The sequence below is a fragment of the Ruegeria sp. AO1 genome (assembly GCF_056535985.1).
The window spans coordinates 1,354,167-1,410,088 of record NZ_JBQFJC010000001.1 but is presented as its reverse complement, the minus strand read 5'-3'; the positions used below and the strand labels follow the sequence as shown (position 1 = coordinate 1,410,088).

The following is a 55,922-nucleotide window of genomic DNA, read 5'->3' as shown; positions in this document are numbered from 1 at the left end:
GATGCAACCGATACACGCCTGCTCTCAGCGCTGCAAAAGGATGCGCATTTGACCGCGCATCAATTGGGTGAGCTGCTGAACCTCTCGCCCAGCCAGGCAGGCCGCCGCCGTCAGCGCCTTGAGGCTGAGGGCTATATCACCGGCTACGCGGCCCGGCTGGATCCGCTGAAACTCGGTCTGCAGGTACAGGGGTTTGTTCAGGTTCATCTGGGCACCCACGGCCCCGATCAATCCGCCAGCTTTGCCCGGATGGTCGACACTCAGCCCGAGATCACAAGCGCCTGGACGATGACGGGCGAGGCAGACTACCTGCTTCACGTCTATTGTGACGATCTTTCTGCACTCAACAGCTTGCTTCACGAGGTGATCCTGCCGCATCCTGCAGTGGCACGGGTACAAAGTCAGATCGTGATGGACCAACTCAAACGCGACGCACCCCTGCCAACCTGAGCGGGCAACGAGGACAGTGATGGACGATTTCCTATATCAGGCTTCTATTTATCTGGCCGCGGCCGTGATTGCTGTGCCCCTCTCGGCGCGGTTGGGCCTTGGGTCGGTTCTCGGATACTTGGCGGCGGGCCTGATCATCGGCCCCGTTCTCGGCCTTGTCGGCGCCGAGACCGAAGACCTGCAACATGTCGCCGAGTTCGGCGTGGTCATGATGCTGTTCCTAATTGGACTCGAGTTGGAGCCTCGCGCCCTGTGGGATATGCGCGACAAGCTGTTGGGTCTTGGCGGGCTTCAGGTTCTGTTGTCCACCGCCGTTATTGCCGGTGTCGCGATGTACGCGAACCACCCATGGTCCGTCGCTCTGGCGGTCGGGTTAACTCTGTGTTTGTCCTCGACCGCGATTGTGCTGCAAACCCTATCTGAGAAGGGCTTGATGCAAACGAACGGAGGCCGCGCGACGTTCTCAGTTCTGCTGACGCAGGACATTGCCGTCATCCCGATTCTGGCCCTGCTACCGCTGCTCGCGCTGCCTGCCATGCCGCACATCGAGGCAGACGGCTCCATCGACCGAGGCGCTGAGCATCTGCATGACGTCGGGCATCACAGCCTGTCTCTGGTCGAAGGGCTGCCGGGCTGGGCTGTCACTCTGGTCACCATCTGTGCGATTGCCTTTGTCATTCTGGCCGGTGTCTACCTGACCCGCCCGCTTTTCCGGTTCATCCACGCAACCCGCCTGCGCGAGATGTATACCGCGCTGGCGCTGATGATCGTGGTCGGAATTTCGTTTCTGATGACACTGGTGGGCCTGTCCCCCGCTCTGGGTGCGTTTCTGGCGGGTGTGGTTTTGGCCAGCTCGGAATTCCGCCATGAAATGGAAAGCGACCTCGAGCCGTTCAAGGGCCTGTTTCTGGGGCTGTTCTTCATCACGGTCGGAGCCGGGATCAACGTCGGCTATTTCTTCAACGACCCATTCGACTTGATCGGTCTGGCCCTGCTGGTCATCCTCGTTAAAGGCGTCATCCTATATCTCGTGGGCAAAGCCTTCAAGCTGAAGGGCCGGGATCACTGGCTGTTCACTCTTGGACTGGCCCAGGCGGGTGAGTTCGGCTTTGTCCTTCTGGCGTTTTCGACGCAGCAGAATGTCATCCCGCCGGACCTGTCGCAAAAGATGCTGATGATCATAGCGCTGACCATGCTGATCACCCCGCTCCTGTTCATCATCTACGACCTTCTGTCTCGCAAGATGGCCGACACCAACGCCGCGCCGGAACCTGATGAGATCGACGAGAAAGGCCCCGTGATCATCGCCGGGATCGGTCGGTTTGGTCAGATCGTCAATCGGTTGGTCCGGGCCAGCGGCTTCAAGACCGTTGTTCTGGACCACGATATCGAGACGATTCAGCTGATGCGTCGTTTTGGCGTAAAAGGCTTTCTGGGTGACCCCACCCGGCCGGAACTACTGCGCGCTGCGGGGCTTGAGAAAGCCTCGGTGCTTGTCGCTGCAATGGATGATCGAAAGACGGTGACCCGCTTGGTTGGCTACGCTCGCCGGCAGCGCCCCGATCTGCACATCATCGCACGGGCGCATGATCGGACGCATGTGTATGAACTGTATCAAGCCGGGGCCAATGACATCGTGCGCGAAATGTTCGACAGCTCTTTACGCGCGGGCCGCTATGTGCTCGAAAATATCGGGCTGAGCGAGTACGAGGCCGCGCAGGCCGAACAGACATTTTATCACCATGACCGGACGTCCGTGCGCGATTTGGCTGAGCTTTGGATTCCCGGCATGCCCACGTCCGAGAATACGAAATACATCGAACGCGCGCAAAAGCTTGAGAAGGATCTGGAAACCGCGTTGCTGGAATTGGCGGAACAGCACGCAAAGGATTCTGCCTGACCGAAGCAATTGCCCGGTCAGGCGCTTAGGTTACCCGTCCGAGACGCCCGCCTCGGCAAAGGTTGCCATTCCCGAATGGCAGGCAACCGCGCTCTTGAGAATGTTGATCGCAAGCGCACCGCCGGATCCCTCACCCAGACGCAGGCCGAGGCTCAGCAGAGGCTCTTTGCCCAGTTTTGACAGCATCGCAGCATGCGCGCCTTCTGCGCTTTGGTGCCCCGCGATGGTGTGATCCAGAGCCGAGGGCGAGATACGCGCCAGACAGGCCGCTGCCGATGTGCAGATGAAGCCATCCAGGATGACGGGAATGCGCAACATACGGGCCGCCGCAATCGCTCCGGCCATGGCCGCGATCTCGCGCCCGCCGAGGCAGCGCAAAACCTCCAACCCGTCGTCACTGCCATGCAGTGCAACGCCTTCAGCCACTACGCGGGTCTTGTTGGCAAGGCCCGCATCGTCGACCCCCGTACCGCGACCGGTCCAATCGGCGGCCTCGCCTCCGAACAGGGCGCAGGCGATGGCAGCAGCGGGGGTGGTGTTGCCGATCCCCATCTCGCCGACCACCAGCAGGTCGGACTTCGGGTCCACCGCCTGCCAGCCGGTTTGCAAAGCGCTCAGCAACTCAGCCTCACTCATGGCGGGGCCTTGGGTGAAGTCTGCCGTTGGATGATCCAGATCCAGCGCGTGGACGTCCATCTTCGCGCCCGCCGCCTTGGCCAACTGGTTGATCGCCGCGCCGCCATGTTCAAAATTCATCACCATCTGCACAGTCACTTCGGGCGGAAAGGCTGAAACGCCCTGCGCCGTGACCCCGTGGTTGCCCGCAAAGACAATGACCTGAGGGGCCGCAACCTGCGGTCGCGCGTCCCCACGCCAGGCTGCGTACCAGATCGCCAGATCCTCAAGCCGCCCCAGCGCGCCCGGAGGTTTGGTCAGCTGACCGTTGCGTTCAGCCGCGCCATCCGCCGCCGCCATGTCCGGCCCCGGAGCGCTGGTCAACGCGTCACGGAACGTATTCAAATCATTCAGTTCAGGCAGCATCAAAGCCTCATTGCATCAGAGTGGTCCTGTGTGTTTAACCGAAGCACTGAATCCAACAAGGCCTCGAAAGGCGCAGAAGTGCAAAAAAACGACACCAATCCGGTTTCCGCATGGGATATCCCGCTGGCTCTGGTCCTGTTGACGCGCCTGCCCCTGCCTCGTTTGCCCGAGAGGGTCTTTACCCGGCAAGCGCAGGCGGTTTGGGCCTTTCCGGTGGTCGGCTTGGTGATTGGCGCATTGGCTTGCGTCATCGGGTGGCTTGCACTGACACTGTCGGTTCCGCCTTTCGTGTGCGCCGTTTTGCTCGTGGCGACCCTGACCATGACGACGGGCGCAATGCATGAGGACGGGCTGGCCGATACGTTTGATGGCCTATGGGGCGGGTTTACGCCGGAACGCCGGTTGGAGATCATGAAGGACAGCCATATCGGAACATATGGCGTGCTGTCCCTGATTGGTTCGCAGCTGATGCGAGTTGCAGCAGTCGCGGCCCTTTTGTCTGCCGGTGCGTTTCTAGCGATCATTGCCGCTTGTGTGGTGTCACGCGCGTTCATGCCCTTGCTGATGGCTGCATTGCCCAATGCGCGTAAATCCGGTCTCAGCCATTCTGTCGGTGCCCCGTCCGTGGGTCCTGTCGCGGTTTCGATTGCTCTGGCGGGTTTGACGGGACTGTTGCTGATCGGTGCGCAGGTCATTTTGCCCGCCCTATGCGCCGAGCTCGTTGTGGGTGCTCTGGCCCTCGTGGCGAAGGCCAAGATAGGCGGCCAGACCGGAGATATCCTCGGCGCTTCTCAGCAATTGGCCGAAATCACTTTCCTGGTAGCAATAGCAGCGCAGCTTTAGGATACTCCGCCCGTCTCAATCCGCAGAGTGCAGCCGCAATGCTTGCAATGCACCGCGTCGGGATCATGCCGGAACAGCCCGCAGCTGGGGCATTTGTGGCGCACTTTCTGCGGCATGAAAATCGCCTGAGCGAGGCGCACGAACAGAGCAACGCCCACCACCATGATAAACACCGAGAACAGCTTGCCCCAAGGCGTCGACAGGGTGATGTCACCAAATCCTGTCGTCGTCAGGGTCGCCATGGTGAAATACAGCGCGTCTATATAGGGGTTCTTAGCATCTTCGGGGATGAAAAAGACAAGAACGGCTGTCGAAGTTGCAAACACAAAAACCAGCAGATTGATGGCCGCGATGACCGCATCTTCATGCGTGCGGAAAAAGGTACTGTCGCGCCGCAAGTCCCAGAGCAGATGGTACGAATGGATCAGCCGAAGAGCGCGTAGGATACGCAGGAACGCGAGATTGCCGGTCAGAAACGGATCGAGGATCAGCGACACGATCACCACGATATCTGCCAGAGTGTAAATCTTGCGCAAAAGCTTCCAGCGGTCTTTGGCGATCCACATTCTGGCCGAAAAATCCAGCAGGATAATAAAGCCAACCACCCAGCTGATCCCTGTTACCCATGGGCCATGCGGAAAATGCGCGGTGGCGACAAAGAAGATGATCGTGACCACATCGAACAGGATCAACCCATAGCGGAACCAGACCGAAATCGGGGCCTTGCCGATATATAGGAACTTGACCGTCTTCTTCATGCCGACCCGGTATCTGCTTGCATCTACAGAAAAACTAACCGGTTTTCGCCAATCCACCAAGCAACGAAAAAGGCCGCCCCGATGACGGAGCGGCCTTGCTTTTTCTATCGGCGCAACCTTTAGGCAGCAGCCGCACGCGAGGTCAGGACATCATCCACCTGCTTGGCGGCAGAAATCTCTCCGTCTCCGGACACGGCGGCAACCTCACGGGTCAGACGCTCTAGCGCGGCTTCATAGAGCTGACGCTCAGAATAGCTTTGTTCGCGCTGGTCATCGGTGCGGTGCAGGTCGCGGACCACTTCGGCGATCGAGATCAGATCGCCCGAGTTGATCTTCTGTTCGTATTCCTGTGCCCGGCGCGACCACATGGCCCGTTTGACCTTGGCCTTGCCCTTCAGCGTCTTCATCGCCTGGCTGATCACATCCGGCGAGCTGAGCGAACGCAGACCGGATTCGGTCACTTTGTTTGTCGGCACGCGAAGGGTCATCTTGTCTTTCTCAAAAGAGATGACGAACAATTCGAGCGAAAATCCAGCGACGTCCTGCTCTTCGATCGAAATGATCTGACCCACACCATGGGCGGGGTAGACAACATAGTCGTTCGGGCGGAACTCAAGCTTTTTCGACTTCGACATTCAATTCATTCCTTGGTTTTGGACCGGGATGCGAACAACAAAAAAAAACACGCTCGGTGCCTATTGTGGCCCCGGCAGGCGGTCTGTTTGTCGCAAATTCAGAACTCCAAAGCGAGCATACTTACGGAGTACATCCCAATCTCAGTCATCATGTAAGGCGAGAGTATATCACAAAAATGAGACACTCAAAAGTTTCCCTAGGGGAATTTTTTTATAAACGGCCTGCAATCAAGGGATTAGTCTTTGAAGACCGCTTTTCTTTGCCATCCAATTGGGGTGCGAATCACTTACCCGCCTTCACCTGGAGCTTCGGAGAAATACTTCTCCATTTTGCCTTCCTCGCCATCACGCTCTTCCGCCTCTGGCAACGGGTCTTTTTTGGTGACAATGACCGGCCACATTTCCGAGTATTTGCGGTTGAACTCGACCCAAGTTTCCATGCCTGGTTCGGTGTCGGGACGGATTGCATCAGCCGGGCATTCTGGTTCACACACGCCGCAGTCGATGCATTCGTCTGGGTGGATAACCAGTGTGTTTTCACCTTCGTAGAAACAGTCCACAGGGCACACTTCCACACAGTCGGTGTATTTGCAGCCGATGCAGTTTTCGGTAACGACGTAGGTCATGTTCAGAATCCCATTCAGGTTTGGCGTCTAGCTAGTTCAGTCCGGGTTTGGCTTCAAGATGTGGGGCCGTTTGACGTGCGAGAAAGATCAAGCGCGCGCCGTTCTTTCTTGGTTGGACGACCTTTTCCCTCATATGACGGGTTTTTGGGCGGTATGTCCTTCTTTTCCGTCATATCGAAGTACAATGTTTGCGCTTCGGGGGCCGGACCGCGGCGGTCGCCGAGTTTTTCGACGCGAACGACCCGGATGATTTTGCCCTGTGGAAAGGTCAGAACGTCGCCGGGAACCACCGCTTGGGCGGGTTTCAGAACGCGGTTGCCGTTCAGCCTGACATGGCCGCCGCTGACCTGTTTGGCCGACAGGCTACGTGTCTTGAAGAACCGCGCCTGCCAGAGCCATTTGTCGATCCGCAGCTTGGCCTGATCCATGGCGGATCAGTTGCCGCCCTTCAAACCCATCAGCGCTGCTGCAAACGGGTTGTCGGGATCAATCGCCTTTTCCTTCTTCGGAGGCCGGGACGAGAAGGATTTTGCGCCCTGCGGCTTGCCGCCCTTCTTGCCTTGCGGCTTGCGACCGTCCTGAGGTTTCCCACGCGGCTTGCCCTTGCCCTGCCCCTGTTCGCGGCGCGGGGCGCGATTTTGCTGGCGCTGCCGGCCCCATGTGAAGGTGTAGAACACCTCGACCTCGGGTTCGTCACTTGCGGCGTCAGCGGCCGGAGTCTCAGCTGCTGCCTCGGTGCTTTCGGTGGCCTCGGCTGGCGCCTCGGTGGGTGCGGCGACCTCTTCGGGCGAAACCTCTACGGCCGGGGTTTCTTCGGCTGCGGGTTTTTCTGCCGCGTCAGTCGCAGGTGCCTCCGCTGGTGCAGCTTTGACTTTTTCGCGCTCGCCACGTTCGGCCTTGTAGCCCAGACCCTGCATCAGGTCCGCGAATTGCTCCAGCGTCATGCCTGTGATCGAGAGCATGTCAGGCTTGGCTTCAAAGCCGCCCCGGCTGTCCTCAGAGCGCAGCATATCAGCCAGACGCTCCAGCATGTCGATCCGGATCGAGCGTTCGCCCGCATCGCGGTAACCACACATGGTGTCGTAGCCCTGCGGCGCATCCTTGGCGACGGGTACGGTGACCAGACCCGGAGGCGGTGCCTCGGGGAATTCCTGCAGACCACTGGACAGTGCCCAAAGAACCAGGCGGAGGCGCGTGGGCGCAGGTTTCAGCAGCAGAGGCATGAAGATGGTGAACTGACCAAAACGGATGCCGTGCTTGCGCAGCGCGCCACGAGCGTCCTGATCCAGATCCTTGACCTCTTGCGCGACCTGCGCGCGAGGCAGCACACCCAGCGCCTCGACCATACGGAAGGCAAAGCCTTTCGCCAGGCCGGACAGTTCCTCGTCCCGCGACAGGTTGAGCAGCGGCTCGAACAGTGCGGCCACTTTGCGGTCGATGAAGTGCTGCAGACGGCGCTGCACCTTCTGTTCGACGTCCGGCCCCGCGGCCTCATCCACAAAAACCTCAACCATCGGCTTGAGAGGCTCGGCCCCGGCAACCAGTTTGCCGACAGCGTATTCGCCCCACATCAGGCCGCCCTGATCAGTGAAATCAATTTCGGTATCGGGTGCATTGTAGAAACGATCGGCACGCAGATGGAATTGCGGCGCGAGAGCTTGCAGCGAGGCCGACTTGAGTGCTTTCGCCTCAGCCCCTTGCGCGCTTTTGTCCGGTGTAAACCGGAACCCTTCCAGACGACCGACGAATTCGCCTTCGACGGTCACTTCACCCTTGTCATTTACTTCGGCCAAAAGGGCCTCCTTCTGTTTGAGCCGGCGCAACAACACCGAGGTGCGCCGGTCCACAAATCTTTGCGTCAGACGATCATGCAGAGCGTCCGACAACCTGTCTTCTACAGTGCGCGTTTCCTCACGCCAATGCGATTCGTCACGGACCCAGCCGTTTCGTTGCGCAACATATGTCCAAGTGCGAATATAAGCCAACCTTTTGGACAGCGCATCAATATCTCCGTCCGTGCGGTCAATCCGGCGGATTTGCCGCGCCATGAAGTCGTCCGGGATCGCGCCGCGTTCGTGCAGGTGGCCGTAGATCACTTCGAGCAGATTGGCATGTTCCGAATGGCTGATGCCCCTAAAATCGGGAATTCGGCACACATCCCATAGCAAACGGATCGACGGGCCATCGCTGGCGCGGGCTGCGACCTCGGTCACTTGCGACAGCGATTTCAGCACGTTCAGGTCGTCTGCAGGGCGGGCCTTGGTCAGATGTTCATCATTCGGACTGACTTCTAGCGAGTCGATCAGCGCATCCACCGAGCCGAAGCGAAGGGCGGCACTCCGCCAGTTCAGCTTTTTCATCGGCGTAAAGCGGCTGTCCATGATGACCTGCGCAACGCCTTCGTCCAATGGCGGGGCCTCGCCGGTCACGCCGAATGTGCCATCCGACATGCCACGGCCTGCCCTGCCCGCGATTTGGGCCAGCTCATTCGGGGCCAAGGGGCGCATCCGGCGACCGTCGAATTTGGTCAGGGACGAAAACGCCACGTGGTTCACATCCAGATTCAGGCCCATCCCGATGGCATCGGTGGCCACCAGATAGTCGACCTCACCATTTTGATACAGGTCGACCTGCGCGTTCCGTGTGCGCGGGCTGAGCGCGCCCATCACCACAGCCGCCCCACCCTTTTGGCGACGCAGTAGTTCTGCGATGGCATACACGTTTTCGACCGAAAACCCGACAATGGCGCTGCGCGGGGGCATTCGGCTGATCTTTTTCGACCCCGAATACACCAGCTGAGACATCCTCTCGCGCCGGACAAACTGCGCCTCGGGCACAAGCGCCGCAATCGGGCCGCGCATGGTGTCGGACCCCATGAACAGCGTCTCATTCGTTCCCCGCGACCGCAGCAACCGGTCGGTGAAGACGTGGCCACGCTCGGGATCCACGCAGAGCTGAATTTCATCAATCGCGACGAAATCGGCGCCCATGCCTTCGGGCATCGCCTCGACCGTGCAGACCCAATACTGGGTGCGCGGTGGTACGATCCGTTCCTCGCCTGTCACCAACGCCACGACCGAGGGGCCGCGAATGGCGACGATCTTGTCATAGACCTCACGCGCGAGCAGACGCAGAGGCAGGCCGATGACACCGGTCCGGTACCCCAGCATGCGCTCAATCGCATAATGAGTTTTACCTGTGTTTGTCGGCCCAAGAACGGCCACTACCCGGGATGACCCGCTCACCTTTGCCCCCTGCGCCCTTAGACTTACAGCGCCTTGCCTTCAACCTGAGGCTTCAGCCGATTCATGGCATTGGTTACTTCTTCGTGATGGGGATGTATAGCCAACGCGCGGGAATAAGCCTCAAGCGCCTGATCGGGTTTGCCGACCACCTCGAAAATCAGGCCCAGACCGTAAATAGCCTGGTAGTTGTTCGGGTTGAGGGTCAGCGCATGTTCCAGATCGGCGGCTGCCATTCCAAACCGGTCGATGCCGAAAAAGGCCGAGGCCCGCGCGTGCCAGCCTTCGGCAAACTCGGGCGCGTGGTCGGTCAACGCGGTTAGGTGTTCGATCGCGGCCTCAATGTCGCCGTCATCCAGGGCTTCGCGCCCCCGCTCAAGCAACAGATCAGCCGAGGCCGAACCAGATTGCGACCATAGTGCCTGCAACTGACGATCCAGACCGACTGCTTGTTCCGGAGTTGCCTGCGCCAATTGCCGCAACAGCGCCTCTTCGTCGCGGGAATCCGCTTGTTGCGCTCCACCACTGGTGGAAAACATGACTAGAACGGCAAGTGCCGCAACGGTACCTTTGAGATTGGTGATTGCAATACCCATAACAATGGTCAGTGTAGCGTTGCGACCGAGGATGTCCATTCACGGCGCATAAACAATATGAGGAAAAGCATGAGCGAGATTCTTGAAAAGGCTGCGGCCGCGCTGAACGAAAAGCTGGCCGGTGGTGGCTTTGATGCGTCCGCCAAGTTTGCGATCGCCGATCTGGGCGCAATTGTTCTGGATGGAGACGGTGCCCGCGTCAGTGATGACGACGCCGATGTGACACTCAGCGCGGATGCGGACACGTTCGAACAGATCCTCAGCGGCGATCTGAACCCAACCGGCGCGTTCATGTCCGGCAAACTCAGCGTTGACGGTGACATGGGAATCGCCATGCAGCTTGCATCGGTTCTGGCCTGATGGAGTACTCGCCGGCCCCCTTTTATGATGATGTGGCCGGCGACCCGGCCGGTGGTACAGCCCATTGGCTCTACACCGCCGACGGCAAACGCATCCGTGTCGGGCATTGGCTGCCCGAAGATGCAAAGAACGGCACGGTATTCCTGTTTCCCGGCCGCACCGAATATATCGAGAAATACGCGAGCACCGCAGGGGAATTCCTGAACCGCGGCTTTGCCGTCCTCGCCATCGACTGGCGCGGACAAGGCTTGGCCGACCGCATGCTGGACGAACCCCGCATCGGGCATGTCGATAAGTTCACCGACTATCAACATGACGTCGCCGTGGTGCTAGAGCTGGCTGAGAAATTGGATATGCCGCGCCCGTGGTATGTGATCGGGCATTCGATGGGCGGAGCCATCGGCCTGCGCGCGGTCATCGAGAACGATTGCTTTGCAGCCTGTGCGTTTACCGGGCCGATGTGGGGCATTTTCTTTGTCCCACTCATGAAGCCCCTAAGCCGTCTGACCGCCTATTGGGGCACGGCGCTGGGGTTGGGGGAACGCACACCGCCGACCACTTCTTTGACCAGCTATGTTCTGGCGGAACCGTTCGAGGGCAACTCGCTGACGCGCGACCCGGACATGTTCAAGATGATGCAGGATCAACTGAAAGCGCACCCCGAACTGGCGCTAGGTGCCCCGTCCAACCAATGGTTGCGTGAGGCGCTCAGCGAATGCGAATGGCTGATGGAGCAACCTGCGCCGGACACCGCCTGCCTGACCTATCTGGGCAGCCATGAGCAGATCGTTGACCGCAAGGCGATCCGCGCACGGATGGCCAACTGGCCCAACGGCCGTCTGATCGAGATCCCCGACGGTGAGCATGAGGTACTGATGGAGGCCCCCGAGGTTCGCAACCCGGTTCTCGATGAATTGACCGCGCATTTCCTGGCAAATCGCCCCTAAGGCGTCCGCACGGCACTGATCTTGACTGGCGGCTTGTGATCCGGGCGCGCCAGCCCTAGATGTTTGGCAACAAAGCTAATCAGAGGTGTTCCATGCGCGACCTGCCCTTTCCCGTCCGTGATGCAAATGCAGTCGGCGGTGCCGATAACCTTGGCAACCTGCCCGAATGGGATCTGACCGACCTCTATGCCTCGGAAGAGGCGACCGAGCTGACGCGGGATCTGGACTGGCTTGAGGGCGAATGCGCCTCATTCGCGGCAGACTACGAAGGCAAACTCGCGGATCTGGACGCCGCAGGCCTGCTGACCTGTGTGCATCGAAACGAAAAGATCAACGCCATTGCCGGTCGGATCATGTCCTTCGCCGGTCTGCGCTACTACCAACTGACCACCGATGCCGACCGCGCCAAGTTCCTGTCGGACATGCAGGAAAAGATCACCGTCTTCACGACCCCTCTGGTCTTCTTCACGCTCGAGATCAACCGCATTGAAGACGACGTTCTGCAGGCCCATTTCGCGGCTAATGCTGATCTTGCGCGTTATGAACCCGTCTTTCGCCGTATCCGCGCGATGAAACCCTACCAACTGTCTGACGAGTTGGAGAAATTCCTCCATGACCTCGGCGTTGTCGGCGACGCGTGGGAGCGTTTATTCGACGAGACCATCGCGGGCCTGACTTTCACCGTCGACGGCGAAGAGCTGAACATCGAAGGCACTCTGAACCTGCTGACAGAACAGGACCGCAGCAAACGCGAGGCGGCCTCGCATGAGTTGGCCTCCGTTTTTCAGGAGAACATCAAAACCTTCGCCCGCGTTCACAACACGCAGGCCAAGGAAAAGGAAATTGTCGACCGTTGGCGCAATATGCCGACCGCGCAGACCGGTCGCCACCTGTCGAACGATGTCGAACCCGAGGTGGTCGAGGCCCTGCGCGAGGCCGTCGTCGCTGCCTACCCCAAGCTGAGCCACCGTTACTACGAACTCAAACGCAAATGGCTGGGTCTGGACGTGATGCAGGTCTGGGACCGCAACGCGCCGCTGCCGATGGAAGACACCCGCATCGTCGGCTGGGACGAGGCCGAGAAGACGGTGATGGATGCCTATAACGCGTTTGATCCGCGCATGGGTGAGATCGCCTCGCCTTTCTTCTCAAAAGGTTGGATCGACGCGGCGGTGAAGCCGGGCAAGGCACCGGGCGCGTTCGCCCATCCGACCGTGACCGATGTGCATCCTTACGTGATGCTCAACTATCTGGGCAAACCACGCGACGTGATGACCCTGGCGCATGAGCTTGGCCACGGTGTCCATCAGGTACTGGCGGCAGACCAGGGCGAGATGCTGTCCTCGACCCCGCTGACACTGGCCGAAACCGCCAGCGTTTTTGGTGAAATGCTGACCTTCCGCAAAATGCTGGACAAGGCCGAAACCAAGGAACAGCGCAAAGTGCTCCTGGCCGGCAAAGTCGAAGACATGATCAACACGGTCGTTCGCCAGATCGCCTTCTACGATTTCGAATGCAAGCTGCACGCCGCCCGCCGCGAGGGCGAGCTGACCCCGGACGACATCAACGCTTTGTGGATGAGCGTTCAGGCGGAAAGCCTTGGGCCGTCTTTCGAATTCATGGAAGGGTATGAAACGTTCTGGGCCTATATACCCCATTTCGTGCATTCCCCCTTCTACGTCTACGCCTATGCGTTCGGAGACGGCCTCGTGAACGCGCTTTATTCGGTCTACGAAAGCGGTGCTGAGGGGTTCGAGGACAAGTATTTCGAGATGCTGCGCGCCGGTGGGTCGAAACACCATAAAGACCTGCTGGCTCCGTTCGGGCTGGACGCCAGCGACCCAAAGTTCTGGGACAAAGGCCTGTCGATGATCTCGGGCTTCATTGACGAACTGGAAGCGATGGAGGGCTAATCACTCCTGTTTCTTGGTCGTCAGGAAGACTGCAGCCACGATCAAAATAGCTCCGAGGGCCGCAATCGGTGTGATCGCGGCCCCCAGGAACAGCGCCGAATTGATAAACGTGAAAACAACAGAAGCGGCAAACATCAACGTTGCCGTCAAAGTCGATACGCGCGCAGCGGCCTCATACCAAAGGTAGTAGGCCAACGCCGTGGGAAGGACGCCCAGTAGGATCAGAAAAATCACATCTTTCACCGTCGGGGTTTGCAGGGAAAACGCAGCCAATGGTAGCAACAGTGCACCAGCGCAGACAAAAATTCCGAATAGAAAATTCAATCGCTCGGCCGTTGAGGTCGAATTGCGCATGGCCCGGCTACTTGAAACCAGAAACACGGCCCAACTAAGCCCTGCGCCAATTTCCAAAAGATCACCGAACAAAGGCTCTCCGCCACCCTGAAAATCTCGGAACACGGTCAGGAACACCCCAAAAATCGCCAGTATCGTGGCGAGTACATCCACGCGCGTAACTGGCGTATCTGCAAAGAAATAAAGGAAAAGCAGCACAAAAAACGGGGCGGTGTTTTCCAGTACCATGGCGTTGGCGGCACCTGTGTATTCCAGCCCTACGTGAAACAGGATATAGTTCACGACTGTCGACAGTACGGCCAGCCGAAAGTTCCAGTCTTTGTGCTCAATCGAAACGGGCACACGCATGACCCGTAAAATGCAATAAACCGCTAGTGCCGCGATGAACAAGCGGGTCACCGCGATCTGTAGTCCACCTAAATCGCTCGTTAGATAGCGCACGATTACACTATGCGTGCCCCAGAGAAACGCGGCTAGAAACCCAAGTAGCAACCCGTTCTGCATCAATGGTTGTTTTGCAGTAGAGTTAGGCATCCTGCGCCTGGCCTACTTCAACTGGCTGTCTTTTGATCCGCGCCGGTTAATGCCTGCCCGCTGTTGATACGTCCCGTCCCTCTCCTGCTGACAGTCCAGACACAGCTTGACGCCGGGCAGCGCTTGGCGGCGCTTTTCGGGAATGGGTTCCTCGCACTCGGCGCAGTGGGTCAGGCTTTCGCCTAAGGGGCGTTTTTGCGCCTGCATGCGGGCCAGTTCGTCGGAAATCGACGCCTCGATCTGTTCGCTGACAGCACCATCGCGGGCCCAACCTCCGGCCATGAACCTCTCCTTTTATGGATGCAGCACAGAATACGCGCGCCGGGCGAGTGCTGGCAAGTCAGAGGGGAACGGCATCCGCGAACACGCGATCAATCATCTCTTGCGTCCCGCGCGAAAACTCCAGCGGGCAAGGATAGGCCACCCCGTCGCGGACCGAGCGACAGAAGGCTTCAACCTGCAGTTTGTAGTGATCGTCGCCTGGGAACCGGGTCACCTGAACCTCAAGCCCCGGTCGATGCAACTCGACCCGCGCCTCGCCAAACACCCGCGCGTTGAACGGGGCGGTCAGGCGGATGACTCCGCCTTCACCGTGAAACACCATCTCTTGATGCGGGTGCATCCGGATCGAGACATAGGCCGAATAGGTAAAGCCCGGGAATTGCGCGCGAATTTCGGTGAACGTATCGATGCCGTCCTGCCAACGGATCGCGGATTGAACTGCAGAAGGCTCCTGCCCTGTAGCGAACCGCGCGCCACCGATGACATACACCCCGATATCTCGCAGCCCGCCCCCGCCGGTCTCTGCACGATTGCGAATGTTCGTCACTTCCTCACGATTGTCGAAACTGAACGCGCCTGTCACATGGACCAGCTTGCCAATTGCGCCATCCGCGATGAGTTTCTGCACGAACTGCCATTGAGGGTGATGCACGATCATATAGGCCTCAGCCGCGAGCAAACCTGTCTGATCGCGCTTTTCGATCAACGCATCGAACTCAGCCGCCTGCATCGTCATCGGCTTTTCGCACAGCACATGTTTGCCCGCGTCGAGCGCCCTCAGGCTCCATTCGACATGCATGTGATTTGGCAGTGGGATATAGACGGCCTCGATCTCGGGATCATCCAGAAGCGCGTCGTAGCTGTCATAGACGGTCAGATCGGTGCAAAAAGCCTGAAAAGGCTCGGCCTTGGCCGCGTTTGAGGTCGCAAGCCCGGCCAATCGCGCCCCGTCTGCGGCGTGAATTGCATGTGCCATATATTGCCGCGCGAACTTGGCCGCGCCAAGTATTCCGAATTGAACAGGTTTTTGCATCTTAGTCCCCTCGCGTTTTCCGGCCCGATATCAGATCGCGTATATAGATCTTTACCCGTGCAACCTAACAGACGGCCGCGATCTCGCCAGTCTTTTCCCTGACGAAAAAACGCGACTTCTCGGATACAAATAGAAAGGGCAACTCTGGCTTGAAATTGCCACTTCTCGACTTTTCAAACTAAACCTCGCTGGCCTCACACGTTTTTTGCAAACATTAATTTTCATGCGTTAACCCTTGTAAATATGTTATTTTACAGAGCTAATACTCCAAAAACTAAGTTCAAAAAGTAAAAAGCTCTCATATTCAGTGATCCGTATCCGACCACGACCCGAAGCCCTTAACATCGCTCGACATGGATTGGGGCTACTTCTGGTGGACCTCCAAATCGGGTCGAATAACTGGGTGGGAGGTTCAGAAATATGAAAGATATTCTGACTGAAGTTGAAATGGACGGCACAGAGCCATCCGAGGGCACACAAACGATCAACGGTTTGCCCCTTGAAAGTGGCGCTCCGGGAGAGTTCGACAAGAATTCAGAAGATTTCGATATTCTGAGAGAGGCCGTACTGGCCGCCGATCTGGGCGATGCTCTGAATAACCCCGACGCTATGTTGACCCTGTTCGCACCACGAGACTCGGCGTTCATCGGTCTGGCGCAACAGTTGGGATACACTGGCTCAGACGAGGCTGGGTCGCTCAGCTTTATCGTCAAAGCGCTGACATTGCTGGGCGGCGGCGATCCCATTCCGTTGCTAGCCCACATCCTAACCTACCATGTCGTGGGCGACGCTTTCACGCTGGAACAGGTCGCGGGTTTGGGCAATGGCGCAGAGATCCCTAACCTTCAGGGCGGAACGCTGGAGCTAAACCTCGAAAGCACGCCGCAAAGTCACGGAGATGCAGATGATGGCATCGAAGACCCTGGACTAATTGTTTTCGACACGATTGCAACAGTGTCATCCATGATTTAGACGGTGTGCTGCTGCCTGTGTCTGTCACCAGCATTCTATCGCAGAAAAACACCGATTTCGTGCTGGGAGATGACACCGATGAGTTCATTTTCACAGGACGTGGCCAGGACTTCATCCATGGGGGGCGGCAAAGATGTGATACGCGCCGGGTCGGGTGACGATGTAGCCCTTGGTGGCGCAGGTAACGACGTGATCTTCGGTGGTCGAGGTGCCGACCTGATCGATGGTGGTGCTGGCAACGACAAACTATACGGTGGGCGCGGGCCGGACACGTTCGTCTACGAAGATGGCGACGGAGATGACTGGATTTTCGGGTTCCGCGCCGGTCAGGACAAAATCGATCTGACGGGATACAACGGAATCACAAGCTTCGAAGATATCGAGGATGACATCTCTGGTCGCTTCTTCCGTACGGAAATCGAATTCGATGATGGTGGCAGCATTACTCTCGCGGGCGTTCGAGCGCACCAATTGTCGGAAGAAGACTTTATCTTCGCATAGTCGTAAGAGCATCGGCCCGCTCTATGTGCGGGCCGATGTAGTTGCTGTATCAGCGAGTCGCTAACATGCCCTTCTCGCGGGCTAAATCGCGCATTTTCTTTTGAAGTTTCTCGAAGGCGCGGACTTCGATCTGACGGATGCGCTCGCGGCTCACATTGTATTGCGTGCTGAGCTCTTCCAAAGTCACCGGCTGATCCATTAGGCGGCGTTGGGTCAGGATGTCCTTCTCGCGGTCATTCAGCACCTCTAGGGAGGCTGCCAGCAACTCGCGCCGAGCGTCCAGTTCATCACGAGCTTCGTAGTCACCCGCCTGATCGGCATCTTCGTCCTCAAGCCAGTCCTGCCACTGCATGGTGCCTTCGCCTTCGGACCCGACGGTCGCGTTCAGCGAGGCATCGCCGCCAGACATACGGCGGTTCATGCTGATGACCTCTTCCTCGGTCACGCCAAGATCATTGGCGATCTGAGTTACGTTTTCAGGGCGCAGGTCGCCCTCTTCCAACGCACCGATACGGGCCTTGGCCTTGCGTAGGTTGAAGAACAGCTTTTTCTGTGCCGAGGTTGTGCCCAGCTTCACCAGCGACCAGGACCGCAGGATATATTCCTGGATCGAGGCGCGAATCCACCACATTGCATAGGTCGCCAGACGGAAGCCCTTTTCCGGGTCGAACCGTTTGACCGCCTGCATCAGGCCCACATTGGCCTCGGAAATAACCTCGGCCTGCGGCAGACCGTAGCCGCGATAGCCCATGGCAATCTTGGCCGCCAGGCGCAGATGCGACGTGACCATTTTATGAGCGGACTCGGTGTCCTGCTCTTCGACCCAGCGCTTGGCCAGCATGTATTCTTCTTCCGGCTCCAGCAGAGGAAACTTGCGAATTTCCTGCATATAGCGGTTCAGGCCGCCCTCAGGCGTCGGCGCGGGGAGATTTGCGTAATTTGCCATTTTGATGTCCCTCCGACAAATGTTTAGCTCTTTAACATGCGATATGGGTAAGGAACCCATCCCTTTCAAGAGGTACCGTTAACAGTTTGAAATTAAGCTTGGGTAAAGGAAAGCTAAGAAACTCTTACTCACAGGAGTTTGCATATTATGACAGAGGTGTGCGCAGCGTTTCAATCAGGTCCTGCATGTCCTGCGGCAGATCAGCTTCAAATCGAAGGTTTTCGCCAGTTACCGGGTGTTCAAAGCCCAAAACGGCGGCATGTAACGCCTGACGCGGAAAGGCGCGGACGGCCTCAGAGGTTGCCGCACTGAACGCTTTGACCGCCAATTTACGTTTGCCGCCATAGACCGGATCACCGACCAGACCATGGCCTGCATGGGCCATGTGCACGCGAATCTGATGGGTGCGCCCTGTTTCCAGCCAGGATTCGATCAGTGCCAGCCCCGCCGGGGCACCAAATGTTTCAACCACACGCGCCCGCGTCACCGCGTGCCGCCCTCCGTGAAACAAAACCGCCTGTTTCTGCCGGTCGGTCTTGTGTCGGGCAAGCTGAGTGGTTAGGCGCATGATGTTGCCCGGCTCGAAACTGACACCTTTCACGCCCCTCAAGCGCGGGTCATTGGCATCCGGCACCCCGTAGCAAACCGCTCGGTAGTAGCGTTCAACACTATGCGCCTCGAACTGCGCCGCCAGCCCGTGATGGGCCGCATCCGACTTGGCAACCACTAGAAGCCCACTGGTTTCCTTGTCGATCCGGTGGACGATGCCGGGTCGTTTGACCCCGCCAACCCCAGACAAGTCTGCCCCGCAATGATGAAGCAGCGCATTCACGAGCGTTCCACTCGGCGAACCTGGCGCAGGATGCACGACCATCCCCGCAGGTTTGTTCACCACAATCAGGTCGTCATCCTCGAAGACCACGTCCAGCGGGATATCCTCGGGGCCGATATGGCTGTCTTCGGCCTCTGCAACCGTGATGACCACCGTGGCGCCTTCCGCCACCTTGGCCTTCGGATCGCGCACCTCAGTGCCCTCGACCAGAACCGAGCCCTCTTCGATCAAACGCGCCAGACGGGTGCGTGACAGGTTTTCCTCGGCTGGCACATCCCGCGAAAGCGCCTTATCAAGGCGAGGCGGCGGAGCGGCCGCGATCTGAAACTCAACCTGTCGGGTGCCCATGACTGTCCCTTCCGAACCCCAAGAAGAACCGCAGGAAACACCGCAGCTGAGGCTGCTTCGGCGCATGGTCATGCTGCTGACCGCGGTGATGATTGGCGGGGTTCTAGTGACATTCGCACTGATTGTCATCCGGCTATCGGACCGAACCCCAACCCTGCCCGATCAGATCGAACTGCCGGATGGAGCCAAAGCACAAGCTGTAACGATCGGGAACAACTGGTATGGCGTCGTCACTGACGACAACCGCATCCTGATCTTCGACAAAACCACTGCGAAACTACGGCAAGAGATAGTGCTGGAGCCCTAAGCACGTTAGGCGTCGGCTTGTTCGAAGACTTCCGCAAAGGTCTTGTGTAGCGCGGTATCCACGTCGGACATGGTCACCGGCAACCCCAGATCAACCAGCGATGTCACGCCGTGTTCTCGGATGCCACAAGGTACAATGCCCGAGAAGTGGTCCAAGTCAGGCTCGACATTGATTGAGATGCCGTGAAAGCTGACCCATTTGCGCAGGCGCAGGCCGATTGCTGCGATCTTGTCTTCCGCAGGTTGTCCGGTGATCGTCAGCGGTTTGTCGTCTCGTTGCACCCACACGCCAACGCGCCCGTCGCGAATCTCGCCTTTGACGTTAAACTCATCCAGTGCGGCGATCACCCAGGTCTCGAGCTGCTTTACAAACAAGCGCACATCGCGGCCCCGTTTGTTCAGGTCGAGCATAACATAGGCGACGCGCTGACCGGGGCCGTGATAGGTGTATTCCCCGCCGCGCTTGCTTTCATAGACAGGGAACCGGTCAGGGTCAGTCAGATCCTGAGGTCGCGCAGACGTACCCGCCGTGTAGAGAGGCGGGTGTTCGAGCAGCCAGACGCATTCGTCAGCCTCGCCTGCTGCAATAGCCGCTACACGCGACTCCATAAAAGCGACGGCCTCCTGGTAGTCGGTCAGCCCGTCTGAGATCTTCCATTCCATGCTTGCTTCATACCGTGCGGGTCGGTTGGGGGAAAGAGGTCACGCGGCCTCATCCAGACATTGCTTGAGGACATTGGCGTATGTCTCGACCCCTTGCGCCCCTGTGGTCAGGTATTTCCCGGCAAATACCATCGAAGGCACGCCGGAGATCCCGCGACTGGTCCAGAATTGCTGTTTCTCTCGCACCGGAGCCTGATGATCCCCGGATGCCAAAGCCGCCCGCGCGGCTTGCGGGTCCAACCCGGCCGCCTCAGCCGCGTCTGCCAGCACATCGATGTCAGAAACATCCTTTTGATCCGTGAAATATGCTTCGAAAAGCGCAAGCTTCAGGGGATGCTGCCGCCCCTGCCCCTCGGCCCAGTCCAACAGCTGATGCGCCTGGAACGTATTCACCATGCGGCTGTCGTCGGTGAAATTGAAGGCAAAGCCAAGCTCTGCCCCAATCGAAGTCAACCGCTCGCGCGCCTGTGCGCTTTGTTCAACGGTGCTGCCGTATTTCTCCATGATGTGTTCGCGCAGGTTCTGCCCTTCGGCTGGCATCTGCGGGTTCAGTTCGAACGGATGCCACCTGAGCCGCGCGAGTACGTTTTGCTGCTGCAACGCCTGATCAAGCTGTTTGAAGCCGACGATACACCAAGGACATACAACATCAGAGACAACATCAATCTGAACAACGGGGCGGGTATCCGGGGTGGTCATCGGGGGCTCCTACAGGGTGGTTGGCTGATATAGATATGAATGCCGGCGCTGAATTTAAACCAACGCGCTTTTGCCTCTTCACATCCGGGTTTTAAGGGTCTATACGCCGCGCTACCAAGTCATTGGCAGTGCGGTCGTGGCGGAATTGGTAGACGCGCAGCGTTGAGGTCGCTGTGGGGTAACACCCGTGGAAGTTCGAGTCTTCTCGACCGCACCAACAAAAACAATAGCTTGGCCGCTTCCCCTCAATGCCGCGACTATTCTTTGCAACTGAAAAGTAGCTTTGCGTCCGTCTTTGACGGATCACCATTGCCGCGCCTTAGTTTTTCACCTTTTGCAAAAGACGACCGCTTGCGCGACAAGAAGGTTGTTGCGTATGCCTCGAAAACCGATCTTATTTGGCAGGCTGAAGGACTGGCAGCGCGGGGCAATAAGGTACATCAAGCGCCCCAGATTCTTCGTGTCCGCAACTGCGTTCGCCGCACTCTTTTCCCATTGGCTATGCGTCGTGAGCCTTGCGCATTAAATGCCTTGATCGAATCGCCTAGACGGCAAAATCCACGTACAATCCCTGCGCACGCGCCCCTCTGTTTCCAAGCTACAGCCACCGGTCGTTTCAACCCTGCAATATTCGACAGCAATTGTGGCCATTTAAGTAAAAGCTTAACCAAATTTCACTAAACCGGCATACATTCGCCCGGTTACAGAGTAGCATTGTCCTACCAGTCTTGAGTGAGTGGTATGTTAACCGGTAACCCGGATTTGCTCCGGTGACCCGTGAAGTGTATGGGTACGAGTCTGCCGTTCCGACCCCAAATCGGAACGGCAATTTCGTTTCCGGACTATGTTTCAAGCGGTTCGGACGGGCCAGTGTCCGAATTCACGCATCGCCAAAGCCTAAAGCGCGGCCTTGATTTGCTCGGCGTGTTTGGCGATTGCTTCGAAATCCCCCATCGTGCCGGGCGCGCGCAGAGGTTCACCTTCATGTCGAGGCAGAATGTGAAAATGCAGGTGGAAGACCTCCTGCCCGCCTGCGGCTTCGTTGAATTGCTGAATCGTCACCCCACCGGCGTCGAACGCCTGCTTGGCAGCACGTGCCAGTTTCTGAACGGTTGCCATAACGGCATTCAACTGCTCGGGCGTGGCGTCCAATACGTTGCGGCATGGGGTTTTCGGGATGACCAGCAGATGACCATCGGCGCGGGGCATGATGTCCATGAATGCCAGCGTCTCATCATCTTCGTATACGCGGGTCGAGGGGATCTCGCCGCGCAGGATTTTGGCGAAAATATTGTCCGGATCATATGCTGACATGTCGGGCCTCTGAATTTGCAATAGGTTCAAAGGAGTTCTGCGGTTCGAACGTGCGTCGGTCAAGGCGGAACTCGGCCGATTCAGGCCAACGAACCTGCGCGACCTCTTGAAAGAAGAAATGAAATAGCCAGATTCGAGCCACTCATGATCTGAATTCGCGGCGCAGTGCTCTGCCCGCGACAATTATTCTTGATCCAGATCAAACTCGGCCATTGAAGGCAACCTCAACGCAATCTAAAACCAGCAGTAATCCCGCGCACCGGAGAGGTCTGGTTGCGCGGCGTAGTTGCAACAGGAGGCACCTAAAATGGCAGACGCAGCCATTCATGGCCACGATCATGAAGACGAGCGCTCGTTCTTTCAGCGCTGGTTCATGTCGACCAACCACAAGGACATCGGGATTCTCTACCTGATCTTCTCGGCTATCGCCGGGTTCATCTCGGTGGCAATGACCGTTTACATGCGGCTTGAGCTGATGCACCCCGGTGTTCAGTATATGTGCCTGGAAGGCTTCATGGCCGATCCATGTACACCGAACGGCCATCTGTGGAACGTGATGATCACCTATCACGGTGTTCTGATGATGTTCTTCGTTGTCATCCCTGCCCTGTTCGGCGGATTTGGCAACTATTTCATGCCGTTGCAGATCGGCGCGCCGGATATGGCGTTCCCGCGGATGAATAACCTGTCCTTCTGGCTATATGTCGCTGGTACCTCGCTGGGTGTGGCCTCGCTGCTCAGCCCCGGTGGGAACGACCAGCTTGGGTCTGGCGTGGGCTGGGTTCTGTACCCGCCGCTGTCCACGACCGAGGGCGGCATGTCCATGGACCTCGCGATCTTCGCCGTTCACGTTTCGGGCGCGTCATCGATTCTGGGCGCGATCAACATGATCACCACCTTCCTGAATATGCGTGCCCCGGGCATGACCCTGTTCAAGGTGCCGCTGTTTAGCTGGTCGATCTTCGTCACTTCGTGGCTGATTCTGCTGTCGCTGCCCGTTCTGGCCGGCGCGATCACCATGCTGCTGATGGACCGTAACTTCGGCTTTACGTTCTTTGATCCGGCCGGTGGCGGTGACCCGATCCTGTACCAGCACATCCTGTGGTTCTTTGGCCACCCGGAAGTGTACATCGTGATCCTGCCCGGCTTCGGCATCATCAGCCACGTGATTGCAACCTTCGCACGCAAGCCGATCTTCGGTTACCTGCCGATGGTCTGGGCAATCATCGCGATCGGTGTTCTGGGCTTCGTCGTTTGGGCGCACCACATGTACACCGTTGGCATGTCGCTGCGTCAGCAGGCCTACTTCATGCTGGCCACGATGGTTATCGCAGTTCCGACCGGCGTTAAGGTGTTCTCGTGGATTGCCACCATGTGGGGCGGCTCGATCGAGTTCAAGACACCGATGCTGTTCGCCTTCGGATTCCTGTTCCTGTTCACCGTAGGCGGTGTGACCGGTGTGGTTTTGTCGCAGGCCGGTATCGACCGTGCCTATCACGACACCTATTACGTCGTGGCACACTTCCACTATGTGATGAGCTTGGGTGCCGTCTTCGCGATCTTCGCTGGCGTCTACTTCTACTTCTCGAAGATGACCGGTCGTCAGTACTCGGAGTTCTGGGGCAAGGTTCACTTCTGGATGTTCTTCATCGGCGCCAACCTGACCTTCTTCCCGCAGCACTTCCTGGGCCGCCAAGGCATGCCGCGCCGCTATATCGACTACCCTGAGGCATTCGCTCAGTGGAACTTCGTGTCATCGATCGGTGCATTCGTGTCCTTCGCTTCGTTCCTGCTGTTCTTCGGAATCGTGTTCTACGCCCTCTTCCGCGGCGCAAAGGAAACACGTCCGAACCCATGGAACGAATACGCGGATACGCTGGAATGGACCCTGCCCACCCCGCCGCCCGAGCACACGTTCGAGCAACTACCAAAGCAGGAAGACTGGGACAAAGGCCACGCGCACTAAGCCCGAGCTGAGAAACAAACAAACCCCGCCATCCCGGCGGGGTTTTTCTTTTCGCACTCACCTTTTGGAACAACACATCGCCAGATCGGGCAAAATAGGCTATTCTGGTAAGGGAAACTCATCCGGCAATCCGGGGAGGGTCCAGATGCCCGAAATTGACTTTTGGTATTCGATCGGAAGCACATACAGCTTTCTGACGATCATGCGCCTTGATGATTGGTGCACTGATAACGACGCCTCAGTGCGTTGGCGCCCGTTCAACGTGCGCAGCGTGATGTCCGAACAGCAGAACGTGCCCTTTGCAGGTAAACCGGTGAAATCTGCATATATGTGGCGTGATATCGAACGCCGGGCGGCCAAGTATCACATCCATGCCAAGCTGCCCGCGCCCTACCCCATTTCGGACCTGCCTGTGGCCAATCAGATCGCCCTACTCGGGATGAGTGAGGGTTGGGGCAAGGATTTCACCCAGAACCTCTATCGGATCTGGTTTGAAGACGGCGTCGAAGCAGGCAGTGAGACTGCTCTGTCCGAGGCCCTTTTGCGGTGCCAACAAGATCCCCGCCTTGTCCTTTCTCGCGCGCGCAGCCCCGATGCCGTCGCGGCGCTAGAGGCTGAAACCGAACAAGCAAAACGCCTCGGGGTTTTTGGCGCACCTAGCCTTGTCGTAAGGGGCGAGGTTTTCTGGGGCGATGACAGATTGGACGATGCTTTATCTTGGGTCCGAGTTGGCCACGTCGTGTGATCTTTAACCTTAGACAGCACATAACTTTGCGCTAGTTTTCCACTATGCCCTATCAATGGAATCATACCTCGGACACAGAACAGGAATTGCGCCTCTGGCCGCATAACTCATTGCCTCCGCGCGGCGCGATGATTGTGATTCTGTCGGTTTTCACCTTCGGTCTTATTCCCGTTCTGGCCATGCTGGGATCGGTAGTCTTGTGGGGGTTGCTGCCCTTCCTGTTGCTGACAGTTCTGGGCCTGTGGCTCGCGATCCAGACGAACTACCGAGCGCGCAGCGCGGTCGAGGTTCTGACCCTCAGCGGCTCACAGGCGCGTCTGATCCATCAGTCACCGGGAAAACAGCAGCAGGAATGGTCTTGCAACAGGTATTGGGCCCGCCCCGAGATGCACGAAACCGGTGGGCCAGTGCCGCACTACGTGACCCTGATCGGAGCTGGTCGCGAGGTCGAGATTGGCGCGTTTCTGTCCGAGGATGAGCGGATCACCCTCTATGACGACCTGATAGCAAAACTGCGCGGACCGGCCGCGCAGTAGAGGTTCAGCCTCAGCAGTCGCCGTTCGAGGCGGTACACAGATGGTCTTTGACCATCGGACCGACCTTGCCGAAATCCATCTGCCCGGTGTATCGCGTCTTCAACTCGCCCATCACTTTGCCCATATCGCGGATCGAGCCCGCTCCGGTCGCGGTAATAGCGGTCTGAATCGCTTTCGAGACCTCATCTTCATCCAGCTGCTTGGGCAGGAATTCCTCGATTACCGAGACTTCCAGCAATTCCCGTTCCGCCAGGTCCAGACGTCCGCCCTCTTCATAGGCGCGGGCGCTTTCCTTGCGCTGCTTGGTCATTTTACCAAGAATTTCAAGAACCTCGGCGTCACCGCAGCCCTTGGCCTCTTCGTTTTGCGAGCCGCGCGCGGCGATATCGCGATCCTTGATCGCAGCATTAATCAACCGCAGAGTCGACAGCCTCTCGGCTGCCTTGTCTTTCATCGCTTGCTTCAGGGCGGCATTCACCCGTGATCGCATGTCCATATGGTTTGTCCATCCCCATGACAAAGGAACCCCGAACATATCCAAACAAAAAGCGTGATACAACAGGGGGTGAATACCTTTAAGCAATTGAAAAACAACGATAGCCTAAAAAATGATCAGACTTGACCCGAACGTATAACCCCCTTAGGTATGCGCCGATTTACCTGCAGGAGAGTTGCGCCATGGCCCAGAACGCCCCGTCCAAGCCCACCGCATGTCTGGCTTTGGCCGACGGAACTTTGTTCTACGGAATGGGCTTCGGCGCCACAGGACAGACCGTGGCCGAGCTGTGCTTCAACACCGCCATGACCGGCTACCAAGAGATCATGACCGACCCCTCCTATGCCGGGCAGATCGTTACCTTTACCTTTCCGCATATCGGCAATGTCGGCGTGAACCCCGAGGACGACGAAACCGGGGATCCGGTGGCCGCGGGCATGGTCGTCAAGTGGGACCCGACCGAGCCGTCAAACTGGCGCTCGGCTGAAGAGCTGAAGGGCTGGCTGGAGCGTCGTGGCCGTATCGCGATCGGTGGCATCGACACCCGCCGCCTTACCCGCGCAATCCGCCAGCAGGGTGCGCCGCATGTCGCATTGGCCCACGACCCCGAAGGTAACTTCGATATCGAAGCGCTGGTGTCCGCCGCACGCGGCTTTGCCGGGCTTGAAGGGATGGATCTCGCGAAAGACGTCACCTGCGCCCAAAGCTACCGCTGGGATGAGATGCGTTGGGCCTGGCCAGACGGCTACCAGCGGCAAGAGGCCCCTGCCCACAAGGTTGTCGCCCTTGATTTTGGCGCAAAGCGCAACATCCTGCGCTGCCTGGCGTCGGCCGGATGTGACGTGACCGTTCTGCCAGCAACCGCGACAGCGGCCGAGGTTCTGGCCCATGAGCCTGATGGCGTGTTCCTGTCCAACGGCCCCGGCGATCCGGCGGCCACAGGCGAATATGCCGTACCGATGATCAAGGAGATCCTCGACACCACCAAGCTGCCGGTGTTCGGTATTTGCCTCGGTCACCAGATGCTGGCCTTGGCGCTTGGCGGGCAGACCGTCAAGATGAACCACGGCCACCACGGCGCGAACCACCCGGTCAAGGATCTGGAAACCGGCAAGGTCGAGATCACCTCGATGAACCACGGATTTGCGGTCGACGCGCAGTCGCTGCCCGACGGCGTGGTTGAAACGCACCGTTCGTTGTTTGACGGCTCCAACTGCGGCATCCGTATGACCGACCGCCCGGTGTATTCGGTTCAATACCACCCCGAGGCCTCCCCCGGACCGCAGGACAGTTTCTATCTGTTCGAGCGTTTTTCCAGCGCAATGGCGGACGCAAAAGCACAGGCATAAACACCAAAATTCCGTGTGTTTATCAGAGTTAACCGCGCGTTAACCTTAGTCGTTCAACCCTGACGCCAACAAAAGGCGTCGGGGTTTTTCTTTCATGGTTGATTTGAACGCACAACAAATCTCTGCAACAAATCCGATCCCGTCGCCTGAGCTTCGCAAACCCTTAGGGGCGTGTCTGGTTGATGCCGGGGTGATCACGCAGGACCAACTGGATCACGCGTTGGACCTTCAGGCCCGCCAGAACGCTCCTCTCGGAGAAATTCTGGTGAGTGAGGGCTGGGCCAGCCGCAAAGACGTTCTGGCCGCTTTGTCCGCGCAAACCAACCTGCAGATCGCCGATCTGGTGCAGACCCCGCCTTCTGCTGAGCTAAGCGCTCTCAAACCCATGGAGTTCTGGCTTCGCCACAATGTGATCCCTTGGCTACGGATCGGTCCGTTTCTATTTGTCGCAACCGCGCGCCCGGATCGCTTTGCCACGGTATCGGCCGAAATGGCGGGCGGCGATTTGACCATCGTTCCGGTTGTCGCCGCTGCCGATCAGATCGACCGCTCGATTGCGCAGATCTTCTCGGACCAGTTGGCCCAAAATGCCGAGGCCCGCGTGACCGAGGATCAAAGCTGCCGCACCTGGACCGCCTGGAGCCGGACCCGCAGCGCGAGCATTGTGGTGCTGGCGCTGCTGGCTTTCGTTTCGTTTCCGCTGACGGGAATGGCTGTTCTGGCGACGGCGGCTGTGGTGTCGCTGCTGATGTTCATGATCATGCGGTTCTTAGGCCTCTTGGCTTTTGCCCACCAAAACCTGCGCCCGCAGCCCGCCCCCTCCTCGCCGGTGACCGCTCTGCGACAACCCTGCGTGTCGATCATGGTGCCTTTGTACAAAGAGCGTGAGATCGCAGGCGCGTTGATCCGGCGACTTCAGCGCCTGACCTACCCCAAAGCGCTGTTGGACGTGATTTTGGTGCTAGAGGAAAAGGACGATGTCACACGGGACACCTTGTCAAAGGTTGACCTTCCCAGTTGGATCCGAACCATCGAAGTGCCCGAGTTGAACGGCCTGACCACCAAACCTCGCGCCATGAACTACGCTTTGGATTTCTGTCGGGGCGACATTCTGGGGGTCTGGGATGCCGAGGACGCCCCGCAGCCCGATCAGATCGAGCGGGTCGTTGATCATTTCACGCAGGCCGCGCCCGAAGTCGTCTGCCTACAAGGCGCGCTGGACTACTACAACCCGCGCACCAACTGGCGCTCTCGCTGCTTTACAATCGAATATAATAGCTGGTTCCGCGTTATTCTTCCGGGGATCGCCAAACTGGGTTTCGTGGTCCCTCTGGGCGGCACGACCTTTTTCTTTCGCCGCGACAAGCTGCTGGAGCTTGGCGGATGGGACGCCCATAACGTGACCGAGGATGCCGATCTGGGCGTGCGCCTCTGCCGCGCCGGCTACCGGACCGAGATCGTGAACACCACCACCTATGAAGAGGCCAACTTTCGCGCCTTGCCCTGGGTCAAGCAACGCTCGCGCTGGCTCAAAGGCTTCATGGTCACCTACCTTGTCCATATGCGCGCGCCGTTGCGCCTACTGCGGGATCTGGGGCCGCTGAAATTCATCGGCATTCAGGCATTTTTCATGGGTACGGTCGGGCAGTTTCTGCTGGCCCCCGTCTTGTGGATGTTCTGGCTGACCACCCTGGGGCTGAACAACCCGTTCCTTCAGGTGATCCCGATGCAGACCTTCAAAACCCTGATCTGGCTGTTTCTGGCCGCAGAAGCGTTGAATTTCATCATCGGCGTCATCGCCGTCTGGGCGAAAGAGCGGCGCTTTCTGCTACCTTGGGTGCCTACCATGATCCTTTATTTCCCGCTCGGGGTCGTGGCGGCCTACAAAGCATTGTGGGAACTGGCCGCCAAACCGTTCTTCTGGGACAAAACCCAGCACGGGCAGGCCTCCGAGGACCTGCCTCCGCAGGACGCCTAGATCGCTTTGCGTTTGATTTGAATCGAAATACGCTGCCTCTCCCTACGGTCGAACGCGCATTTCGAAAACTTTACCTGAGAATAACGCAAAACGCTTTAGCCGTCGCGCCGGATCGCATCCTGCTTCAAACGGGTCATGAACGCGACCGAGATATGCTCTTTCAGCGCTTTCGCCGCGCCCTCTTCGTCCCGCGCGGCGATGGCTTCGACGATACCCTTATGTTCGCTCTGCGCGATTTCACTGCGCCCTTGCGCCGCCAGAGACGTGGTCGCCATCAGCGCCATGGTCCGATGCACAAGGTCCAGTTGCTGCACCAGATAACGGTTGTGCGAGGCCAGATGGATCTGCTCGTGAAACCGTCGATTCGCGCGCGACAGAGCCGCCGGATCATCGACCAGCGCATCATCCTCGGCGACCATCTCCTGCAACACGCGAATTTCTTCCTCGGTCGCATGTTTAGCCGCGAGGCTTGCGGCCAACCCCTCCAACTCGCGCCGCACGATGTAAAGCTCGGCCATCTGATTGTGGTTCAGGGATGCCACGATCAGCGACCGCCCGTCCCGTTCCAGCAGAGACTGCGTTTCCAGACGTTGCAGCGCTTCGCGAATGGGGGTGCGGGATACACCAAACCGTTCGGCCAATTCGCTTTCGACCAGACGATCTCCGGGCTTGTAGATACCGACATCAATGGCGTCGAGTATCAGCGTATACGCGTCTTTGCTGGGATGTCTGGATTGGGGCATGGGGCGATTGGTCTCCTCGTTCGAACCTGTCTATCCGTCCTGACCGCCTGCAATCAAGTGCGGCATTGAAAACTCGCCCGCAGCGCCCTACACCCAAGGCATGGTTAAACCGTCCTTCAGCCACGTCACGCAATGGGTGTTCGATCTGGACAACACCCTCTATCCGCCAAAGATGCGCCTGTTCGATCAGATCGAAGTGTTGATGACGGATTACGTCGTCCAAGCCATCGGCGTCGACCGGGCGGAGGCTGATCGGCTGAGGGGGCACTACTGGCGCGAATACGGAACGACTCTGGCCGGACTGATGGCCGAACATGATCTGGATCCCGACCCTTATCTGCACGCTGTTCACCAAGTCGACTTGAGCCACATAGACCCGGACACCGAACTGGCCGACCACATACGCGCCCTGCCCGGTCGCCGCATCGTCTACACCAATGGCAGCGCGCCTTATGCGGAGCGTGTCCTTGAAGCGCGTGGGCTGACCGGTCTGTTTGATGCCATCTACGGAGTCGAACATGCCGGATATCGGCCTAAACCCGAAAAGGCCGCGTTCGAGGCAATCTTTACACAAGACGGGATCACAGCGGAAACGGCTGCGATGTTCGAAGACGATCCGCGCAATCTGGCCGCTCCGCATGAGATGGGAATGCGCACGGTTCACGTCGCACCCGACCCTCATGATGCCGATCATATCCACCACCACACCGACGATCTGACCGCCTTCCTTGCCCGCCTGCGATAGGCTGTCACACTGCGACGATCTGTATATTCTGCAGCTGCAAATTCATCCCTATATGCCGGTCTGCGACGAACAGAACGGAGACCCTGATGACCGCGACAATGATGCCGCAGCGCCTGCCGATTTGGCAGCGCCTTCTCTTTGCAATTCCCCTCTTTGGCTGGATGGCCCGCGACGTGGCCGATGGCCGCCCCGAGGACCTGGGCTATACCGCCGCTGCGATTGTGAGCATGTGGGGCTGTTCGGCATTGCTGTTTGGTCTGCCGGGCCTATACATCCCTGCACTGATGATGGTTCCGGTGATGTTTCTGGTCCTCATCCTGATTTCGCGGGGCTGACACGCGGGACAGGATGTCGCTTGGTGCAGAGGCATGAACCGAACTAGGTTTTGCCGGGAACGGAGAATGCGCCATGACTGACAGCTGTGATATCCTGATTTCCGGCGGCGGCATCGCCGGGCTGACCGCTGCCGCCGCATTCGGCGCCGCTGGGTTCAACGTGCTATGCGTGGACCCAACACCACCGATCACGGAACGCGACGTGGATGGATCCGACCTGCGGACCACCGCGTTTCTGCAACCCTCCCGCATTTTGCTGGAACAGTGCGGAGTGTGGGACCGGCTGGACAGCCACGCGGCCCCGCTGCAGGTCATGCGGATCGTTGACGCCGGTGGAGACATTCCCGAACCACGCGTTGTGCGGGACTTCAACGCCTCGGATATTTCCGAGCAACCCTTTGGGTGGAATCTGCCCAACTGGCTGCTGCGGCGCGAGATGGTCGCGCGACTTTCAGAACTGCCCAATGTCGATTTCCGTCCCGGCACCGCGACGGTCAGCCTGTTCACCCGTACCGCCGAGGCCCGAGTAGGGCTGAGCGACGGCAGCCGTATCCGCTGCAAGCTGGTGATCGCGGCAGACGGTCGCAACTCACCGATGCGCGAAGCCGCCGGGATTTCCGTTCATACCACGCGTTACGGTCAAAAGGCCCTGGCCTTTGCGGTGACACACCCTATCGCGCATGAGAATGTTTCGACCGAGATTCACCGTTCTGGCGGGCCATTCACTTTGGTGCCCTTGCCCGATTGGCAGGGTCAGCCATCGTCGGCCATCGTCTGGATGGAGCGCGGCCCGCGCGCGGTCGAACTGCTGAACCTCGACGCGGAGGCCTTTGAGGCCGCGATGACAGAACGCTCTTGCGGGTTGTTTGGACCTTTGAAGCTGGCCTCACGCCGCACGATCTGGCCGATCATCAGCCAATCCGCCGAACGGCTGTCGGGCGAACGTATTGCCCTGATGGCCGAAGCCGCCCATGTCGTGCCGCCCATCGGCGCGCAGGGTTTGAACATGTCGCTGGGCGATCTGCGGACTCTGCTAGACCTCGCGCAGGCGCGCCCCGACACTCTGGGCGACGCACAGATGCTTGAGGCCTACCACAAAGCCCGCCATACCGAGATCGAACTGCGGGTCAAAGGCATCGACCTTCTGAACCGCACCTCTATGCTTGAGGCGCGGCCCCTGAGGGACGCGCGCGCCATGGGCCTCAACGCGCTTTATTCCATGGCGCCGGTGCGCAAGACGTTGATGCAGATGGGCCTCGGCATGCGCTGAGGCCCCAGTGGACTACAGAACCTGATCCAACACACGCTTCAAACGCGCAATCGTGCCATCGACATCATAAAGCTTGTCGAGGCCGAACAGACCCAACCGGAAGGTGCTGAACCCGGCAGGCTCATCGCATTGCAGCGGCACGCCAGCCGCGATCTGCATCCCCAACGCGGCGAATTTCTTGCCATTCTGGATTTCGGGATCGGCGGTATAGCTGACCACAACGCCCGGAGCGCCAAAGCTCTCGGCCGCGACTGAAACGATGCCCTTGTCCTTCAGCATCGCGCGCAAACCATTACCCAAGGCCCACTGCGCCTCACGCAGTTTTTCAAAGCCGTAGTCCTGTGTCTCGGCCATCGTATCGCGGAACGCGCGCAGCGCGTCGGTTGGCATGGTCGCGTGATAGGCATGACCGCCATCCTCATAGGCCTGCATGATTTGCCGCCACTTCTTGAGGTCAATGGCAAAGCTGTCGGACTGAGTGTCCTGCAACCGCGCCTCGGCCCGTTCGGACAGCATGACAAGACCGGCACAAGGCGACGCGCTCCACCCCTTCTGCGGGGCCGAGATCAGAACATCGACGCCGGTAGCCTTCATGTCGACCCACACGCAGCCGGACGCGATGCAATCCAGAACCATCAGCGCGCCGACCTCATGCGCGGCTGCGGCCATGGCCGAGACATAGTCATCCGGAAGAATCACCCCGGCCGAGGTTTCCACATGCGGCGCAAACACCACATCCGGGCGCTGCTCGCGGATCGCCGCAACCACATCGTCAATTGGTGCGGGCGCAAAAGGCGAAGGACTGTCATTACCGGTCTCACGCGCCTTCATCACCGTGACCGATCCGGTCAGAGCGCCGTTTTCGATAATCTGGCTCCAACGGTAGGAAAACCACCCATTGCGCACCACCAAGACATTGGCATCACGGGCAAATTGACGGGCCACGGCCTCCATCCCATAGGTGCCACCACCGGGGATGATGGCAATGCCATCCGCATTGTAGACCTGTTTCAGCATGCCCGAGATATCGCGCATCACCAGCTGAAAGCTGGCAGACATGTGATTCAGGGATCGGTCCGTGAACACAACCGAAAATTCTTCGAGGCCATTTGGGTCGATGGAATCCAGCAAGGCGGGCATTTGATGTCCTTTCAATCAGTGTTGACGGCACCTTCAACACATTATCATTGCGGGTAAAGCGCATTTCCGACGAAAAGGTGACGCAAAGTCATCTTTGTTTTTCAGTAAAAATTAACCCTCATACGCGCCAATATTTTAGTATTGACGCCAACTAGTATCACATACCCTTTACACTTCTGCGTGCTTCTGCCCAGATGCATACACTTTTAAAACGAAGGGAAATTAGAACCCGTGACTGCAAATAAGCGGATCAGCTTTCAGAGTGTTCGAGATGAGGTAAAACGCAGGATCGAAAGCCGAATTTGGCCTCAGGGATCATTGCTGCCGACCGAGACCCAGCTGGCGGAAGAATTCAATTGCGCCCGCGCGACCGTTAACCGCGCCCTGCGCGAACTGGCTGATCAGGGGGTCGTCGAACGCAAACGCAAAAGCGGAACACGCGTCAAGAAAGAGCCCAGCAAACATGCTAAGCTGGAGTTTTCGTTGACACGTCAGGTGGTTGAAAACCAGAACGCGGCGTATCGCTATGCTCTGGTCGAGCGCAACATTGTCACCAGCCCCGGCTGGCTGGCATCGCAGCTCAGCGTGGCGCCAGACGCGCGCATCCTGCACGTCATTTGCATGCACTACGCCGACAACAGGCCATTTCAATTGGAAGAGCGCTGGATCAACCTTGATACTGTCCCCGAAGTCGAGCAGGCCGACCTGAGCGACAATGGCCCGCACGAATGGCTGCTGAATGCAGCACCGTTCACCGATGCCGAGGTCGCCTTTTGCGCCGTGTCAGCCGACAGCCGATTGGCCGAATTCATGGGCACCACCGCGGGCACGTCGATGATTCAATTGGAGCGCACAACCTGGAAGGATGAAAAACCCCTGACCTTTGCGCGGATGACGCATCATCCGGGCTTCTGCATCCGCACCAAATACTGATCCCGTTCAGCCAATTGGCCCGGGCAAACGTTCTTCGCTGAGCAAGACATTTGCCTCGACATCGCCGGCACCCGGAAGGGTCATGATCCGCCGCCGCAGGACCCGTTCGAAATCCGAAAGATCCCGCGCCACCACGCGCAGGCGGTAGTCGTATAGCCCCAGTACATGCTCGACGGTTTGTACCTCAGGGATGGCGCTGACAGCGCGCTCGAAATCCTCAAGGCTCACCTGCCCTTTGCGCGCCAGTTTAACGCCTAGGAAGACGGTGACGCCGAATCCTAAAGCCTCGGCATTCAGGCGTAGACGACGGCCCTTGATTACGCCCGCCTCTTCCAGCCGGCGAATGCGCCGCCACGTGGCGGGTTGCGAAAGGTCCAGACGACGCCCAAGCGCGCCGGCGCTTTGGGTTGCGTCCTGAACCAACGCGCGCAGGATCTTGCGGTCGATCTCATCCAGCTCGATCATACTGGCAGCACCTCGTCTCGTTTGAGGCGCGCGATGTGCATCAAGGCCTCGATATCGGCGATATGCGGCAGGGTCAGAATGCGGTCCCGATAGACCTGCTGATAGTGGGCCATGTCCCGCGCCAGTACCGAAAGGCGCACATCCACGCGGCCAAGGAAGGTCTGAATTTCGATCACCTCGGCAACCTCGCGCGCGGCCGCGGTGAATTCGTCAAATGCCCGAGCCTGCGTCTTGTCCAGCGTGATCCGCAACGAGACCTCGACCGCGTAGCCCAAGGCTGCCCAGTCGATCACGGCCTCTTGACCTTCGATCACCCCTGCCGCCTGCATTTTTTCGATCCGTCGCCAGCAAACACCCGAACTGATACGGCACCGTTCGGCAAGTTCGGCCGTTGTCAGGCTTGGCTCTGCCTGAAAATGGCGCAGTATCCGCCGATCAACATCATCAAGCATGATTTTTTCACATTTCCACAATTCAGAGAATTATTCTTCATCTTTTTTACAAATACTCAATCTCAACCCTATCGCCAATACCAAAACCTCCGGCTAAAAGCACTGTAATCGAAACAGAAAGGACCAGCGAAATGCGCGTCTATTACGATCGCGATTGCGACATCAACCTGATCAAAGACAAAAAAGTAGCCATCCTGGGCTATGGCTCGCAAGGTCACGCGCACGCGCTAAACCTGCGCGACTCGGGGGCGAAGAACCTCGTGGTTGCTCTGCGCGAAGGGTCGCCCTCGGCCAAGAAAGCCGAAGCCGAAGGTCTGGAGGTCATGGGTATCGCCGAAGCGGCCGCATGGTGCGATGTCATCATGTTCACCATGCCCGACGAACTACAGGCTGAGACCTACAAGAAATACGTGCATGACAACATCAAGCCGGGCTCGGCCATTGCCTTCGCTCACGGGCTGAACGTCCACTTCGGCCTGATCGAGCCGAAAGAAGGTGTCGACGTCATCATGATGGCCCCCAAAGGCCCCGGTCACACCGTACGTGGCGAATACACTAAAGGCGGCGGCGTGCCTTGCCTTGTTGCCGTCAACAACGACGCAACCGGCAAAGCGCTGGAAATCGGCCTGTCCTATTGTTCGGCCATCGGTGGCGGTCGCTCGGGCATCATCGAGACCAACTTCCGTGAAGAATGCGAAACCGACCTGTTCGGCGAACAGGCCGTTCTGTGCGGTGGCCTGGTTGAGCTGATCCGCTGCGGCTTTGAAACTCTGGTCGAAGCGGGCTACGCGCCCGAGATGGCCTATTTCGAGTGTCTGCACGAAGTGAAGCTGATCGTTGACCTGATCTATGAAGGCGGCATCGCCAACATGGATTACTCGATCTCGAACACCGCCGAGTACGGCCAGTACGTCACCGGCCCGCGTATCCTGAAATACGACGAGACCAAAGCGCGTATGAAAGAGGTTCTGAACGACATCCAGCAGGGTAAATTCGTTCGTGACTTCATGCTGGAAAACGCCGTTGGCCAGCCGACCATCAAAGCGTCGCGCCGTGCCAATGACGAGCACATGATCGAGGAAACCGGTGCGAAACTGCGCGCCATGATGCCCTGGATCTCGGCCGGAAAAATGGTCGACAAAGAAAAGAACTAAGCCCGGCAACCGTCGGCGAAAGGGCGGCCCGTTTGGCCGCCCTTTTTCATTTGTACCCGCTTAAATCTCAGACCATAAACGCCTGATCAAAGGCAATTTTTACCCTATTCCACAGGTACTACCATGGTGTCTCAGCCCACAAAACAAGATTGGATTGGCGTCTTCTCGCTTGGCCTTATCTGGGGCGGTACATTCATGGTCGTAGCCATGGCGCTTGAGGGGTATGGCCCGATCACGGTTGCAACATCCCGCACCACGCTCGGCGCTTTGACTCTTCTTTTGTTGATGCGGATCACCGGACGTCGGTTTCCAACGCTCACACCGGAGCTTGGCGGCTCAATCATCCTGATCGGTGTACTGTCAACGGCGATACCGTTCATGCTGCTGAGTTGGGGACAGCAATTTGTGCCGTCGGCCTTTGCGGGCCTGTCTATGGCGGCCATCCCCTTGATGGTGCTGCCACTGGCGCATTTCTTTTCGGACGAACCGCTCAACTTGCGTCGTTTTCTGGGTGTGTGCCTTGGGTTTTCAGGCGCATTGGTCCTGATTGGTCCGGGGCTTTTGCAACTGGGCCAAGGAACCGAGCCGCTTGCGCAAATGGCCTGCATCACGGCGGCATTGTGCTATGCGGTTTCATCCATCCTGACGCGGCGGTGCCCTCCGATTGATCCGGTTGCACTGGCGGCCCTAACATTGCTGGTGGGCGCGGCGCTGCTGCTGCCGATCATGTTGATGACCGAGGGGTTGCCCGAATGGCAAGGCACCCGCCCCACTCTGGCGCTGATCGTACTGGGGCTGGTCCCGACAGCCTTAGCGAACCTCTTGCGTGTCTCGATCACGCGCAGCGCGGGGTCGGTATTTCTGACCCTCGTGAACTATCAGGTCCCCGTCTGGTCGATGGTTTTCGGAGCGTGGATCCTGTCCGAGGCCCTGCCTCTGCGATTCTACATCGCACTGACCTTGATTCTGACGGGCATGGCCATGAGCCAGTGGTTCAGCCTGCGCAAAGCTCTAATCGGGCGCTAGGACGCCGCTGCTTCAACCTCGGCGACAATGCCATCAACCACCTGCGTCAGAAGGGCGGCATCTTCGCATTCAGCCATGACACGGATCAGAGGCTCGGTCCCTGACTTGCGGATCAGCAAACGACCCTGCCCGTTGAGGCGCGCTTCGGCATCGGCAATCGCGGCTTGAACGCTGGCCACCTCAAGCGGCAGTTGACCCTGTTGATAGCGCACGTTTTTCAACAGCTGAGGAACCGTTTCAAATTGCTGCGCAAGTTCAGCGGCTTTGCGTCCGCTCAAAACCATCTCCGACAGGAAATGCAACCCAGCCATCAGGCCGTCGCCGGTTGTCGCATAGTCACTCATGACGATATGGCCGGATTGCTCGCCGCCGAGGTTGAAGCCGCCCTGGCGCATCCGTTCCACGACATAGCGATCACCAACTGCCGTCCGCTCCAGCCGCAGGCCTTGTCCTTGCAGGTGGCGTTCCAAGCCGAGGTTGGACATAACCGTCGCCACCAAGGCACCGCCACGCAGCTGTTCGGCCCGAACCCATGCCGCGGCCAGCAGGGCCATCAGCTGATCGCCATCAGCAACCTTGCCGTTTTCGTCAATCACGACAACCCGATCCGCATCGCCATCGAGGCAGATACCAACATCCGCACCATGGGCGACAACTGCTTCTGCGGCAACATGCGGCTTGGTCGAACCGCATTCAAGATTGATGTTCTTGCCGTTCGGCGACACTCCCATCGGGATGACTTCGGCACCAAGCTCCCATAGGACCTCGGGCGCGGTGCGGTGGGCTGCACCATTGGCGCAGTCAATTACCACTTTCAAACCGTCCAGACGCACATCGCGCGGGAGCGAGGATTTGACCCGCTCGCCATAGCGGAACCGCGCATCATCAACCCGGCGGGCACGCCCGATATTTTGCGCCTGAGCGGGGCTGACACCTTCTTCGATCAAACGCTCAATCTCAAGCTCGGCCTGATCTGAGAGTTTATAGCCGTCAGGCCCGAAAAACTTGATACCGTTGTCTTCCGCCGGATTGTGGCTGGCCGAAATCATAACCCCCAGATCGGCGCGCATGGATTGGGTCATCAGACCCACGGCAGGGGTCGGCACCGGACCCAACAGCAACACGTTCATACCTGTCGAGGTCAAACCCGCCGTCAGCGCGCTTTCCAGCATATAGCCGGACAGGCGCGTGTCCTTGCCGATGACCACGCGGTGAACCCCAGTCGCGTCACGGCGAAAATAGCGCCCGACCGCCGCACCAATGCGCAAGGCCATTTCCGCTGTCATCGGATGCGTATTGGCTGTGCCCCGCACACCGTCAGTTCCGAACAGCTTGCGCATAATCATGTCTCCGTAAAAATTGCTTGTGACCGGATTAACGGACGGCAGCCCATAGGCGCAAGGCCTGAGCGGTCTCGGCCACGTCATGGACCCGAATGATCTGCACGCCTTGGGACAATCCGTCCAGAGCAACCGCGATTGATCCCGGCGCGCGCGCGGTTTTTCGCGGCTCCAGCCCGATGGAGCCGATAAAGCCCTTGCGCGAAACGCCCAGAAGAATCGGGCAGCCCAAACCGTGAAACAGGCTTAAGTTGCGCAGCAGGGCCAGATTGTGCTCCTCGGTCTTGCCGAAACCGATGCCGGGATCGACGATGATCAAATCTCGGTTCAGGCCCAACGCCTCAAGCCGTTCGATCTGGCCTGCCAGAAAATCATAGACATCCAGCACGACGTTTTCATAGACCGGATTGTCCTGCATGGTCGCGGGATCACCCTGCATATGCATGACACAGACCGGCGCGCCCAAACCTGCGCAGAATGGCGCAAGCTCCGGGTCGAAGGTGAAGCCCGAGACATCATTGACCAGCCCCGCCCCGGCCTCACAGGCCACTTTGGCGACAGCGGCCTTGCGGGTGTCGATTGAGATCAGAGCGTTGGTCTCAGCCCGGATCGCTTCGATTACCGGGCGGGTCCGGGTGATCTCTTCGTTTGCGGGAACGAAATCTGCACCGGGACGTGTAGACTCTCCGCCGATATCCAGAATCGTGGCACCGTGCGAGACCATCTCAATGGCCCCTGCCCGTGCGGCCTCGACCGAGCTGTGGATGCCACCGTCCGAGAAACTGTCGGGCGTTGCATTCAGGATGCCCATGATATGTGGACGCGCCATATCCAAACCGGACAGGGCCGCGCGCGGGCGGCTGAGGCGCTGCAGCACATCCGCGGGGATATCCGCTGCGGCTACGACCTGAGACGTCCCATCGCGCGACAGCGCTTCGGCATGGGTAAACCACAACGACTGCCCGGCCAGAGGCACGGCCTGATCCGGGCGAGCCGTACCGTGCTGCACCAGCGGACGGTAGTAGCGGCTCACAATTGTGCCTGATCAATGGCCACAGCACGCAGCGGCGTTTTCGGCTCTTTTGGCAATGCGCCTCCGATCACCATCATCTCGCTGGCCTCAAAGGTGGCCGCAAACCATGCGGCCAGCGCAACCGCGTCGGATGGCGCGGCCGAGGGGCCGTCAACAGCATCCAGAACGATCTTTGACGGGGCCCAGACGCAAATCTGACCGTTCTTCATCGCCCAGTCCAGCTCGGTCCGGGTCGAGACGACCACACAGCGATGATCGCGCGCGGCCAGAACCCACGCGTTCTGCTCAATCGACAACAGGTCAATGCGGCGCTGGGTCATTGCGTGACCCGTCTGCGGAACCGGAAGGTCCGAGGCGCCCACACACAGGATCAAGGGACGTTGACGGTTCTCCAACTGGTCAATCCAGCCGGTCAGATTGTCCGACGCCATTGCCTCGTTCGACAAGTAGACAAGACGTGGATGTGGGCGTTCTTCTTCGACGACGTCGTGATGCACGGCGTCTTTGCCGCGCACGATCTCAACCCCAAGCGCGCCGGGGCCGCGATCCAGCTTTTCGATCCGGACAAAAACTCGGACCGCTTGCGGCTCCAGCAGGATACGTTCGGCCACACGTTCGGCCAGCGTTTCCAGAAGGTTCAGACGCTCGGCCGCCAGTTCATAGGCAATCGCCTCGGTCACCCGGTCATAAGACAGGATACGGTCCACATCGTCGTCAATATCCGAGGTCAGCGGACGCACCTCTACCACGATATTGAAGCAGATACGTTGGGTCGTACCGCGTTCGGCCTGAAAGGCACCAATCTCGACCTCGACAGTATGATCACGCAGCGAGATGCGATCCAAAGGCCCTCTGGGCGAGGTCGCCTCGGACCGTTCAGAGGGGTGCGCAAAAGCGAGGCGGATTTCAGAACTCATGGGTCAGGCCTTCTTGGGCTCGTTGAAACATTCGCCCATTCTAGGCGTTTCGAGGGCCTATAGCATTCATACAAACGCCATTCCAACCGCTGATTTCGACGCTTTCTCCGCGTGCAATGGTATACGCTGCGCCTTGATCTAAAGACGCAGCGCCGGACCTGCCTCAGTTGCTCGCAGTGCGGTAATTGTGGCGGTAGAAGATGTGAACACCAATCTGCGCCGTCTGTTTATAGACCCGCGCCCAGGACGGGCGGACCGCAGTGGTATGATAGTGGGTCGCCCCTTCGGTCAGCTCTTTGGCAACGCCATCCATCGCCGCGCGGGCGACTTTCGAGACACGCTCAAAGGCTTTTTCCTCGTGGATCACTTCCTTGCGGCCATCACATGTATAGGTGAACTGGCACTGGTACTTTTTGCCGGTTCCCTGACGGATCACACCGCAAAGGCTATCGGGAAAGCGGCTGCTCTTGACCCGGTTCATGATGACCTCAGCCACGGCAAACTGGCCGCGCACGCTTTCGCCGCGGGCTTCGAAATACAGCGCCTCGGACAGGCATTCCCAGTCTTCGTCTCCGGACGCTTTGGGCTGTTGGTCCAGCCAATCCTTAGAATAGGACACTTTGATCGGTTCCACCACTTTACGCGGCTGGAACAATTTCAGATAGTCCCGAAAGCTCTGCCCCGGCAATTCACTGCGGGCAACTAGTTCTTTCTTATTGGCATCCGTAGCTTCCCTCTCAGCGTAGGACGCACTCGGCAGCACGGTTGCCGCCAATGTGGCAACAGCCATTATGTAACGTAGCATCAGATAACCTCGCACAGGCACTTCACGCGCCAAACCCTCCCCCGGCGGGCGCGACGAGGCATTTAGCGCAGTCTTGCGCAAAGGTCCAGATCAGAGACAAATACAAGTGGAAATTCGCTCGTGGAGAAAAACAATTCCGCCACAAGTTCGCTTATTGACCACTAATCATTGGGTTTCAGGCTGCTGTCAACCCCCAAGTCTGGACGAAATCGCCAGTTGAGCGGCAGCCAGCCGAGCGACCGGTACCCGGAACGGAGAGCAGGACACATAGTCAAAGCCAAGATCTCGGCAAATGGCGATTGATTCGGGGTTTCCGCCGTGTTCTCCGCAGACTGAAAGGGTCACATCGGGCTGTGCCGCGCGCCCCCTTTCAGACCCAAGCTTGAGCAATTCGCCAACCCCGTCGGCGTCCAGAACATGGAACGGGTCCTCTGTGAAGACCCCCTGCCTGACATAGGCCGACATGAAACGCCCCGCGTCGTCGCGTGAAAGACCATAGGTCATCTGGGTCAGGTCGTTGGTTCCGAAACTTAAGAAAGCGGTGTTTGGTGCAATCTCTTCAGCACGCAGGCAGGCGCGTGGTGTTTCGACCATCACACCGAGGCGGTATTCGAACTCCTGCCCCTTTTCGGCAGCGACAGCGGCCGCCACCGAGTCGATGCGGGACTTTACCAACTCGACCTCTCGCTTGGCCGAAACCAGAGGGATCATCACCTCGGGTACAACCGGTGCACCGTTCTTGCGGGCCTCAATCGTGGCTTCAAAAATCGCGCGGGCCTGCATGTCGTAGATTTCGGGCACTGTAACGCCCAAGCGAACTCCGCGCAGGCCCAGCATCGGGTTGTATTCGGTCATCGCAGAGACGCGACGCTCCACATCCGAGACAGGCAGATCCAGCGCTTCGGCCAGTTCGCGTTGGCCGCCGCGGGTGGTGGGCAGGAATTCGTGCAGCGGCGGGTCAAACAGGCGAATGCAGACCGGCTGCCCCTCCATGATACGGAAAAGCTGAACGAAATCGTCACGCTGCATGGGCAGCAAACGCTCCAACACGGCCGCTCGACCGGATGAGGTCTGTGCGAAGATCATCTCGCGCATCACGATCAGGCGCCCGGGATCAAAGAACATATGCTCCGTCCGGCACAGGCCGATGCCCTGCGCCTGAAAGTTCCGCGCGGTCTGCGCATCCGCAGGGGTATCAGCATTGGCGCGGATTTCGATGTCCCGCTCGGCGTCGGCCCAGCCCATGAGCGTCTGGAAACAGTCGTCCAGCGCGGCCTCGAGCATCTCGGGCTGCCCCGCCAGAACCTGCCCCGAGCTTCCGTCGATCGTCAAAACGTCACCGGTCTTGAACACTCGCCCATCCGGGGTCGTCAGCATTTTCTTCTTGGTCTGGAACCGCATCTCTGACGCGCCGACAATGCAAGGCAGACCCAAACCACGCCCAATCACGGCGGCATGGCTGGTCATTCCGCCCTTTTCGGTCAGAACGGCAACGGCGGCATGCATGCCCCGCACATCCTCGGGCGAGGTTTCGCGGCGCACCAGAACACAGGCCTCACCCCGCGCGGCGCTGGCTTGCGCCTCGGCGGCCGTAAACACGATCTTGCCGGTCGACGCCCCCGGACTTGCGCCAATCGCGGTGGTCAGCACATCTCGCTCTGCCTCCGGGTGGACCTGCCGATGCAGCAGCTCGTTCAGGGCATGAGGGTCCACGCGCATCACCGCCTCTTGTGGCGGGATGATACCGTCTTCAGCCAGCCGCACCGCAATCCGCATCGCCGCGCGCGAGGTTCGCTGAACACGCACGCCGTCCAGAATATGCACATTGCCGTTCTGGATCACGAATTCGACCTGCATTTCCTCGCGCAGCTTCTCGCGCATCAAAGCAGCCTGAGCCTTCAGATCGGCAAATGCACTGGGAGCCACTTCTTCCAGCGACGGACCCCGTGGGTCTTTCTCAAGATAGAGCGCCGAGACATCTTCGCCCAACGCATCCCGCCCCTGGCTCTGGCTCAGATACCGGCCGGTGATCTGAGGCATCCCGGTTGTCGGATCCACCAGTTGCAACACACCCGAGCCGCATTCGCCCTGCCCGACGCCCGGAATCATCTCTTGGATGACAAGCCCCAGCCCCGCATCGGCCGGAGCCCCCTTGGCCTGACGCAACAGGCGCGCCGAGGTACCATCCCACGCCCGCGCCATCGAGCGCAGAACGCCAATCAGCTGCTCGCCGCGATCCTCGGGGAAAACCTCATCGGTCTCATCCTCATAGGCGTGCAGAGTACGCTTCAGCCCCGCGACACCATCCTCGTCGATCTCGTCAAACACATCCGCATCCAGACGCGCCACATGGATCGCGTAGCTCTGCACAAAGCGCAGATACATGGCGGCGGCAGGCTCATCGCCCATCGAGTTCGACAGCTCGGCAAACCGCGCCTCGTTCATGCCGATATTCAGAACCGCGCCTGGGCCGCCCCAATCGGGGTCCTCGGAACTGGGGCGCACACACAACAAAGCCGTCGGCTCGAATTGCTCAAGGATTGCAGCCAGATCGGGGACTTGCCCTTCGGCGATGCGCTGCACCGCGTCAAAAGACAACGCGACCGTGCGCGGCACCGGCATCTCCAACCGGACCAGACGTTGCAGGCACTTTGCCCGCCCCCCGTGGGTGTGCGGGGCAACGGGCGCGGTGGACGTGATAAGCGTGGTATGCGGATTATTCTGCACTGCGGCACCTTTTGGTTTCACCGCAGCATAGGCCCCTGCGCCCGTCACGCAAGGGTGATCTGGGCGCGCAAATCCGCGCGCCCGGGCCTTTAGCCTTCGATCTTGGTCAGATCGGCAACGCTGGAACAGACCGAGCGGATCTGACTGAGCAAGTTCAGACGGTTGCGGCGGAGGATGTCATTGTCCGTGTTGACCTGCACATCCTCAAAGAACGCATCCACTGGCCCACGCAGCGCGGCCATGGCCGCCATGGCGATTGGGAAATCCTCGGCCCTGAGCGCCGGATCAATCTGCGCCTGCGCCGCGTCAAGCGCCGAGAACAGAGTCTTTTCGCTGTCCGTCTCGGCGAATTTCACATCCGCACCGTAGGAGTATTCGACCCCGTCCTTCTCTTCGGCCTGCGTCAGGATGTTGTTGGCTCGCTTGAACCCCTGCACGAGGTTTTCCCCATCCTCGGTCGCGATCACCGCGTTCAGTGCGCGGGCGCGTTTGACCAGTAGGTTGAGGTCATCATTGCCGTCCATCGCAATACAGGCGTCGATGACGTCGTGACGGATGCCCTCATCACGGAGGAAGACTTTAAGGCGGTCGTGGAAAAACGACAGAAGATCGTCAGATGCGTCTGGGACCTTTTTCTCAAGTTCAAGAAAAGCTGCCGCAGGCAAATCATCTACTCGATCTCTAACTGTCTGGAATGCAGCACCAAAGACACCTCGTTCTGCGATTTCTTCCAACAGATCAAGAACATTGGCTTCCGGCAGTGCCTCATTGATTGCGCTTTCTGCTCGTATCAGTTGGCTGTCAAAGAACCGATCCAAAGACAGCCGCAGATCGTTTTCGAGTATCAATCGAGTTACACCCAATGCGGCACGGCGCAGAGCAAACGGGTCTTTCGAACCGGTCGGCTTCTCATCAATCGCCCAGAACCCGGTCAGCGTGTCCAGCTTGTCGGCCAGCGCCACTGTCACCGAAAGCGGCGCAGTCGGCACGTCATCTGACGGGCCAAGCGGCGAGTAGTGGTCCTGTGCCACAGCGGCCACGGCGGCGTCCTCGCCTGCCGCTTCGATGTAGTAGCGGCCCATAAGCCCCTGAAGTTCGGGGAATTCATACACCATCTCAGAGCTCAGATCGGCCTTGGCCAGACGCGCGGATTTCTCCGCTTGAATAGCGTCCGCTCCAGTCACAGGCGCCAGTTCGCAGGCCAGTGCGGCGACGCGGTCGATGCGTTCAGCTTGTGTGCCCAGCTTGTTGTGGAAGGTCACATTCTCCAGCGCACGGGTCCATTGGGCGATGTCCGACTTGGCGATACGCAGGTCGTTCTCCCAGAAGAATTTCGCATCCGCCAGACGGGCCGAAAGGACCTTCTGGTTCCCGGCCAGAATGGTCGCGCCATTGTCAGCAGTTTCGCGGTTGGCGACGGTGATGAAACGCTCGATCCGGCCGGTTTTGGGGTTCTTCACGGAAAAGAACTTCTGGTGCTCTTTCATCGAGGTCTGCAGCACCTCAGGCGGCAGGTCGAGGAATTCGTCGTCAATCTGCCCCATCAGCACCACGGGCCATTCAACCAGACCAGCGACCTCGGCCAGCAGGCCTTTGTCGTCAACCACTTCCAGACCGGCGGCAAAGGCCATGTTCTGGGCATCGTTCCAGATATGTTCGGCGCGTTCCTCGGGCGACAGGACCACGAAGGCGCGTTTCAGTTTGGCGGCGTAATCCTCGAACGAGGAAACGGCAAAGCGGTTCGGGGCCATGAACCGGTGGCCCTCGGTCGTGTCACCGGATGTGATGCCTTCGACCTCAAGCGGGACAACCTGCGCACCCGTCTCATCGATCAGAATGCACAGGATCGAGTGCAGAGGCCGAACCCACCGCATCGGGCCAGAGCCCCAGCGCATCGATTTTGGCCATGGGAAGTTGCGGATCGTGGCCTCAAGCACTTCGGCCACGATCTCTGCCGCCGGGCGTCCGGGCTTTTCGATCTGGGCGAAATAGACCGCACCTTTGGGGGTGTCGCGTTCCTCTAATTGGTCACGGGTCAAACCAGCGCCGCGCAGGAAGCCTTCGATCGCTTTGTCAGGTGCCCCGACCTTGGGGCCTTTGCGTTCCTCGCGGATCGTCGGGCTTTCCGCCAGCAGCCCTTCGACCGCCAAGGTCAAACGGCGCGGCGTGGTCAGGGCGACGGCAGAGGCATAGGTCAAACCGGCCTCGACCAAACCATCGGTGATCCGCTTTTTCAGGTCCTCACCCGCGCGGGTCTGCATACGCGCGGGGATCTCCTCGGAAAACAGTTCGATCAGCAGGTCGGGCATTTTCGGTCCTTAGAAATTTACGATCGTCTGGATGACGATGGCATTTGCGATATCCACAAAGAATGCGGATACAAGGGGCAGCACGATAAAGGCAATAGGCGATGGGCCATATCGCTTGGTTACTGCGGTCATATTCGCAATAGCAGTGGGGGTCGCGCCCAAAGCGAAGCCTCCAAACCCTGCAGCCAACACCGCGGCGCGGTAATTTGAGCCCATGACCGGGAACAGCACCCACAGCACAAAAACTACCGTGAACAGGGTCTGGGCGGACATGATGACGACGATGGCCATGCCAAGCTCGGCGATGGTCCAAAGCTGAAGGCTCATCAGTGACATGGCCAGAAACGCGCCCAAGGCGAATTCCGAGATCAACGCCAACGATGGCGTGCGCGATACCAGTGGGGCCGACGGTGCCACTAAGGCGCGCACATTGGCGATGACGATTCCCATGATCAAACATGGCACGAACAGCGGCAGCTTGAGACCGGCAGCTGAGATCGCTTCGCCCAGAGAATAACCCGCAATGATCGCGAGGTTGAGATGCAGCAAAACGCGCATGATCGACACGTGGTCGATATCGAGCGACCTGCCTTCTGTTTCGTCCGGCAATCCGACACTGGGCCCTTCGTCTGGACGGTCGGGGCTGAGATTGCGCCCTTCAACCAGCAACCGCGCAATCGGTCCACCGACCAAGGCGGCCAGAACCAAACCTAGCGTTGCAACGGCAACACCCAACTCGGTCGCGCTGTCCAACCCTGTCGCCCGCGCAACTTCGGGCGCCCATGCGATTGCGGTCCCGTGCCCGCCGATCAGCGCCGCCGAGCCGAACAGAACACCCGCCTGCGCCGGATAACCAAACATGGAAGCGCCAGCCGCACCGATCACGTTTTGCAAAACGATCGTCACAAGGGTCAGGATCAGAAGCAAAAACAGCGGCTTGCCGCCCGAAATCAGGTCCGAAAGACGTGCATTCAATCCGATCCCGGCAAAAAATACGACCAGTAGAAAATCCCGCGTACCCAGCTCGAATGCGAGTTCAAGATCGAATATCAAATACAGCGCCAGAACGGCAAACGAAGCCAACAACCCTCCGGTCACGGGCTCGGGGATGTTGAAATTGCGAAGTGCGGCGACGCGATCATTGATCCGTGCGCCAAGCAGGTAGACGGCAAAACCCAAGGTCGCCGTCAGAAACTCAGGGATTTCGACGACGTGCTGCATGGCGGTCTCCTTACTGCTGCGGTCTGGGAGGGCATTCCTCGCCCACCACGGTGCCATCATAGGCTTTTTCACCGCAATTGTTCAGGGAATGCCAGACAAAGCCCCGCCCATCTTCAGTGATCGCGACAATGCGGTCGACGCCGTAATGGATATTCTTCGCGCTCATGAAGGCCCGCGCCTGCCCGGTTTTCAACGCTTCGGCCACGGCGACCGCATCATAGCAATCGAACCAACCCGGAGCGGTCAGGGGCTCTGCATTCACAGCAGGCATGAAGCCGGACAGCTGTTCTTCGGAGAGATCCGTGTTAAAACAGGCCCGATACCGGATCGGAGAGCTATCGGCATCAATTGCCTGAAACGAAGAATAGGCAATCAGCTGCGGAGTCTCTCCGCCCACGGGCAAGAGGGCGACGTCCTGTCCGGGCTTCGGTTCGACCTCATAATAAAAGCCGTAGACTTGCAGGTAATACATGCCCGCCCCGGCCAGCACAGCCGATAGCCCCAGAATGATCGCAAGCAATTTTCCTGTCATTGTCTTAGGCTGCCTCTTTCAAGTTCCTGAAAAATCGGACAGGTTTCGGGTGGAAACTGGAAACCACAAGGGTGTTTTCATGGAATCGACCCTCGCCGTTGGGTTCTTTGGTGCACTGTTTGCGATCATGAACCCGATCACCAACCTGCCTGTGTTCCTGAGTGTTACGCAGGACCTGCCCCCTGCGGATCAACGTAAAGTCGCAGCTAAAACCGCGCTCTACTGCCTGGTCCTGGGCGGTGCGTTCGCCGCCATTGGCAGTCAGACGCTGAGCCTGTTCGGAATCAGCGTCGACCATCTGCGCGTCGCCGGAGGGTTGGTTGTGCTGATGATCGGCCTGAATATGCTGAACGGCAACGAAAGCACCTCGCATCACGGGACGGACGGGGAAAAAGAGGCCTATCCTGCGCCCGACACGGTCGCGTTCTATCCGCTGGCCTTTCCCATTCTGGTCGGTCCGGGCACGATCACGACCCTGATACTGTATGCGCATCACGTCAGCAAGCCACTTGAAGCCGTTGTTTTTGCAGGTGTATTCCTGACCGTCGTCGCCTTGCTTCTGGTCACCTTCTGGAATGCCCCGTGGCTGTCCAAACGTCTTTCGAGCAATGCACGCGTCATCATGAGCCGCTTTATGGGCATGATCCTCTCGGCCATCGCCATCGGCATGATTTCTGACGGCCTCAAGGCATTGCTGCCCGGATTGGCCTGAACGCTGCATCAGGCCTCGTACCCGGCGGCCTCGGTCAGAACGAACGCATCCGCGCATTGCTTGGCCAGCGCCCGGACACGGCCGATATAGGCCTGCCGTTCGGTTACCGAGATCACCCCGCGTGCGTCCAGCAGGTTGAAGATGTGGCTGGCCTTAATGCACTGATCATAGGCCGGGTGCGCCATCACGATGCGCTTGCCTGTTTTCGGATCATCATGCCGTTGCGCCAGAATGGTGGCGCATTCGGCCTCGGCCTCTTCGAAATGACGCAGCAGAACTTCGGTGTTGGCCACATCAAAGTTCCAACGGGCGTATTCCTCTTCGGTCTGCTTGAAGATGTCACCGTATGTCAGCGGGCTGGGGGACTGAGGGTCGTTGAACGGCATGTCCATCACGTGGTCGATGCCCAGCACATACATCGCCAGACGCTCCAGACCATAGGTCAGCTCACCGGAGACCGGCGTGCAATCATGACCACCGACCTGTTGGAAATAGGTGAACTGGCTGACTTCCATACCGTCGCACCAGACCTCCCACCCAAGACCCCATGCGCCGAGGGTCGGGCTTTCCCAGTCGTCCTCGACAAAACGGATGTCGTGCAGCTCCATATCGATACCGATGGCCTCGAGGCTGCCCAGATACAGCTCTTGCAGGTCTGGCGGGCTGGGTTTGATCAGAACCTGATACTGATAGTAGTGCTGCAGACGGTTCGGGTTCTCACCATACCGCCCGTCGGTTGGACGGCGCGAGGGTTGGACATAGGCCGCGGCCCATGCCTTGGACCCGAGCGCGCGCAGGGTTGTCGCCGGGTGGAACGTCCCTGCCCCAACCTCCATGTCATAAGGCTGCAGAATCGCACAGCCTTTCGAGGCCCAATAGGTCTGAAGCCGCAGGATGATCTCTTGAAAAGAACGAGGTGCGCTGGACTGATCGGTCATGACATTCCCTTTGGGCGCGCCTGCGCCCGGTTCCGATGGGTTTGGCCCTTCCTATGCAAGGGGCCGAGGGGCGTCAACGGGCCAATGGGTCCTTGCTGTATCTGCGCTGCCACACCGCAAATTCCCCGCATTCCCACCATGGCTTTCGCCACCCGAAATCGGGTATTCTGAGCAAAAGCATCCAAACTGCATAAACGGGCAGAAAATGACACGAGTATTTACGGCAATTTTATTGCTTCTTTTGGTCGGCCTACGCGCCGCAACCGCCCAGCAAGATCAGGGTGTCTGGGTTCAGGTCGAGGCGCAGCCATCCCTGCGTGAGGCACAGGATCGTGCGCAGGATTACGCCCGCGCGCTGCCCGACGTGAACGGCTTTCGCCTGGGCAGCGGCTGGTATGCCATTGTTATCGGCCCCTACCTACGCAGCGACGCAGAACAAGTGCTGCGAGTTTACCGCGCCGAAGGGCAAATCCCACGCGACAGTTTCATCACCTTCTCAAGTTCCCTGCGGCAGCAGTACTGGCCGATCGGTGCAAATGTGCTGAACCGTGGCACCCTTGCCCCACCGGTCGAACCCGAACAGCTCACTGTCGACACGCTGTCAGACGCGACCCCGCAGCCGTCGGATGAAACCCGCTCGCAGGCGTTGCAATCCGAACGTTTGCTCACGTCGCAGGAACGCAAGGACCTGCAGACTGCACTTCAGGCCGCGGGGTTCTATAACTCGACCATAGACGGAGCCTTCGGCCAAGGCACGCGCCGTTCCATGGCCGACTGGCAAAGCTTCAACGGATATGAGGCGACCGGCGTTCTGACCACTGTCCAGCGCGCCGCATTGATCGAGGACTATAACGCGCCGCTGATCAGCGTTGGAATGGCGCAATACACCGACGATCAGGCCGGGATTTCGGTCGATCTGCCGCTGGAGGCCATCGCCTTTGATCGTTATGAGGCCCCTTTCGCCCATTTCAAAAGCAACTCTGACCTGAACGCACAGGCGCTGTTGATCAGTCAGGAGGGCGGCAAACCCACCCTGCGCGCGCTTTATGAGGTGATGCAGTCGTTGGAAATCGTGCCGCTTGTCGGCCCACGAGAGCTGCGCGGTGATCGCTTTACTCTGGAAGGGCGCGGCAAAGGCATCGTCTCTTACACCGAAGCGGCGCTGAAGGATGGCAAGATCAAAGGCTTCACGCTGGTCTGGCCCGAGGGCGATGAGGCCCGCCGCGCCCGAGTTCTGGCGGCGATGAAGGCCAGCTTTGCCACCACAGATGCGGTTCTGGATTCCAGCGCAGGCGCAGATGCTGAGCAGCGCGTCGATCTGGTCTCGGGCCTTCAGATTCGCAAACCGCGCCTGTCTCGTTCGGGCTTCTTTGCGGATGCGTCCGGCACTGTCCTGACCGTATCCGAGGCCGCCGACAGCTGCAGCCGCGTCACGCTGGACGGCGATCAGGAGCTTCAAGTGGCCTGGACGGATGCCGATCTAGGTGTTTCCGTCCTGCGCCCGCGCAAGTCGCTGGCCCCGATCAACGTGGCCGAGTTCCGCGCGGACCAGCCGCGCATTCAGTCCGAGGTCGCTGTCTCTGGGTTCTCTTACGAAGGGGCCTTGGGGGCACCGACGCTGACCTTCGGTCAGATCGCGGACGTGCGCGGCTTGAACGGTGAAGCCGGTGTGAAACGCCTCGCTCTGGCCGCCCAACCGGGAGATGCCGGTGGTCCGGTCTTTGACGACAGTGGCAGCGTGGTTGGCATGCTTCTGCCCACCCCGTCCGAGGGCCGCACCCTGCCCGGCTCGGTCAGTCTTGCGGTTTCGACCCAAGGGTTGAACGACGTTCTGACCCAAGCGGGTATCTCGGGCCAAGCGGCGCAAGAAACGGCTGAGATCTCACCCAATGAGCTGAGCCGCCGCGCCAATGGGATGACCGTTCTGGTGCATTGCTGGGACTAACAATGTCCCCAAACTGAAAAAGCCGCTGCGCATCCGCGCGGCGGCTTCTTTGTTTCCCGACTAAAGAATATCCGGCGTCACATAAATCAATGTCGGCCCCGAGGCCTGAAACGCGGCTTTGACTGCCTCCTGCATCTCATCCACAGTTTTAGGCGCACTCGACAGCGCCCCGAACGCTTCGGCCAGTTTGCAGAAATCAGGATTGCGCGCCACAACCGCGTTTGGAGAGATCTGGCTACGGACCATGCTGTCCTCGATCTCTTTCAGCTTACCGTTGTCCCATAGGATAATCGGCAACGGCAGGCCCAGTTCCACCGCCACGCCCAGTTCTTGCATCGTGTAGTGGAACCCATAGTCCCCGGCGATTACCGCCGTTGGCCGCCCGCGCCGCGCCACTGCCCCACCGATGCCAGCGGGCAACGCATAGCCCAAGGTGCCAAAGCCGGTCGGATGGTGCCAATGATGGGGATAGGCCATGTCCCAGACCTCTTTCGCGGCATAGGCGAATTGGGTCATGTCGGAATAGATCATGGTGTCGGCAGGCATCGCGGCGCGCAGCGCATCAGCGACGGGCACGATACCCGGGCGCTCAGCATCGACCTCGGCCCGCCAACGGGCGCGTGCCACGGCGACTTCCTCAGCCGTCCAACCCGTCGCAGGTTTGGCGCTTTCGGTAACGGCCCACAAGGCACGGGCAAAGCTGGCACTGTCGGCCTGAATTTTGACAGCAGCGCGATGGCGATCCGACAGTACCTCAGGGTCCAAGTCGACGCGGACCAGATGCGCCGAATGGCCAAGCTCTTCCCGCCAGAGGTCAACCTCGCCCAGCTCGGCTCCAACAGCGATCACCAGATCGGCCGAGGCGATCACCTCAGCGCTGCCGGGCCGAGGCAGCATCGCACCAAAATCCAAAGGATAGTTCGCCCCGACCATGCCACGCCCTGCGTAGGTGGTGAAACAGGCCGCCCCCAGCTGGGTCAGGATTTGCCGCCATTCGTTCGATTTGCAACCACCACCCAGAATGAACAAGGGCCGTTTGGAGATGTTTAGCAAGGACACAACCGGCGCGACGTCCGGGGCAAATACCTTGGGGCGCAAGGCCGGTTGGTTCGGGAATGGCGCGGGATCGGCATCGCCCTCAAGCTGCGCAATCGGTACTTGAATGTGCTTTGGCCGCGGACGCGAGAGTTCGAATTCCTCAAACGCGCGCTCAACCAGACCATAGGCAGCCTGCGCAGTGTTCGCTTGCGCCGACCAATCCGTGACAGTACCCGCTGCGCCTTGCTGGTCCTTCATCTGATGCAACTGACCGCGCTGCGCCTGCGTCTCATCCAGACAGGATGACAGCACCAGCATCGGGACCGAGTCGCTATAGGCCTGCCCCATCGGTGTCATGATGTTGCACAGCCCCGGACCGGTGATCACATAGGCAACGCCCGGCTTGCCTGTCGCCCGCGCATAGCCATCTGCCATGAAACCCGCGCCCTGCTCATGCCGGGCCAGCACATGGGTGATCCCGGCCTCTTCAATGCCGCGGTACATTTCTTGATTATGGACGCCGGGAATGCCGAAAATCACATCCACGCCGCGATCCCTCAGCATATGGGAGATTTGCGCGCCAAGGGGTCTTTTCATCAGTCTCTCCAGAATTGGACGGTAAAGATTGCGTAAACGGCCAGCAACTCAAGCCGGCCGACCAGCATGCCTGCGGTCAACAGCCATTTTGCGGTGTCGTTTAGACCGGCAAAATTACCCGCCGGGCCAATTTGGTTCCCTAGGCCCGGTCCGACATTGGCCAGCGCTGTCGCAGCACCCGAAACGGATGTGATGAAGTCCAGCCCGGTCAGCGCCAGCGCCCAGGACAAAATCCCCATCGACAGGACGAAGAACATGAAAAAGCTCATGACCGAGGTCAGAACGTCCCGACTGACGGGGCGCCCGTCATAGAGCGGTACGAACACCCCATGCGGTGATCGAATGCGTCGGATTTGCGTTTTGATCGATGCAAACAGAAGCTGATAACGGAACACCTTGATCGAACAGGCGGTCGATCCGGCGCAGCCTCCGATCAGGCCGATCAGGAAGAACAACATGATTGGGAAGCTGCCCCAGAGCATGTAGTCAACACTCGCATAGCCAGTGCCCGAGATGATCGAGGTGATGTTGAACAGCGACTCGCGCAGGGCTCTTTCCCAATGGTGCGGAAAGACCGAGGTCAGGAACACCGACATCACGACGACCAGTACCAGAATGGTTGCCAGAAAGGCCCGGATCTGACTGTCTTGCCACAGCGACGAGGTGTTGCCATTGGCCAGTTGCACATAGCGCACGAAAGGCAATGCCGCGAGGATCATAAAGACCGAGGCCGCGTATTCCGCCGGGCCGCTGAAGGTTCCAAATGAGCTGTCGTAGTTCGAAAATCCGCCCGTTGCGATGGTGGTCATGGCGTGGACTGTCGCGTCAAAGAACCCCATCCCGACGGCCGCATAGACAAGGCCGCAAGCCAGTGTCAGGAACACGTAGATCAGCGAGATCTGGCCCGCGATCTCCTGCGCGCGGGGAAGGATTTTCCCCATGGTTTCAAACCCTTCCGAGCGGAAGATTTGCATACCACCGACTCGCAGCTCGGGCAGGAAAACCATAGCCACAACAATGATACCGATGCCGCCCAGCCATTGCAGGATACCTCGCCACAGCAGCAGGCCCTGCGGCAGGTCATCCAGCCCCGAAATCACGGTCGATCCAGTGGTGGTCAGGCCCGACATCGCCTCGAAATACGCGTCGACAAAACGCAGTTCGGTCTCGCCAAACAGAAACGGGATAGCCCCGAACACCGGCAGCGCGACCCAGACGCCCGAGGTCAGCAAAAAGGTCTGACGGATGGTCAGACCTTCACCCACGCCATTGGCGCAGCTCAGCGCAAGGACAACGCCGGTCAGAACGGTGATGATCGCGCTTTCAAGAAAGACATGCCATTCGCCCCGCCCCTCGATCATGTCGGCAAGCATAGGCAGCAGCATGGTCGCCCCCAGAATGGCGACCAGCATGCCAATCACATATCCGACCGGGCGAAGATCCATCATGACGCGCAGCGTTGGCGCGCCAGCCCGACCGTGTCAAGCAGATGACCCCGATTACTCGTCGGATTTCGCAACGACCTTGGGCATCGCGGGCGGTTTAGACGGCGCGCGCGTCTTGCGAGGGGCCGGTTTAGGGGTCTCTGTCGTAGCTGCAGCCGCTTTGGCCGGTGCGGCGCTTGGTGCCTTGGCTGCGGGTTTTGGCGCAGTCTTGGGGGCCGCCGGAGTTTTGGCCGGTGCCGCCTTTTTAGCCACGGTCTTTGCCGGAGTTGCCTTAGCCGCAGGTTTAGGTGTTGCGGGCGCAGGAGCAGCCTTGGCTGCGGGTTTGGATGTCGCCGGAGCAGGCGCCGCCTTGGCAACTGTTTTGGGCTTTGCTGTTACTGGGGTCGCCTTAGCGGCCGGTTTGGGCTTTGCTGCCGCCGGCGCAGCCTTAGCTGCCGGTTTAGGCGTTGCAGGTGCGGGGGCAACTTTGGCGGCTGCGGGTTTTGCCGCCGGGCGCGGTTTGGCGGTGAATTTTGCAACCGGCTCGGCCTTAGGCTTCGATGCGGCGGGTTTGGATTGCACCTTCTTGGCAGTCGAGGCCCGCTTGGCCGGAGCAGGTTTTGCAGCCGGTTTGGCAACAGGTTTAGGTGCAGCCGCACGTTTTGCTGCAGGTTTGATCGGCGCCGGTTCCGACGCAGTATTGCGCAGCGCATGAAGGGGCGCCATCGGCAGTTCCATGGCCGACCGGGCCATGATCTGCATAATCTTCATCTGGCTGACCACGGCGTATCCAGCCACGCGCATTGCAGCCGCCTGTAGCTCCAACGGTTGGGAAATTGGGTTCATGACATGTCTCTCCTGTAAATGCGATGCAGCCGGAACACTGAGAGAGGGATGCCCAGTCCGCGCCGATCACTCGGGCGGTTGGCGGGGTCTTGCAGTCCAAGGCGTCGCAC

Annotated in this window: 54 protein-coding genes and 1 tRNA gene (1 of these 55 only partly in view); 24 read left to right on the top strand and 31 right to left on the bottom strand. The window is 59.0% G+C overall.

Features of this window, described 5'->3' with window-relative positions; genetic code table 11:
- Together ACR3FB_RS06970 and ACR3FB_RS06965 are read left to right on the top strand one after the other, a co-directional pair.
- Positions 1-450: the 3' portion of an Lrp/AsnC family transcriptional regulator gene (locus ACR3FB_RS06970; protein ID WP_480565929.1), read on the top strand. 6 nt of this gene lie to the left of the window's left edge; the window shows 450 of its 456 coding nt (coding positions 7-456); its start codon lies off the left edge, out of view; the stop codon is at positions 448-450.
- A 19-nt stretch (positions 451-469) separates the two neighbouring features.
- Entirely contained in the window at positions 470-2,350 is a 1,881-nt protein-coding gene (locus ACR3FB_RS06965; RefSeq protein ID WP_480565349.1) for a monovalent cation:proton antiporter-2 (CPA2) family protein, read from the top strand.
- Positions 2,351-2,380: 30 nt separating this feature from the next.
- On the opposite strand, the gene cobT is transcribed toward ACR3FB_RS06965, so the two are convergent.
- Positions 2,381-3,391 (bottom strand): nicotinate-nucleotide--dimethylbenzimidazole phosphoribosyltransferase, encoded by a 1,011-nt coding sequence (gene cobT / locus ACR3FB_RS06960; protein WP_480565346.1) that lies wholly within the window; start codon positions 3,389-3,391, stop codon positions 2,381-2,383.
- A 78-nt stretch (positions 3,392-3,469) separates the two neighbouring features.
- Here cobT and cobS point away from each other — a divergent pair, with 78 nt between their 5' ends.
- The gene (cobS, locus tag ACR3FB_RS06955) at positions 3,470-4,234 is read left to right on the top strand and encodes an adenosylcobinamide-GDP ribazoletransferase (protein WP_480565343.1); all 765 of its coding nucleotides are present in this window, start codon (positions 3,470-3,472) and stop codon (positions 4,232-4,234) included.
- Here the strand turns inward: cobS and ACR3FB_RS06950 are convergent.
- The 6 genes from ACR3FB_RS06950 to ACR3FB_RS06925 all read right to left on the bottom strand — a co-directional run bounded on the left by ACR3FB_RS06950 (position 4,231) and on the right by ACR3FB_RS06925 (position 10,130).
- The gene (locus tag ACR3FB_RS06950; protein WP_170469956.1) at positions 4,231-4,992 is read right to left on the bottom strand and encodes a potassium channel family protein; all 762 of its coding nucleotides are present in this window, start codon (positions 4,990-4,992) and stop codon (positions 4,231-4,233) included. The two genes, cobS and ACR3FB_RS06950, sit on opposite strands and share 4 nt — an antisense overlap.
- A 119-nt stretch (positions 4,993-5,111) precedes the next feature.
- Positions 5,112-5,627, bottom strand: coding sequence for a CarD family transcriptional regulator (locus tag ACR3FB_RS06945; RefSeq protein ID WP_170376497.1), 516 nt, complete (start codon positions 5,625-5,627; stop codon positions 5,112-5,114).
- A 287-nt stretch (positions 5,628-5,914) separates the two neighbouring features.
- The gene (gene fdxA / locus ACR3FB_RS06940; protein ID WP_170469959.1) at positions 5,915-6,253 is read right to left on the bottom strand and encodes a ferredoxin FdxA; all 339 of its coding nucleotides are present in this window, start codon (positions 6,251-6,253) and stop codon (positions 5,915-5,917) included.
- A 53-nt stretch (positions 6,254-6,306) separates the two neighbouring features.
- A complete protein-coding gene (locus tag ACR3FB_RS06935) occupies positions 6,307-6,681 on the bottom strand; it encodes an RNA-binding S4 domain-containing protein (RefSeq protein ID WP_425083309.1) in 375 nt (124 codons plus the stop codon).
- A 6-nt stretch (positions 6,682-6,687) separates the two neighbouring features.
- Entirely contained in the window at positions 6,688-9,498 is a 2,811-nt protein-coding gene (locus tag ACR3FB_RS06930) for a helicase-related protein (RefSeq protein ID WP_480565340.1), read from the bottom strand.
- Positions 9,499-9,521: 23 nt separating this feature from the next.
- Complete coding sequence (locus tag ACR3FB_RS06925; RefSeq protein WP_170665322.1) at positions 9,522-10,130, bottom strand: tetratricopeptide repeat protein; 609 nt, start codon at positions 10,128-10,130, stop codon at positions 9,522-9,524.
- Positions 10,131-10,160: 30 nt separating this feature from the next.
- Here ACR3FB_RS06925 and ACR3FB_RS06920 point away from each other — a divergent pair, with 30 nt between their 5' ends.
- The 3 genes from ACR3FB_RS06920 (at position 10,161) to ACR3FB_RS06910 (ending at position 13,311) form a co-directional block, all read left to right on the top strand.
- Complete coding sequence (locus ACR3FB_RS06920; RefSeq protein WP_170457946.1) at positions 10,161-10,451, top strand: SCP2 sterol-binding domain-containing protein; 291 nt, start codon at positions 10,161-10,163, stop codon at positions 10,449-10,451.
- Positions 10,451-11,398, top strand: coding sequence for an alpha/beta fold hydrolase (locus ACR3FB_RS06915; RefSeq protein WP_480565337.1), 948 nt, complete (start codon positions 10,451-10,453; stop codon positions 11,396-11,398). Before ACR3FB_RS06920 ends, ACR3FB_RS06915 begins: the two co-directional genes overlap by 1 nt.
- A gap of 92 nt (positions 11,399-11,490) precedes the next feature.
- Positions 11,491-13,311 (top strand): M3 family oligoendopeptidase, encoded by a 1,821-nt coding sequence (locus ACR3FB_RS06910; protein WP_480565334.1) that lies wholly within the window; start codon positions 11,491-11,493, stop codon positions 13,309-13,311.
- Here ACR3FB_RS06910 and ACR3FB_RS06905 read toward each other — a convergent pair whose 3' ends face one another.
- The 3 genes from ACR3FB_RS06905 to ACR3FB_RS06895 are packed head-to-tail and all read right to left on the bottom strand — an operon-like array spanning position 13,312 to position 15,514.
- On the bottom strand, positions 13,312-14,199 hold the full coding sequence (locus ACR3FB_RS06905; RefSeq protein ID WP_480565331.1) for a DMT family transporter: 888 nt from the start codon (positions 14,197-14,199) through the stop codon (positions 13,312-13,314).
- Positions 14,200-14,211: 12 nt separating this feature from the next.
- Positions 14,212-14,481: a DksA/TraR family C4-type zinc finger protein gene (locus tag ACR3FB_RS06900; protein ID WP_480565328.1), complete on the bottom strand. Its 270-nt coding sequence runs from the start codon at positions 14,479-14,481 to the stop codon at positions 14,212-14,214.
- A gap of 58 nt (positions 14,482-14,539) precedes the next feature.
- Complete coding sequence (locus tag ACR3FB_RS06895) at positions 14,540-15,514, bottom strand: Gfo/Idh/MocA family protein (protein WP_480565325.1); 975 nt, start codon at positions 15,512-15,514, stop codon at positions 14,540-14,542.
- A gap of 420 nt (positions 15,515-15,934) precedes the next feature.
- On the opposite strand from ACR3FB_RS06895, the gene ACR3FB_RS06890 reads away from it, so the two are divergent.
- Together ACR3FB_RS06890 and ACR3FB_RS06885 are read left to right on the top strand one after the other, a co-directional pair.
- Entirely contained in the window at positions 15,935-16,486 is a 552-nt protein-coding gene (locus ACR3FB_RS06890; RefSeq protein WP_480565322.1) for a fasciclin domain-containing protein, read from the top strand.
- A gap of 78 nt (positions 16,487-16,564) precedes the next feature.
- Positions 16,565-16,987 carry a M10 family metallopeptidase C-terminal domain-containing protein gene (locus tag ACR3FB_RS06885; RefSeq protein ID WP_480565319.1) on the top strand — a complete coding sequence of 141 codons (423 nt, stop codon included), beginning with the start codon at positions 16,565-16,567 and terminating at the stop codon, positions 16,985-16,987.
- A gap of 49 nt (positions 16,988-17,036) precedes the next feature.
- Here ACR3FB_RS06885 and rpoH read toward each other — a convergent pair whose 3' ends face one another.
- Positions 17,037-17,933, bottom strand: coding sequence for an RNA polymerase sigma factor RpoH (gene rpoH / locus ACR3FB_RS06880; RefSeq protein WP_170376464.1), 897 nt, complete (start codon positions 17,931-17,933; stop codon positions 17,037-17,039).
- A gap of 145 nt (positions 17,934-18,078) precedes the next feature.
- Complete coding sequence (locus ACR3FB_RS06875) at positions 18,079-19,113, bottom strand: RluA family pseudouridine synthase (RefSeq protein WP_480565316.1); 1,035 nt, start codon at positions 19,111-19,113, stop codon at positions 18,079-18,081.
- Between ACR3FB_RS06875 and ACR3FB_RS06870 the strand changes: the two genes are divergently transcribed.
- Entirely contained in the window at positions 19,112-19,420 is a 309-nt protein-coding gene (locus ACR3FB_RS06870) for a DUF6476 family protein (protein WP_170551447.1), read from the top strand. The genes ACR3FB_RS06875 and ACR3FB_RS06870 overlap by 2 nt on opposite strands.
- 5 nt (positions 19,421-19,425) lie before the next feature.
- Here the strand turns inward: ACR3FB_RS06870 and lipB are convergent, their stop codons facing one another.
- Together lipB and ACR3FB_RS06860 are read right to left on the bottom strand one after the other, a co-directional pair.
- Positions 19,426-20,082, bottom strand: coding sequence for a lipoyl(octanoyl) transferase LipB (gene lipB, locus ACR3FB_RS06865; RefSeq protein WP_480565314.1), 657 nt, complete (start codon positions 20,080-20,082; stop codon positions 19,426-19,428).
- Between the two features lie 39 nt (positions 20,083-20,121).
- A complete protein-coding gene (locus ACR3FB_RS06860; RefSeq protein WP_480565311.1) occupies positions 20,122-20,781 on the bottom strand; it encodes a DsbA family oxidoreductase in 660 nt (219 codons plus the stop codon).
- 130 nt (positions 20,782-20,911) lie between these two features.
- On the opposite strand from ACR3FB_RS06860, the gene ACR3FB_RS06855 reads away from it, so the two are divergent.
- Positions 20,912-20,998, top strand: a tRNA-Leu gene (locus ACR3FB_RS06855).
- Between the two features lie 680 nt (positions 20,999-21,678).
- Here the strand turns inward: ACR3FB_RS06855 and ACR3FB_RS06850 are convergent.
- Positions 21,679-22,095, bottom strand: coding sequence for an HIT family protein (locus ACR3FB_RS06850; protein WP_170677633.1), 417 nt, complete (start codon positions 22,093-22,095; stop codon positions 21,679-21,681).
- Between the two features lie 307 nt (positions 22,096-22,402).
- On the opposite strand from ACR3FB_RS06850, the gene ctaD reads away from it, so the two are divergent.
- The 3 genes from ctaD (at position 22,403) to ACR3FB_RS06835 (ending at position 25,342) form a co-directional block, all read left to right on the top strand.
- A complete protein-coding gene (ctaD, locus tag ACR3FB_RS06845; protein ID WP_170470015.1) occupies positions 22,403-24,061 on the top strand; it encodes a cytochrome c oxidase subunit I in 1,659 nt (552 codons plus the stop codon).
- A 145-nt stretch (positions 24,062-24,206) separates the two neighbouring features.
- Positions 24,207-24,806, top strand: coding sequence for a DsbA family protein (locus ACR3FB_RS06840; RefSeq protein ID WP_170689931.1), 600 nt, complete (start codon positions 24,207-24,209; stop codon positions 24,804-24,806).
- Between the two features lie 44 nt (positions 24,807-24,850).
- Positions 24,851-25,342, top strand: coding sequence for a DUF2244 domain-containing protein (locus ACR3FB_RS06835; protein ID WP_170689929.1), 492 nt, complete (start codon positions 24,851-24,853; stop codon positions 25,340-25,342).
- 10 nt (positions 25,343-25,352) lie between these two features.
- Here the strand turns inward: ACR3FB_RS06835 and ACR3FB_RS06830 are convergent, their stop codons facing one another.
- The gene (locus ACR3FB_RS06830; protein WP_170551479.1) at positions 25,353-25,838 is read right to left on the bottom strand and encodes a GatB/YqeY domain-containing protein; all 486 of its coding nucleotides are present in this window, start codon (positions 25,836-25,838) and stop codon (positions 25,353-25,355) included.
- A 182-nt stretch (positions 25,839-26,020) separates the two neighbouring features.
- On the opposite strand from ACR3FB_RS06830, the gene carA reads away from it, so the two are divergent.
- Both carA and ACR3FB_RS06820 read left to right on the top strand, forming a co-directional pair.
- A complete protein-coding gene (gene carA, locus ACR3FB_RS06825; protein ID WP_170677629.1) occupies positions 26,021-27,187 on the top strand; it encodes a glutamine-hydrolyzing carbamoyl-phosphate synthase small subunit in 1,167 nt (388 codons plus the stop codon).
- A 94-nt stretch (positions 27,188-27,281) separates the two neighbouring features.
- Positions 27,282-29,165, top strand: coding sequence for a glycosyltransferase (locus ACR3FB_RS06820; RefSeq protein ID WP_480565308.1), 1,884 nt, complete (start codon positions 27,282-27,284; stop codon positions 29,163-29,165).
- A 95-nt stretch (positions 29,166-29,260) separates the two neighbouring features.
- Here the strand turns inward: ACR3FB_RS06820 and ACR3FB_RS06815 are convergent, their stop codons facing one another.
- Positions 29,261-29,908 (bottom strand): GntR family transcriptional regulator, encoded by a 648-nt coding sequence (locus tag ACR3FB_RS06815; RefSeq protein WP_170470033.1) that lies wholly within the window; start codon positions 29,906-29,908, stop codon positions 29,261-29,263.
- Positions 29,909-30,008: 100 nt separating this feature from the next.
- On the opposite strand from ACR3FB_RS06815, the gene ACR3FB_RS06810 reads away from it, so the two are divergent.
- The 3 genes from ACR3FB_RS06810 to ACR3FB_RS06800 all read left to right on the top strand — a co-directional run bounded on the left by ACR3FB_RS06810 (position 30,009) and on the right by ACR3FB_RS06800 (position 32,258).
- Positions 30,009-30,653 carry a pyrimidine 5'-nucleotidase gene (locus ACR3FB_RS06810; protein ID WP_480565306.1) on the top strand — a complete coding sequence of 215 codons (645 nt, stop codon included), beginning with the start codon at positions 30,009-30,011 and terminating at the stop codon, positions 30,651-30,653.
- 86 nt (positions 30,654-30,739) lie between these two features.
- A complete protein-coding gene (locus tag ACR3FB_RS06805; RefSeq protein ID WP_170470040.1) occupies positions 30,740-30,988 on the top strand; it encodes a hypothetical protein in 249 nt (82 codons plus the stop codon).
- 73 nt (positions 30,989-31,061) lie between these two features.
- On the top strand, positions 31,062-32,258 hold the full coding sequence (locus ACR3FB_RS06800) for a UbiH/UbiF family hydroxylase (RefSeq protein ID WP_170551509.1): 1,197 nt from the start codon (positions 31,062-31,064) through the stop codon (positions 32,256-32,258).
- Positions 32,259-32,270: 12 nt separating this feature from the next.
- Here the strand turns inward: ACR3FB_RS06800 and ACR3FB_RS06795 are convergent, their stop codons facing one another.
- On the bottom strand, positions 32,271-33,398 hold the full coding sequence (locus ACR3FB_RS06795; RefSeq protein ID WP_480565303.1) for an aminotransferase class V-fold PLP-dependent enzyme: 1,128 nt from the start codon (positions 33,396-33,398) through the stop codon (positions 32,271-32,273).
- A gap of 231 nt (positions 33,399-33,629) precedes the next feature.
- Between ACR3FB_RS06795 and ACR3FB_RS06790 the strand changes: the two genes are divergently transcribed.
- Complete coding sequence (locus ACR3FB_RS06790; protein ID WP_480565300.1) at positions 33,630-34,331, top strand: GntR family transcriptional regulator; 702 nt, start codon at positions 33,630-33,632, stop codon at positions 34,329-34,331.
- Between the two features lie 6 nt (positions 34,332-34,337).
- Here ACR3FB_RS06790 and ACR3FB_RS06785 read toward each other — a convergent pair whose 3' ends face one another.
- Positions 34,338-34,796, bottom strand: coding sequence for an Lrp/AsnC family transcriptional regulator (locus tag ACR3FB_RS06785; protein WP_170376412.1), 459 nt, complete (start codon positions 34,794-34,796; stop codon positions 34,338-34,340).
- Positions 34,793-35,248, bottom strand: coding sequence for an Lrp/AsnC family transcriptional regulator (locus ACR3FB_RS06780; RefSeq protein WP_170376410.1), 456 nt, complete (start codon positions 35,246-35,248; stop codon positions 34,793-34,795). Before ACR3FB_RS06780 ends, ACR3FB_RS06785 begins: the two co-directional genes overlap by 4 nt.
- A 131-nt stretch (positions 35,249-35,379) precedes the next feature.
- On the opposite strand from ACR3FB_RS06780, the gene ilvC reads away from it, so the two are divergent.
- Both ilvC and ACR3FB_RS06770 read left to right on the top strand, forming a co-directional pair.
- On the top strand, positions 35,380-36,402 hold the full coding sequence (gene ilvC / locus ACR3FB_RS06775) for a ketol-acid reductoisomerase (RefSeq protein ID WP_170457922.1): 1,023 nt from the start codon (positions 35,380-35,382) through the stop codon (positions 36,400-36,402).
- Between the two features lie 123 nt (positions 36,403-36,525).
- Complete coding sequence (locus ACR3FB_RS06770; protein WP_480565297.1) at positions 36,526-37,428, top strand: DMT family transporter; 903 nt, start codon at positions 36,526-36,528, stop codon at positions 37,426-37,428.
- Here ACR3FB_RS06770 and glmM read toward each other — a convergent pair.
- The 8 genes from glmM to ACR3FB_RS06730 all read right to left on the bottom strand — a co-directional run bounded on the left by glmM (position 37,425) and on the right by ACR3FB_RS06730 (position 48,312).
- Positions 37,425-38,768 (bottom strand): phosphoglucosamine mutase, encoded by a 1,344-nt coding sequence (glmM, locus tag ACR3FB_RS06765; protein ID WP_480565293.1) that lies wholly within the window; start codon positions 38,766-38,768, stop codon positions 37,425-37,427. The genes ACR3FB_RS06770 and glmM overlap by 4 nt on opposite strands.
- Before the next feature lie 34 nt (positions 38,769-38,802).
- The gene (folP, locus tag ACR3FB_RS06760; protein WP_480565290.1) at positions 38,803-39,801 is read right to left on the bottom strand and encodes a dihydropteroate synthase; all 999 of its coding nucleotides are present in this window, start codon (positions 39,799-39,801) and stop codon (positions 38,803-38,805) included.
- Positions 39,798-40,718: a dihydroneopterin aldolase gene (locus tag ACR3FB_RS06755; protein WP_170470064.1), complete on the bottom strand. Its 921-nt coding sequence runs from the start codon at positions 40,716-40,718 to the stop codon at positions 39,798-39,800. Before ACR3FB_RS06755 ends, folP begins: the two co-directional genes overlap by 4 nt.
- Positions 40,719-40,881: 163 nt before the next feature.
- Complete coding sequence (locus ACR3FB_RS06750) at positions 40,882-41,523, bottom strand: cell wall hydrolase (protein ID WP_480565288.1); 642 nt, start codon at positions 41,521-41,523, stop codon at positions 40,882-40,884.
- Between the two features lie 186 nt (positions 41,524-41,709).
- The gene (locus ACR3FB_RS06745) at positions 41,710-44,271 is read right to left on the bottom strand and encodes a putative PEP-binding protein (RefSeq protein ID WP_480565286.1); all 2,562 of its coding nucleotides are present in this window, start codon (positions 44,269-44,271) and stop codon (positions 41,710-41,712) included.
- Between the two features lie 68 nt (positions 44,272-44,339).
- The gene (gene glyS, locus ACR3FB_RS06740) at positions 44,340-46,559 is read right to left on the bottom strand and encodes a glycine--tRNA ligase subunit beta (RefSeq protein WP_480565284.1); all 2,220 of its coding nucleotides are present in this window, start codon (positions 46,557-46,559) and stop codon (positions 44,340-44,342) included.
- Between the two features lie 9 nt (positions 46,560-46,568).
- Entirely contained in the window at positions 46,569-47,780 is a 1,212-nt protein-coding gene (gltS, locus tag ACR3FB_RS06735) for a sodium/glutamate symporter (RefSeq protein WP_170638961.1), read from the bottom strand.
- 10 nt (positions 47,781-47,790) lie between these two features.
- Positions 47,791-48,312 carry a DUF6446 family protein gene (locus ACR3FB_RS06730; protein ID WP_480565282.1) on the bottom strand — a complete coding sequence of 174 codons (522 nt, stop codon included), beginning with the start codon at positions 48,310-48,312 and terminating at the stop codon, positions 47,791-47,793.
- Between the two features lie 79 nt (positions 48,313-48,391).
- On the opposite strand from ACR3FB_RS06730, the gene ACR3FB_RS06725 reads away from it, so the two are divergent.
- A complete protein-coding gene (locus ACR3FB_RS06725; RefSeq protein WP_480565279.1) occupies positions 48,392-49,024 on the top strand; it encodes a MarC family protein in 633 nt (210 codons plus the stop codon).
- Between the two features lie 8 nt (positions 49,025-49,032).
- On the opposite strand, the gene ACR3FB_RS06720 is transcribed toward ACR3FB_RS06725, so the two are convergent.
- Entirely contained in the window at positions 49,033-49,962 is a 930-nt protein-coding gene (locus ACR3FB_RS06720; protein ID WP_425083336.1) for a glycine--tRNA ligase subunit alpha, read from the bottom strand.
- A gap of 205 nt (positions 49,963-50,167) precedes the next feature.
- Between ACR3FB_RS06720 and ACR3FB_RS06715 the strand changes: the two genes are divergently transcribed.
- Positions 50,168-51,907: a serine protease gene (locus tag ACR3FB_RS06715; RefSeq protein ID WP_425083337.1), complete on the top strand. Its 1,740-nt coding sequence runs from the start codon at positions 50,168-50,170 to the stop codon at positions 51,905-51,907.
- Positions 51,908-51,967: 60 nt separating this feature from the next.
- Here ACR3FB_RS06715 and ACR3FB_RS06710 read toward each other — a convergent pair whose 3' ends face one another.
- Complete coding sequence (locus ACR3FB_RS06710; RefSeq protein ID WP_480565277.1) at positions 51,968-53,542, bottom strand: 5-guanidino-2-oxopentanoate decarboxylase; 1,575 nt, start codon at positions 53,540-53,542, stop codon at positions 51,968-51,970.
- The gene (locus ACR3FB_RS06705; protein ID WP_480565274.1) at positions 53,542-54,990 is read right to left on the bottom strand and encodes a TrkH family potassium uptake protein; all 1,449 of its coding nucleotides are present in this window, start codon (positions 54,988-54,990) and stop codon (positions 53,542-53,544) included. The genes ACR3FB_RS06710 and ACR3FB_RS06705 overlap by 1 nt, the downstream gene beginning before the upstream one ends.
- Here ACR3FB_RS06705 and ACR3FB_RS06700 point away from each other — a divergent pair.
- Positions 54,989-55,681: a hypothetical protein gene (locus tag ACR3FB_RS06700; RefSeq protein WP_480565272.1), complete on the top strand. Its 693-nt coding sequence runs from the start codon at positions 54,989-54,991 to the stop codon at positions 55,679-55,681. The genes ACR3FB_RS06705 and ACR3FB_RS06700 overlap by 2 nt on opposite strands.
- Positions 55,682-55,922 lie beyond the last annotated feature (241 nt).

Coding starts and splice junctions, on each gene's coding strand:
- ACR3FB_RS06700 (WP_480565272.1), top strand. CDS start 54,989: ATGACGCGCAGCGTTGGCGCGCCAGCCCGACCGTGTCAAGCAGATGAC.
- ACR3FB_RS06885 (WP_480565319.1), top strand. CDS start 16,565: ATGAGTTCATTTTCACAGGACGTGGCCAGGACTTCATCCATGGGGGGC.
- ACR3FB_RS06785 (WP_170376412.1), bottom strand. CDS start 34,796: ATGATCGAGCTGGATGAGATCGACCGCAAGATCCTGCGCGCGTTGGTT.
- ACR3FB_RS06850 (WP_170677633.1), bottom strand. CDS start 22,095: ATGTCAGCATATGATCCGGACAATATTTTCGCCAAAATCCTGCGCGGC.
- ACR3FB_RS06910 (WP_480565334.1), top strand. CDS start 11,491: ATGCGCGACCTGCCCTTTCCCGTCCGTGATGCAAATGCAGTCGGCGGT.
- ctaD (WP_170470015.1), top strand. CDS start 22,403: ATGGCAGACGCAGCCATTCATGGCCACGATCATGAAGACGAGCGCTCG.
- ACR3FB_RS06780 (WP_170376410.1), bottom strand. CDS start 35,248: ATGCTTGATGATGTTGATCGGCGGATACTGCGCCATTTTCAGGCAGAG.
- ACR3FB_RS06830 (WP_170551479.1), bottom strand. CDS start 25,838: ATGGACATGCGATCACGGGTGAATGCCGCCCTGAAGCAAGCGATGAAA.
- glyS (WP_480565284.1), bottom strand. CDS start 46,559: ATGCCCGACCTGCTGATCGAACTGTTTTCCGAGGAGATCCCCGCGCGT.
- ACR3FB_RS06920 (WP_170457946.1), top strand. CDS start 10,161: ATGAGCGAGATTCTTGAAAAGGCTGCGGCCGCGCTGAACGAAAAGCTG.
- ACR3FB_RS06935 (WP_425083309.1), bottom strand. CDS start 6,681: ATGGATCAGGCCAAGCTGCGGATCGACAAATGGCTCTGGCAGGCGCGG.
- ACR3FB_RS06835 (WP_170689929.1), top strand. CDS start 24,851: ATGCCCTATCAATGGAATCATACCTCGGACACAGAACAGGAATTGCGC.
- ACR3FB_RS06720 (WP_425083336.1), bottom strand. CDS start 49,962: ATGACCGATCAGTCCAGCGCACCTCGTTCTTTTCAAGAGATCATCCTG.
- ACR3FB_RS06890 (WP_480565322.1), top strand. CDS start 15,935: ATGAAAGATATTCTGACTGAAGTTGAAATGGACGGCACAGAGCCATCC.
- ACR3FB_RS06725 (WP_480565279.1), top strand. CDS start 48,392: ATGGAATCGACCCTCGCCGTTGGGTTCTTTGGTGCACTGTTTGCGATC.
- ACR3FB_RS06965 (WP_480565349.1), top strand. CDS start 470: ATGGACGATTTCCTATATCAGGCTTCTATTTATCTGGCCGCGGCCGTG.
- ACR3FB_RS06705 (WP_480565274.1), bottom strand. CDS start 54,990: ATGATGGATCTTCGCCCGGTCGGATATGTGATTGGCATGCTGGTCGCC.
- ACR3FB_RS06730 (WP_480565282.1), bottom strand. CDS start 48,312: ATGACAGGAAAATTGCTTGCGATCATTCTGGGGCTATCGGCTGTGCTG.
- ACR3FB_RS06950 (WP_170469956.1), bottom strand. CDS start 4,992: ATGAAGAAGACGGTCAAGTTCCTATATATCGGCAAGGCCCCGATTTCG.
- ACR3FB_RS06925 (WP_170665322.1), bottom strand. CDS start 10,130: ATGGACATCCTCGGTCGCAACGCTACACTGACCATTGTTATGGGTATT.
- ACR3FB_RS06810 (WP_480565306.1), top strand. CDS start 30,009: ATGGTTAAACCGTCCTTCAGCCACGTCACGCAATGGGTGTTCGATCTG.
- ACR3FB_RS06795 (WP_480565303.1), bottom strand. CDS start 33,398: ATGCCCGCCTTGCTGGATTCCATCGACCCAAATGGCCTCGAAGAATTT.
- ACR3FB_RS06755 (WP_170470064.1), bottom strand. CDS start 40,718: ATGAGTTCTGAAATCCGCCTCGCTTTTGCGCACCCCTCTGAACGGTCC.
- ACR3FB_RS06815 (WP_170470033.1), bottom strand. CDS start 29,908: ATGCCCCAATCCAGACATCCCAGCAAAGACGCGTATACGCTGATACTC.
- ACR3FB_RS06905 (WP_480565331.1), bottom strand. CDS start 14,199: ATGCCTAACTCTACTGCAAAACAACCATTGATGCAGAACGGGTTGCTA.
- ACR3FB_RS06860 (WP_480565311.1), bottom strand. CDS start 20,781: ATGACCACCCCGGATACCCGCCCCGTTGTTCAGATTGATGTTGTCTCT.
- rpoH (WP_170376464.1), bottom strand. CDS start 17,933: ATGGCAAATTACGCAAATCTCCCCGCGCCGACGCCTGAGGGCGGCCTG.
- ACR3FB_RS06945 (WP_170376497.1), bottom strand. CDS start 5,627: ATGTCGAAGTCGAAAAAGCTTGAGTTCCGCCCGAACGACTATGTTGTC.
- lipB (WP_480565314.1), bottom strand. CDS start 20,082: ATGGAATGGAAGATCTCAGACGGGCTGACCGACTACCAGGAGGCCGTC.
- ACR3FB_RS06840 (WP_170689931.1), top strand. CDS start 24,207: ATGCCCGAAATTGACTTTTGGTATTCGATCGGAAGCACATACAGCTTT.
- ACR3FB_RS06800 (WP_170551509.1), top strand. CDS start 31,062: ATGACTGACAGCTGTGATATCCTGATTTCCGGCGGCGGCATCGCCGGG.
- cobT (WP_480565346.1), bottom strand. CDS start 3,391: ATGCTGCCTGAACTGAATGATTTGAATACGTTCCGTGACGCGTTGACC.
- ACR3FB_RS06805 (WP_170470040.1), top strand. CDS start 30,740: ATGACCGCGACAATGATGCCGCAGCGCCTGCCGATTTGGCAGCGCCTT.
- ACR3FB_RS06915 (WP_480565337.1), top strand. CDS start 10,451: ATGGAGTACTCGCCGGCCCCCTTTTATGATGATGTGGCCGGCGACCCG.
- glmM (WP_480565293.1), bottom strand. CDS start 38,768: ATGCGCAAGCTGTTCGGAACTGACGGTGTGCGGGGCACAGCCAATACG.
- ACR3FB_RS06870 (WP_170551447.1), top strand. CDS start 19,112: ATGACTGTCCCTTCCGAACCCCAAGAAGAACCGCAGGAAACACCGCAG.
- ACR3FB_RS06770 (WP_480565297.1), top strand. CDS start 36,526: ATGGTGTCTCAGCCCACAAAACAAGATTGGATTGGCGTCTTCTCGCTT.
- ACR3FB_RS06820 (WP_480565308.1), top strand. CDS start 27,282: ATGGTTGATTTGAACGCACAACAAATCTCTGCAACAAATCCGATCCCG.
- carA (WP_170677629.1), top strand. CDS start 26,021: ATGGCCCAGAACGCCCCGTCCAAGCCCACCGCATGTCTGGCTTTGGCC.
- ACR3FB_RS06750 (WP_480565288.1), bottom strand. CDS start 41,523: ATGCTACGTTACATAATGGCTGTTGCCACATTGGCGGCAACCGTGCTG.
- gltS (WP_170638961.1), bottom strand. CDS start 47,780: ATGCAGCACGTCGTCGAAATCCCTGAGTTTCTGACGGCGACCTTGGGT.
- ilvC (WP_170457922.1), top strand. CDS start 35,380: ATGCGCGTCTATTACGATCGCGATTGCGACATCAACCTGATCAAAGAC.
- ACR3FB_RS06895 (WP_480565325.1), bottom strand. CDS start 15,514: ATGCAAAAACCTGTTCAATTCGGAATACTTGGCGCGGCCAAGTTCGCG.
- fdxA (WP_170469959.1), bottom strand. CDS start 6,253: ATGACCTACGTCGTTACCGAAAACTGCATCGGCTGCAAATACACCGAC.
- ACR3FB_RS06875 (WP_480565316.1), bottom strand. CDS start 19,113: ATGGGCACCCGACAGGTTGAGTTTCAGATCGCGGCCGCTCCGCCGCCT.
- ACR3FB_RS06900 (WP_480565328.1), bottom strand. CDS start 14,481: ATGGCCGGAGGTTGGGCCCGCGATGGTGCTGTCAGCGAACAGATCGAG.
- ACR3FB_RS06715 (WP_425083337.1), top strand. CDS start 50,168: ATGACACGAGTATTTACGGCAATTTTATTGCTTCTTTTGGTCGGCCTA.
- ACR3FB_RS06710 (WP_480565277.1), bottom strand. CDS start 53,542: ATGAAAAGACCCCTTGGCGCGCAAATCTCCCATATGCTGAGGGATCGC.